49 protein-coding genes are annotated in these 54724 nt (G+C 60.3%); 13 read left to right on the top strand and 36 right to left on the bottom strand.

The features are described from left to right. The 3 genes from OKC42_RS16640 to trhA all read right to left on the bottom strand — a co-directional run. Positions 1–1760: retention module-containing protein (locus OKC42_RS16640; protein ID WP_270820280.1), on the bottom strand; the 1760-nt coding region annotated here is incomplete at its 3' end. 231 nt (positions 1761–1991) lie between these two features. Beyond that, complete coding sequence (locus tag OKC42_RS16635) at positions 1992–3653, bottom strand: putative transporter (protein WP_270820279.1); 1662 nt, start codon at positions 3651–3653, stop codon at positions 1992–1994. A gap of 127 nt (positions 3654–3780) precedes the next feature. Then, on the bottom strand, positions 3781–4416 hold the full coding sequence (trhA, locus tag OKC42_RS16630) for a PAQR family membrane homeostasis protein TrhA (RefSeq protein WP_042080056.1): 636 nt from the start codon (positions 4414–4416) through the stop codon (positions 3781–3783). Between the two features lie 175 nt (positions 4417–4591). On the opposite strand from trhA, the gene OKC42_RS16625 reads away from it, so the two are divergent. The 3 genes from OKC42_RS16625 (at position 4592) to OKC42_RS16615 (ending at position 7090) form a co-directional block, all read left to right on the top strand. After that, the gene (locus OKC42_RS16625) at positions 4592–6115 is read left to right on the top strand and encodes a pyridoxal-dependent decarboxylase (protein WP_270820278.1); all 1524 of its coding nucleotides are present in this window, start codon (positions 4592–4594) and stop codon (positions 6113–6115) included. 90 nt (positions 6116–6205) lie between these two features. Continuing rightward, positions 6206–6769: a septation protein A gene (locus OKC42_RS16620; protein ID WP_064335576.1), complete on the top strand. Its 564-nt coding sequence runs from the start codon at positions 6206–6208 to the stop codon at positions 6767–6769. Positions 6770–6793: 24 nt separating this feature from the next. Further along, positions 6794–7090, top strand: a complete 297-nt coding sequence (locus tag OKC42_RS16615) for a YciI family protein (RefSeq protein ID WP_005354350.1) — start codon at positions 6794–6796, stop codon at positions 7088–7090. An 80-nt stretch (positions 7091–7170) separates the two neighbouring features. Here the strand turns inward: OKC42_RS16615 and cysQ are convergent, their stop codons facing one another. The 11 genes from cysQ to rpoE form a co-directional block, all read right to left on the bottom strand. Next, positions 7171–7938 (bottom strand): 3'(2'),5'-bisphosphate nucleotidase CysQ, encoded by a 768-nt coding sequence (cysQ, locus tag OKC42_RS16610; protein ID WP_429090299.1) that lies wholly within the window; start codon positions 7936–7938, stop codon positions 7171–7173. Between the two features lie 202 nt (positions 7939–8140). Further along, positions 8141–8878: a pyridoxine 5'-phosphate synthase gene (gene pdxJ, locus OKC42_RS16605; protein ID WP_270820277.1), complete on the bottom strand. Its 738-nt coding sequence runs from the start codon at positions 8876–8878 to the stop codon at positions 8141–8143. 84 nt (positions 8879–8962) lie between these two features. Next, positions 8963–9673: a DNA repair protein RecO gene (recO, locus tag OKC42_RS16600; protein ID WP_005335391.1), complete on the bottom strand. Its 711-nt coding sequence runs from the start codon at positions 9671–9673 to the stop codon at positions 8963–8965. Further along, positions 9674–10573: a GTPase Era gene (gene era, locus OKC42_RS16595; protein ID WP_005335393.1), complete on the bottom strand. Its 900-nt coding sequence runs from the start codon at positions 10571–10573 to the stop codon at positions 9674–9676. It abuts the gene before it with no gap. After that, on the bottom strand, positions 10570–11241 hold the full coding sequence (gene rnc, locus OKC42_RS16590) for a ribonuclease III (RefSeq protein ID WP_005335394.1): 672 nt from the start codon (positions 11239–11241) through the stop codon (positions 10570–10572). Before rnc ends, era begins: the two co-directional genes overlap by 4 nt. Next, complete coding sequence (gene lepB, locus OKC42_RS16585; RefSeq protein ID WP_005335395.1) at positions 11242–12165, bottom strand: signal peptidase I; 924 nt, start codon at positions 12163–12165, stop codon at positions 11242–11244. 3 nt (positions 12166–12168) lie between these two features. Next, a complete protein-coding gene (gene lepA / locus OKC42_RS16580) occupies positions 12169–13962 on the bottom strand; it encodes a translation elongation factor 4 (protein WP_005335396.1) in 1794 nt (597 codons plus the stop codon). 116 nt (positions 13963–14078) lie between these two features. Beyond that, positions 14079–14540, bottom strand: a complete 462-nt coding sequence (locus tag OKC42_RS16575; RefSeq protein WP_041202144.1) for a SoxR reducing system RseC family protein — start codon at positions 14538–14540, stop codon at positions 14079–14081. Positions 14541–14633: 93 nt separating this feature from the next. Continuing rightward, positions 14634–15614, bottom strand: a complete 981-nt coding sequence (locus OKC42_RS16570; RefSeq protein WP_005335407.1) for a MucB/RseB C-terminal domain-containing protein — start codon at positions 15612–15614, stop codon at positions 14634–14636. Positions 15615–15635: 21 nt separating this feature from the next. After that, the gene (locus tag OKC42_RS16565) at positions 15636–16238 is read right to left on the bottom strand and encodes an RseA family anti-sigma factor (RefSeq protein ID WP_005335409.1); all 603 of its coding nucleotides are present in this window, start codon (positions 16236–16238) and stop codon (positions 15636–15638) included. A gap of 22 nt (positions 16239–16260) precedes the next feature. After that, the gene (rpoE, locus tag OKC42_RS16560) at positions 16261–16842 is read right to left on the bottom strand and encodes an RNA polymerase sigma factor RpoE (RefSeq protein WP_005335411.1); all 582 of its coding nucleotides are present in this window, start codon (positions 16840–16842) and stop codon (positions 16261–16263) included. Positions 16843–17024: 182 nt separating this feature from the next. Here rpoE and nadB point away from each other — a divergent pair, with 182 nt between their 5' ends. Further along, positions 17025–18632, top strand: a complete 1608-nt coding sequence (gene nadB / locus OKC42_RS16555; protein WP_270820275.1) for an L-aspartate oxidase — start codon at positions 17025–17027, stop codon at positions 18630–18632. Between the two features lie 155 nt (positions 18633–18787). Here the strand turns inward: nadB and OKC42_RS16550 are convergent, their stop codons facing one another. Both OKC42_RS16550 and OKC42_RS16545 read right to left on the bottom strand, forming a co-directional pair. Next, positions 18788–19180, bottom strand: coding sequence for a protein YgfX (locus tag OKC42_RS16550; RefSeq protein ID WP_270820274.1), 393 nt, complete (start codon positions 19178–19180; stop codon positions 18788–18790). A gap of 19 nt (positions 19181–19199) precedes the next feature. Then, positions 19200–19469: an FAD assembly factor SdhE gene (locus OKC42_RS16545; RefSeq protein WP_005335417.1), complete on the bottom strand. Its 270-nt coding sequence runs from the start codon at positions 19467–19469 to the stop codon at positions 19200–19202. Positions 19470–19580: 111 nt separating this feature from the next. Between OKC42_RS16545 and ygfZ the strand changes: the two genes are divergently transcribed. After that, entirely contained in the window at positions 19581–20489 is a 909-nt protein-coding gene (gene ygfZ, locus OKC42_RS16540; protein ID WP_270820273.1) for a tRNA-modifying protein YgfZ, read from the top strand. A 6-nt stretch (positions 20490–20495) separates the two neighbouring features. On the opposite strand, the gene OKC42_RS16535 is transcribed toward ygfZ, so the two are convergent. Then, positions 20496–21377, bottom strand: coding sequence for a LysR family transcriptional regulator (locus tag OKC42_RS16535; protein WP_270820272.1), 882 nt, complete (start codon positions 21375–21377; stop codon positions 20496–20498). Positions 21378–21502: 125 nt separating this feature from the next. On the opposite strand from OKC42_RS16535, the gene OKC42_RS16530 reads away from it, so the two are divergent. After that, the gene (locus OKC42_RS16530) at positions 21503–21949 is read left to right on the top strand and encodes a PACE efflux transporter (RefSeq protein ID WP_047436069.1); all 447 of its coding nucleotides are present in this window, start codon (positions 21503–21505) and stop codon (positions 21947–21949) included. A 162-nt stretch (positions 21950–22111) separates the two neighbouring features. Here OKC42_RS16530 and OKC42_RS16525 read toward each other — a convergent pair whose 3' ends face one another. Next, positions 22112–22468, bottom strand: coding sequence for a hypothetical protein (locus OKC42_RS16525; protein WP_069529227.1), 357 nt, complete (start codon positions 22466–22468; stop codon positions 22112–22114). Positions 22469–22712: 244 nt separating this feature from the next. Here OKC42_RS16525 and cutA point away from each other — a divergent pair, with 244 nt between their 5' ends. From cutA to OKC42_RS16505, 4 genes are all read left to right on the top strand, one after another. Next, the gene (gene cutA, locus OKC42_RS16520; RefSeq protein WP_139406746.1) at positions 22713–23030 is read left to right on the top strand and encodes a divalent-cation tolerance protein CutA; all 318 of its coding nucleotides are present in this window, start codon (positions 22713–22715) and stop codon (positions 23028–23030) included. Beyond that, on the top strand, positions 23027–24826 hold the full coding sequence (locus OKC42_RS16515; protein WP_270820271.1) for a protein-disulfide reductase DsbD: 1800 nt from the start codon (positions 23027–23029) through the stop codon (positions 24824–24826). The genes cutA and OKC42_RS16515 overlap by 4 nt, the downstream gene beginning before the upstream one ends. Then, entirely contained in the window at positions 24816–25307 is a 492-nt protein-coding gene (locus OKC42_RS16510) for a GNAT family N-acetyltransferase (protein WP_021229474.1), read from the top strand. Before OKC42_RS16515 ends, OKC42_RS16510 begins: the two co-directional genes overlap by 11 nt. 70 nt (positions 25308–25377) lie before the next feature. Beyond that, positions 25378–25791: a hypothetical protein gene (locus tag OKC42_RS16505; RefSeq protein ID WP_270820270.1), complete on the top strand. Its 414-nt coding sequence runs from the start codon at positions 25378–25380 to the stop codon at positions 25789–25791. A 54-nt stretch (positions 25792–25845) separates the two neighbouring features. Here the strand turns inward: OKC42_RS16505 and OKC42_RS16500 are convergent, their stop codons facing one another. The 11 genes from OKC42_RS16500 to OKC42_RS16450 form a co-directional block, all read right to left on the bottom strand. Beyond that, the gene (locus OKC42_RS16500) at positions 25846–26436 is read right to left on the bottom strand and encodes a hypothetical protein (protein ID WP_270820269.1); all 591 of its coding nucleotides are present in this window, start codon (positions 26434–26436) and stop codon (positions 25846–25848) included. A gap of 241 nt (positions 26437–26677) precedes the next feature. Continuing rightward, the gene (locus OKC42_RS16495) at positions 26678–27982 is read right to left on the bottom strand and encodes an NAD(P)/FAD-dependent oxidoreductase (RefSeq protein ID WP_270820268.1); all 1305 of its coding nucleotides are present in this window, start codon (positions 27980–27982) and stop codon (positions 26678–26680) included. Positions 27983–28141: 159 nt separating this feature from the next. Continuing rightward, positions 28142–29221: a class II fructose-bisphosphate aldolase gene (fbaA, locus tag OKC42_RS16490; protein WP_005340963.1), complete on the bottom strand. Its 1080-nt coding sequence runs from the start codon at positions 29219–29221 to the stop codon at positions 28142–28144. Between the two features lie 115 nt (positions 29222–29336). Continuing rightward, on the bottom strand, positions 29337–30500 hold the full coding sequence (locus OKC42_RS16485) for a phosphoglycerate kinase (protein ID WP_005335436.1): 1164 nt from the start codon (positions 30498–30500) through the stop codon (positions 29337–29339). A 61-nt stretch (positions 30501–30561) separates the two neighbouring features. Next, positions 30562–31572 carry an erythrose-4-phosphate dehydrogenase gene (epd, locus tag OKC42_RS16480; RefSeq protein ID WP_005335438.1) on the bottom strand — a complete coding sequence of 337 codons (1011 nt, stop codon included), beginning with the start codon at positions 31570–31572 and terminating at the stop codon, positions 30562–30564. 61 nt (positions 31573–31633) lie between these two features. Further along, on the bottom strand, positions 31634–32563 hold the full coding sequence (locus OKC42_RS16475) for an ROK family protein (RefSeq protein WP_270820267.1): 930 nt from the start codon (positions 32561–32563) through the stop codon (positions 31634–31636). Positions 32564–32676: 113 nt separating this feature from the next. Further along, positions 32677–33744, bottom strand: coding sequence for a uroporphyrinogen decarboxylase (gene hemE / locus OKC42_RS16470; protein WP_005335440.1), 1068 nt, complete (start codon positions 33742–33744; stop codon positions 32677–32679). A gap of 182 nt (positions 33745–33926) precedes the next feature. Beyond that, entirely contained in the window at positions 33927–34706 is a 780-nt protein-coding gene (gene nudC, locus OKC42_RS16465) for an NAD(+) diphosphatase (RefSeq protein WP_270820266.1), read from the bottom strand. A gap of 246 nt (positions 34707–34952) precedes the next feature. After that, a complete protein-coding gene (putA, locus tag OKC42_RS16460) occupies positions 34953–38117 on the bottom strand; it encodes a bifunctional proline dehydrogenase/L-glutamate gamma-semialdehyde dehydrogenase PutA (RefSeq protein WP_270820265.1) in 3165 nt (1054 codons plus the stop codon). Between the two features lie 332 nt (positions 38118–38449). Beyond that, positions 38450–39055 (bottom strand): TIGR04211 family SH3 domain-containing protein, encoded by a 606-nt coding sequence (locus tag OKC42_RS16455; RefSeq protein WP_005335443.1) that lies wholly within the window; start codon positions 39053–39055, stop codon positions 38450–38452. A 146-nt stretch (positions 39056–39201) separates the two neighbouring features. After that, positions 39202–39954, bottom strand: a complete 753-nt coding sequence (locus tag OKC42_RS16450; protein ID WP_005354446.1) for a potassium channel family protein — start codon at positions 39952–39954, stop codon at positions 39202–39204. A gap of 101 nt (positions 39955–40055) precedes the next feature. Here OKC42_RS16450 and OKC42_RS16445 point away from each other — a divergent pair, with 101 nt between their 5' ends. From OKC42_RS16445 to OKC42_RS16435, 3 genes are all read left to right on the top strand, one after another. Further along, positions 40056–41306, top strand: a complete 1251-nt coding sequence (locus OKC42_RS16445) for a methyl-accepting chemotaxis protein (protein WP_270820263.1) — start codon at positions 40056–40058, stop codon at positions 41304–41306. Positions 41307–41482: 176 nt separating this feature from the next. After that, positions 41483–44356 carry a bifunctional [glutamate--ammonia ligase]-adenylyl-L-tyrosine phosphorylase/[glutamate--ammonia-ligase] adenylyltransferase gene (glnE, locus tag OKC42_RS16440; RefSeq protein ID WP_270820262.1) on the top strand — a complete coding sequence of 958 codons (2874 nt, stop codon included), beginning with the start codon at positions 41483–41485 and terminating at the stop codon, positions 44354–44356. Positions 44357–44621: 265 nt separating this feature from the next. Then, positions 44622–45716, top strand: coding sequence for a type I restriction endonuclease (locus OKC42_RS16435; RefSeq protein ID WP_021229484.1), 1095 nt, complete (start codon positions 44622–44624; stop codon positions 45714–45716). A 30-nt stretch (positions 45717–45746) separates the two neighbouring features. Here the strand turns inward: OKC42_RS16435 and OKC42_RS16430 are convergent, their stop codons facing one another. The 7 genes from OKC42_RS16430 to OKC42_RS16400 all read right to left on the bottom strand — a co-directional run bounded on the left by OKC42_RS16430 (position 45747) and on the right by OKC42_RS16400 (position 54486). After that, positions 45747–46310, bottom strand: coding sequence for a GNAT family N-acetyltransferase (locus OKC42_RS16430; RefSeq protein ID WP_270820261.1), 564 nt, complete (start codon positions 46308–46310; stop codon positions 45747–45749). 95 nt (positions 46311–46405) lie between these two features. Beyond that, positions 46406–48607: a glycoside hydrolase gene (locus OKC42_RS16425; RefSeq protein ID WP_270820260.1), complete on the bottom strand. Its 2202-nt coding sequence runs from the start codon at positions 48605–48607 to the stop codon at positions 46406–46408. A 108-nt stretch (positions 48608–48715) separates the two neighbouring features. Next, entirely contained in the window at positions 48716–49516 is an 801-nt protein-coding gene (locus OKC42_RS16420; RefSeq protein ID WP_270820258.1) for a DUF2861 family protein, read from the bottom strand. Next, entirely contained in the window at positions 49513–50160 is a 648-nt protein-coding gene (locus OKC42_RS16415) for a response regulator transcription factor (RefSeq protein WP_236323452.1), read from the bottom strand. The genes OKC42_RS16420 and OKC42_RS16415 overlap by 4 nt, the downstream gene beginning before the upstream one ends. Then, positions 50157–51539, bottom strand: coding sequence for an ATP-binding protein (locus OKC42_RS16410; protein WP_270820257.1), 1383 nt, complete (start codon positions 51537–51539; stop codon positions 50157–50159). Before OKC42_RS16410 ends, OKC42_RS16415 begins: the two co-directional genes overlap by 4 nt. A 145-nt stretch (positions 51540–51684) precedes the next feature. Next, positions 51685–53847 (bottom strand): AsmA family protein, encoded by a 2163-nt coding sequence (locus tag OKC42_RS16405; RefSeq protein ID WP_270820256.1) that lies wholly within the window; start codon positions 53845–53847, stop codon positions 51685–51687. Between the two features lie 132 nt (positions 53848–53979). Next, positions 53980–54486 (bottom strand): NUDIX hydrolase, encoded by a 507-nt coding sequence (locus tag OKC42_RS16400; protein ID WP_270820255.1) that lies wholly within the window; start codon positions 54484–54486, stop codon positions 53980–53982. Between the last annotated feature and the right edge of the window lie 238 nt (positions 54487–54724).

Here is a 54724-nt window from a genome sequence, read left to right as displayed (position 1 = left end):
TCGTTGGTGCCTGTGATGGTGATGGTCACGGTGTGCTCGGTGCCATCCACGGACTTGACCACGAAGGTCTCGACCTTGGTCTCACCCTCGCCCAGGTACTCCACCTTGCTGTTGTCAACGTTATAGGTCCAGACACCGCCCTCGGTGATGGTCAGGCTGCCCAGCGCGCCTTCGCTCGCCTTGATGCTGGCCGCGTCGGTCTTGAACGCCACCTCGTCAGCACCGTCCACGTCGGTCACGGTCAGCACGCCGGTATCGGTCAGTACATCTGGGCTGGCATCTTCAGTCACAGCGCCGATGTCGTCACCCGCGATGATGGCTGCATCATTAACGGGTGTAACAGTCCCAGTAACCCCACCTGTCGAGCTGTTCACGCCATCGGTAATAGTGTATTCAAAAGAGATATCACCGTTGAAATCAGGGGCCGGGGTAAAGATCAGCTGGCCATTGGCCAAGGTGAGGGAACCATTACTGATCGCTACAGTGCCGCCTTCGGCAATGGCTTGGCCGTTGATAGCAGTAATGGTGAGACGATCACCATCCGCGTCCGTGTCGTTGCCAAGCACATTGATGCTGATAGTACCGTCCTCTTCAACGGTGAACTGATCATCCACTGGCTGAGGCGCTGCATTAACAACACTGTTGTCGCTCCCCTTGGGCGAGGTGTTGCCCACAGGATCTGTCAAGGTAGCATCAACTGTGATCGGGCCATTGACAGGCAGATCCGTGGTGGGAATGGTCAAAGTAACCTGAGTACGGCCGATATCATCGGCTGTCAGAATCTTGCTGGAATCAGGCACTCCATCACCATTCCAGTCAACATCGAGACGATCACCGACCTTGGCATCACCCGGTAAACGGATAATGACACCCACTCCGGTTTCACGCTCATTAGCGGAGATGACATTATCTGCCCCATCCAGGATCTCGACCTGTGGAGCGGAGGGCGCGGTACTGTCAACGCTACCATCATCGGTTGCAGTACCGGTATTACCTGCAGGATCTGTCACTGTAGCTGTGACGGTATAAGAGCCTTCAGCCAAGGGGGTAACCACATCCACGGTGAAGGTGCCTGCGGGTATGACGATAGCGGTCAGGGTTTGTTGATTACCGTTTGCATCGATGACCAGCAGGGTCACGGTGCTGCCAACGGGAGCATCCGTGGTTCCGGTCAGGGTCGGAGTAGTATCATTGGTGTTATCTGGCGCAAAGACGGAAATGGTGGGCGGAGTCAGGTCAAATACCTCATCTTCGCCAGCAGCACCAAGCGGTAGTTCACCATTGGCGTTGTAGGTGGTATCGAAGGTGGCTTCAGCAATGGTTGCGGAACCGGTTCGGTCGATGGTGACAAAACCGCCGTTGCCACTGGCACCGGCGACGCCCCCAATACCGCCACCACCGGCGGCAGGTGCACCGCCTGCGGCAGAGGCTTCAAAGGCCTGAGTCGGGTCCGCGCCGCCCAAAATGGCCTGTTGCAGGGCACTGATATCATCAGGAGTACCTGCAGCGCCGTTTTGCGCCAGCTGGGGAGCATCTCCCTCTTCAGCAGGCTCACTCTGCTCGCTGGCTGGTTGCACAGTGAACGACTGTCCGCCGCCCATGAAACTGGCGCCATCCGGCGACATGATCACCGCCCCTTTCGGCAGCACATCACCTTCAGCCAACAGCTTCCGGCTGCCATCTGCGGCAACCAGATAAATTTGTCCTTTAAGTTGGGTTACGGTTACGCCCTGTTCCAAGGTAACGGCATTGGTGATCATGTTCTCTCCTGAATCCTGATTTGAATGCAATAAGCCACAGCCTACTTTGCAGACTGAGGGGAAAAATAACCAGCTCGAAAATTCGAAAGGATAGACCGATTTGAGGCTGAACTGTTCAGCCAGACAGAAGTGTATAAAACGAGGGTGCGAGAATGGCAAAAACCAAAATTATCAATAAATTACAGAGTAATGACAGGAGCATGACAAAGCATGCTCCCGTCAAGATTAACCCTATACACCCGCCCAGAGGATGATAGCCAGCAGCTGTGGCGAGATGATCCGCAGGAACATCACCAGCGGGTAGACAGTGGCGTATGAGAGCGCACTGGCGCCACTGGTCGGGTGCATGGCGTTGGCAAAGGCCAGCGCGGGAGGATCTGTCATGGAGCCGGCCAGCAAGCCGCACAGGGTCAGATAGTTCATCTTGCCGTAGAGGCGCGCCAGCACACCGACCACCAGCAGCGGGATCAGGGTGATCGCCATGCCGTAGAGCATCCAGGCTGGGCCATCACCGTTGATCAGGGTATCGACGAAACCGGCACCGGACTTGAAGCCGACCACAGCCAGAAACAGCACGATGCCGATCTCCCTCAGCGCCAGGTTGGCACTGGGGGGCATGAACCAGTAAAGCTTGCCGATGCTGCCGATCCGAGACAGGATCAGCGCCACCACCAGCGGCCCACCCGCCAGACCCAATTTGAGAGCGGCCGGGAAACCGGGCAGGTAGAAGGGGATGGAGCCGAGCAATACGCCAAGGCCAATCCCGATAAATACCGGCAACATCTGCACCTGTTGCAGCTTTTGCTGCACGTTGCCGACCACATTGGTGACAGCTTCGATGGCATCGAGACGGCCAACCAGGTTGAGGATGTCACCAAACTGCAGGCTGGTCTGGCTGGTCGGCACCAGTTCGATACCGGCACGGTTGAGGCGCGAGATCACCACGTCATAGCGCTGTTTAATGTCCAGATCGCGGATCTTCTTGCCAAGAACCTGCTCGTTGGTCACCACAACCCGCTCGACGCGCAGATCGGTGCCCCGGGTCGAGAGCGAGGTCTCCACCTCCTCCCCCAACACCAGCAACACCTTGTGCAGCGCGTGGCGCTCACCCACCAGATGTAACAAGTCACCCAGTTCGATACGGGATTCCGGCCGTGGCACCATCAGCTCGTCGCCCCGTTTGAGCCGTGAACAGATGACATCAGACTCGTCGAGACTCGGGATCTCGCTCAGCATCAGACCGTGCATGTTAGGGTTGCGCACCGCGATGTTGATGGTCTGCAAGCTCTCTTTGGTTTTACCGGTTTGTAGCTCGAACTGGGCGGCTTCATCGTCAATCTTGATGCGAAAGAAGACCCTGACCAGCCACATGGTGAGCAAAATGCCACAGATGCCAAACGGATAGGCAACCGCATATCCCATCCCCATCAGGCCAGTCGAACCGGGCGCGGCCCCCAGCTCGGCCAAGATCTGTTGGCCCGCACCGAGGGATGGCGTATTGGTGACGGCACCGGAGAAGACCCCCAGAATGACCGGCAACGGCACATCGAAAAATTGATGCAAGCCAGCGGCCACCACGCAGCCAAGGATGACCAGCAAGGCGGCAAAGGCGTTGAGTTTGAGACCTGAACTGCGCAATGACGAGAAGAAACCCGGCCCGACCTGGATGCCGATGGTATAGACAAACAGGATCAGGCCAAATTCTTGAATAAAGTGAAGCGTTTGTGCATCCAGCGCGAGCTCGGAGGCGCCTGCAAAGTGACCTACTATGATACCGCCGAACAGCACCCCCCCTATTCCCAAGCCAACGCCATAGACTCGCCAGTTTCCCAGCCAGAGTCCTAGCACTGCCACCAGCGACAACATGCTGATGGAAAGCGCGATTTCACTCATTTCGTGCATCCTTTGCGAATTGAACTGGCCCTAGCTTGTCAGCAAACGCTGATGCCAACTGTGTGATACCGCACGAATTTATCCTTTTACGCGCCAAAAATACCAATTAAGGGCTAGTTGCAAGACGTTAGGCGACGTAGCCGTAAATGGCCATAAAGTGACAAACGCTGCCACCCAGCACAAAGAGATGCCAGATGGCATGGTTATAGGGGATCTGCTTGGCCACATAGAAGATGACCCCGAGGCTGTAGATAAGGCCACCAAGCCCGAGCAGCAGCAGCCCCTCACCGGCCAGATGGATGTAGAGCTGGTAGATGACCACCAGCGACAGCCAACCCAGCATCAGGTAGGTAAAGAGCGACAACTTCTTGAAACGGTTGATAAACACCAGCTTGAACACCACACCAGCCAGCGCCAGGGCCCAGATCACCACCATCAAGCCCTTCGCCAGCGGCGTGTCGAGCGCAACTAGCAGGAACGGAGTGTAAGTACCGGCGATCAGCAGATAGATTGCGCAGTGATCAAACACCTTGCACCAGCGTCTGGCCCGCCCTGACCCCATGCTGTGGTAAAGGGTCGAGGCGAGATAGAGCAGCACCAGACTGCCGCCATAAAGGCTGTAGCTCACCAGCGCCTGCGTACCCTGCCCCCATCCCTTGATGAGCAACAGCACCAGCCCGACAATCCCCAGCAACAATCCCGCACCGTGACTCAGCCGGTTTGCCAGCTCCTCCCGGGGGGAGTAATCCATCACACCACTCATAACATCGACTCCACAATAACTGTGGCTCACTCTACCCAGCGCCATTTCGGAGTACAAGTGTTCGCTTAAAAAATGGAGTGGCTGTCACCTGCCAACCTTTGGTGTATGCTCTGCCGCCGATGCCCGAGACAAGCGGCATAGACGCCAACCCCGGTGACCTGGTCTGGAGAACCTGATGAAGTTGACTGAGCTGTTTGCACAAGCGGATCCCGCCTTTGGCGAGGCGATGAACACCTTGCTGGAGAGCTTCCACCACTCCGACGACAGTCAGGCTCCCTACCAGCGCGACCTGTTCACCCACCAACTCGATCAATCCCGCATGCCTGCAGTCGGCCAACCTATCGAGGAGTATCTGGCGCGGCTGGCCACTCTGGTGCCCGGCGCCTCTCACCTCACTTCGCCACGCTATATGGGCCACATGACCGCGCCACTGCCGGCCTATACCGCCGAGCTGTCGCGCCTGCTGGTGATGCTGAACCAGAATCCGATGAAGATGGAGTCCTCCCGCCTGCTCAGCTTTCTGGAGCGGGAGGTGCTGGCCAAGCTGCACCGCCTCATCTATGGCAGGGACGATGCCTTCTACGGCGAGCAGATGCATGCCAAGGATGCAGCCCTCGGCGTCATGACCAGCGGCGGAACCATAGCCAACGTCACCGCCCTCTGGCTGGCCCGCAACCGCGCCTGCGGCGACAATCTGTTCGCCCTCTACGAGCAGGGCTATCGCGGCGCCGTCATTCTAGGTTCACGGCTGATGCACTACTCCTTCGACAAGGGGATGGATTTGCTGGGGCTGGGCGCCCGCAGCGTCTGGCGCCTCGAGACCGACGAGCAGAACCGGCTCAGTCTGGCTGCGTTGGAGCGGGCGCTGCTCCAGTGCAAGGAACAGAAATTGAAAGTGCTGGCATTGGTCGGCGTGGCAGGCAGTACCGACTTTGGCTCCATCGACCCCCAGCCTGAGCTGGCCGCCATCGCCGAGCGCGAGCAGATCCACTTCCACGTGGATGCCGCCTGGGGCGGCCCGACCCTCTTCTCCCCCCGCTATCAAGGTCTGCTGGCCGGAATAGAGCAGGCCGACACCGTCACCCTGGATGGTCACAAGCAACTGCTGGTGCCGCTCGGTACTGGCATGCTGCTCTGCCGCCAGCCCGACCTGATGATGGCGGTCAAGCGAGAGGCGCCCTACGCCATTCGCGCTACCTCATTCGATCAGGGCCGCTTTACCCTGGAGGGCACCCGCCCGGCCAACGCCCTCTATCTGGATGCCGCTTTCCAACTCTTCGGCCAGCAAGGCTATGCCGAGCTTATCGAAGCCAACTACGACCGGGCCCGGCTGATGGCCGAGCTCATCGAAAGCGATCCTGCTTTCGAGCTGATGTCGGCGCCGGTGATGAACCTGCTCTCCTACCGCTGCATCCCGCCCCACCTGCAGGGCAAGGTGCTGGATGAGACGGCCAATGCGCAGATCAACGACTTCAACGTGGCACTGCAAAAAGCCCAGCGGGCCGAGGGGCACAGCTTTGTCTCCCGCACCCAGCGGGCCGTGGTGCGCTACGGTGCCCAGCCGCTTACCCTGCTGCGTGCCGTGCTGCTCAATCCCCTGATTGAAGAGCGCCATATCCGCGACCTGCTGGCCGATCAGCAGCGACTGGGGATCTCCATTGCACGTCAACTGTTTGGCGACAGCGCGGAACCGGCGTAAAAATGAGCGGTCTTATTCATTTGCCGTTGTCCGCCATGCAGGTAGACTGGGCGAAATTTGCAGGCCATCTTTGAGGACTAGGCGCCAGACATGAAGCAATTTATTGAATTTATTCCACTTATCGTTTTCTTCGCGGTCTACAAGTTTTACGACATCTACATGGCCACTGGTGCACTGGTAGTGGTCACCGGTCTGCAGCTCGCCTATAGCTGGATCCGCTATCGCAAGGTCGAGAAGATGCAGCTCTTTACCTTCCTGCTGGTTGGCTTCTTCGGCGGCCTCACCGTCTTCTTCCACGATGACACCTTCATCAAGTGGAAAGTGACTGTCATCAACGTGCTGTTCGCACTGGGTCTGCTCATCAGCCGCTACGGCTTTGGCAAGAATCTGATCAAACAGATGTTGGCCAAGGAGCTGCAAGCACCCGATAAGGTCTGGGACACAGTCAATCTCGGCTGGGTCGGCTTCTTTACCGTCTGTGGCCTGCTCAACCTCTACGTGGCGTTCAACCTGCCGCAAGAGATGTGGGTCAACTTCAAGGTGTTCGGTCTGCTGGGGATGACGCTGGTCTTTACCCTGCTGAGCGGCGTCTATCTCTATCGCCACATCCCTGCCGAGCAGTTGTCCCAGCAAAAAGACGAACCCAAAAAGTAACCCTCATCAGAAAAGGATTGTCTCATGTGGTATCTCATCTACTCCGAAGATGTCCCCGATAGCCTGCCACTGCGCAAGCAAGTTCGCCCCGCCCATCTGGCTCGCCTCCAAGCCCTGCAGGATGAGGGTCGCCTGCTGACCGCCGGCCCCAACCCCGCTATCGATGCCGAGGATCCGGCTGATGCAGGCTTTACCGGCAGCACCGTCATAGCAGAGTTTGCCTCGCAGGCGGATGCCCAAGCCTGGGCCGATGCCGATCCCTATGTGGCAGCTGGCGTCTATGCCAAAGTGACCATCAAGCCGTTCAAAAAGGTCTTCTGACCGCAAAGCGAATAGCGAAATAAAAAAGGCCGGACTGGAAGTTCACTCCAGTCCGGCCTTTTTGCATCCCGATATCTCGTTTATGCCTTGGCGACAAACCAGGGATTGAGGATATCGGGCTTGTTGTAGGCAAGGGATGAGCCATCGAGCTGGGTGACGCAGCCCCCCGCCCCCTCCAGCACCGCCTGCGCCGCGCCGGTATCCCACTCGCAGGTAGGAGCGAGGCGCGGATAGAGCTCGGCCCCCCCCTCGGCAATGATGCAGAACTTAAGGGAGCTGCCCATCGAGACCAGCTCGAGCTCGCCAAAAGGAGCCAAGAAATCGAGGGTCTCCTGCGACAGGTGGTTGCGACTGCCCACCACTCGCCACGCCTCGCCTTCACGATGAGGCCGGGTCTGGATAGGCTCGCGCTTGCCATCGGCGATGCGCCAGGCACCGAGACCCTTTCCGCCATACCAGAGCTTGTCCAGCACAGGGGCATAGACTAGCCCCCAGCGCGGTGCCCCCTCTTCAATCAGCGCGATATTGACGGTGAACTCACCGTTGCGGGAGACAAACTCCTTGGTGCCATCGAGGGGATCCACCAGCCAGTAGCGGGACCAGCAATGACGCACCGCCATCACCTCGGGCCCTGACTCCTCCGACAGCACAGGGATAGCAGGAGTCAGCCGTGCCAACGCCTGCACTATCACCTCATGAGCCCCCTTGTCGGCCGCGGTCAGCGGACTCTCGTCGCTCTTGTACTCCACAGCGAAGGGCTGGCTGTAGATGGCCATGATGGCTGCCCCCGCCGCGCGGGCGACAGGTTCAAGTTCGGTGATATCGGGGTGGTACAGGGGATGATCCATAACAATCTCGTCCAACTCACAGGGTCAACCAGTGTAACCCTTTTGACATCAACTGCTTATAGCCGATTGTGCTGGGTTATTACAGCTCGGTGGCCGCCAGCCCATTGCCCTCACTTGAACAACACCTGAAATAACAAAGGACGCCGCGGCGTCCCTTGTTATTTCTAGCGGCCGGTCTCAGGCCGCGGACCCATCCAGCGAGTCAGATCCCCTGACGGGCTTCCTGCATCAGCAGGCGCATATCGCTCACGGCCTTGGCCAGACCATCGAAGGCGGCACGGCCAATGATGGCGTGGCCGATGTTGAGCTCATAGAGCTCGGGGATAGCAGCGATAGCCTTGACGTTGTGGTAGTGCAGGCCGTGGCCGGCATTGACCTTGAGCCCCTTGCCAGCGGCATAGGAGGCACCGGCGGCAATGCGCTTGAACTCGGCGTTGCGCTCGGCATCTGTGGTGGCATCGGCGTAACGGCCAGTGTGGATCTCGATAAAGGGGGCGCCACTCTCGGCAACTGCATCGATCTGGATTGGGTCGGCATCGATAAAGAGGGATACCTGCGCCCCCACCGCGGAGAGACGGGCAACTGCGTCAGTCACCTTGTCCAGCTGATCGGCCACGTCCAGACCGCCCTCGGTGGTCACTTCGGTGCGCTTCTCCGGCACCAGACAGACGAAGTGGGGCTTGATGCGGCAGGCGATGCCGATCATCTCTTCGGTCACTGCCATTTCCAGATTCATTCTCGTCTGGATAGTCTGGCGCAGGATCTCCACGTCGCGGTCGGTGATGTGGCGGCGATCTTCACGCAGATGCACGGTAATGCCATCGGCCCCGGCCTGCTCGGCCACGAAGGCGGCCTGTACCGGATCCGGATACTGGGTGCCACGGGCGTTGCGCAGGGTGGCGATATGGTCGATGTTCACACCCAGATAGATTTCACTCATTGAGAACTCCTTGAAAGGCTTCATCTGTTGACTGCGCGGTCAGCGAATCACACCGCGCCAATATCCGTATGTCTGTAATCTGTGTCAGCCTTGCATACTGGCCTTGCGTTTTAAAAACAGCTCCCGGCTCTTTAGCTGGCGCTTGCCCAGATAGGGTTGCAGTGCCAGTCGGCTGAAACGTTTGGCCGCCTGCAGCAAGGGAGGGGTATCGAAACGTCCCTCGGCAAAGGCGAGCAGGTGGGCACCGAGAAACAGGGTACGGGGATCCGGCGCCCGCTCGCAAGCAACAAAGCCCAATTCACGCTCGAAGCCATAGAGCAGGGTCGGCTCGATGGGCGACTCGTCGTCCGCCGTGTATTCAAAATCCACCGCATAGCCGAGCGCCTGCAACAGCAGGAACTCGAAGCGGCGCAGCGGCAGCTCCGGCGTCTCGCCATCGGCCAGCGCCATGATGGCACGGGCATAGGCATCGAATACTTCGGGGAACGGGGTGTGCGCTTCCAGCAGGTAGTAGACCAGCTCGTTGAGATAGAGGCCGTAGAAGAGGCGATCGCCACCAAGACGCAGGGAGTGGTCGGGGCACTCGACCTGGGTGAGGTTCTTGAGATCCCCCTTGCCGCGCCAGGCGATGGTGAGCAGGGTAAAGGGTTGCAGCAGCCCCTTGAGAGGGGAGCGTGGCCCGCGAGAACCGCGAGCCACCAGAGTAAATCGGCCACTATCCTGGGTGAAGACCTCGACCAGCTGGCTGGTCTCCCGATAGGGCCGACTGTGGATGACGAAAGCCGGGGTCAGCAATCAGTCGTCGCCATACCCGAGGCTGCGCAGGGCGCGCTCATCATCAGCCCAGCCCGACTTGACCTTAACCCACAGCTCGAGGTGCACCTTGTTCTGGAACAGACGTTCCATATCGAGGCGTGCTTCGGTGCCGATGGTCTTGATCTTCTCGCCCTTGTTACCGATGACCATCTTCTTCTGGCCATCGCGCTCGACCAGGATCAGGCCGTGGATGTGGTAGAGGCCGTTCTCTTCCACCTTGAAGCGCTCGATCTCCACCGTCACCGAGTAGGGCAGCTCCTCGCCGGTGAAGCGCATCAGCTTCTCGCGGATGATTTCGGAGGCCATAAAGCGGGACGAGCGGTCGGTCACGTAATCTTCCGGGAAGAAATGGACGTTTTCCGGCAGCAGATCCTTGGCCCACTCGCGGATCTTCTCCACGTTGGTGCCCTTTTCGGCACTGATGGGCAGAATATGGGCGAAGTTCATCTGTTGACCCAGCCACTCGAGGTGCGGCAGCAGATCTTCTTTCTCTTTGACGTTGTCGATCTTGTTGACCGCCAGCACCACAGGGCACTTGAGATTGCGCAGCTTGCCCAGCACCATCTCGTCGTCTTTGGTCCAGTGGGTACCGTCGACCATGAACACCACCATGGCCACATCACCCAGCGAACTGGTGGCGGCACGGTTCATCAGGCGGTTGATGGCCCGTTTCTCTTCAATGTGCAGACCCGGGGTATCCACATAGATGGTCTGGTAGTTATCCTCGGTGTCGATCCCCAAAATCCGGTGACGGGTGGTCTGGGGCTTCTTCGAGGTGATGCTGACCTTCTGGCCAAGCAGCTTGTTGAGCAGGGTGGACTTGCCCACATTCGGGCGGCCCACGATGGCGACAAAGCCGCAATAGGTAGTATCTGTCATGACAGTTTTTCCAATGCTTGCTGCGCCGCGGCCTGTTCGGCCTTGCGACGGCTGGTGCCGACCCCGACGAGGGGACCATCCAGACCTTCCACGTCACACTGGACGGTGAACTCCTGGTTGTGTGCCTCGCCCTTGACGTTGGTCACAGTGTAGGTCGGCAGGGATTTGCGGCTTCCCTGCAAAATTTCTTGCAGACGGGTCTTGGGATCTTTCTGCTCGATGCCCGGCTTGATCTCTTCCAGGCGGCTGGCGTACCAGCTCAGCAGCAGTGTCCGCACCGTCTCAAGATTGGTATCTAGATAGACGGCACCGATCACCGCCTCGACCGTATCGGCCAGAATGGATTCGCGGCGAAAACCGCCGCTCTTGAGTTCGCCGGGGCCGAGGATCAGGTGATCCCCGAGGTCGAACTCCCGGCCCAGTTCGGCCAGGGTCTTCTCGCGCACCAGGGTGGCGCGCATCCGGCTGAGATCCCCTTCCGCCGCTTGCGGGAAGCGGTGGAAGAGATCGTCGGCAATCACCAGACTCAAAATGGAGTCACCCAGAAATTCCAGTCGCTCATTGTGACGGGAACCGGCGCTGCGGTGAGTCAGCGCGCGGGTCAGCAGTTCCAGATCCGCAAAGACATGCCCGAGACGGGACTGCAGTCTGTTCATCTTGATATTCATTTACTTGATTCCGCCAATGCGGTTGAAGCGCACACCTGTCGGTACCCAACTTGGCAGCAGGGAGCCTTCTTCGCGCTCGAATTCAAAACTTATCCAGATAGCGACCGCCTTGCCGACCAGATTCTGCTCGGGCACAAAGCCCCAGAATCGGCTGTCGGTGCTGTTGTCGCGGTTGTCGCCCATCACGAAATACTGGCCTTCCGGTACCACCCACTCGTCGGGGTAGGTGCCGGGCTGGCGATAGTAACGGCCAACCATGTCGGGCATCAGCGGATTGCGCAGGGTCTCGTGGGAGACATCACCCAACTGCTCGGTATAGCGGTCAAGGGGGATCCCCATCTGGGTAAATTCGCCTCTTTGTTCAAACTTGACGTCGAGCTTCTTGAAGCCCGGGCACGTTTTCCCTTCCTGCTCTTCGCACTTGGGCCGGATCATCAGCTCCTTGTTGCGATAGATGACCCGATCACCCGGCATGCCGACGACCCGCTTGATGTAGTCAACGCGCGGTTCAAGGGGATACTTGAACACCACCACGTCGCCACGCTTGGGCTCGCCAGTCTCGAGGAACTTGGTGTTGGTCACCGGGTCCCGCAGACCATAGGCAAATTTTTCCACCAGGATGAAGTCGCCCACCAGCAGGGTGGGCATCATGGAACCTGACGGGATCTGGAACGGTTCAAAAATGAACGAACGCAGGATCAGCACAAAGGTGATGACCGGGAAGACCCCGGCGGTCTGCTCAATCCAGACCGGCACAGGGGCCACCTTGGCCAGGGTCTTCTCATCCAGGTGGGCACCGCCATGGGCACGAGCCACGGCAATCTTGGCGGCGCGCTGCTTGGACCAAATCATCTTGTCCAGACACCAGATAACACCGGTGATCGCGCAGACCACCACCAGGATCAGGGAAAACGTGCTTGCCATCTATTAATCCTTTCCGACGTGGAGAATCGCGAGGAAGGCTTCCTGCGGCACGTCGACACGGCCGAGGGACTTCATCCGCTTCTTACCTTCTTTCTGCTTGTTCAGCAGTTTCTTCTTACGACTCACGTCACCACCGTAACACTTGGCGGTTACGTCTTTACGCAGAGCCTTGACGGTGCTGCGAGCGATGATCTGGTTGCCGATGGCCGCCTGAATGGCGATATCGAACATCTGGCGCGGGATCAGCTCGCGCATCTTCTCCACCACCTGACGACCGCGATACTGGGCGTTGTCTTTGTGGGTGATGATGGCCAGGGCATCGACCCGCTCACCGTTGATCATGATGTCCAGACGAACCATGTCGGACGTTTCGAAACGCTTGAAGCCGTAGTCCAGCGAGGCGTAACCGCGACTGGTGGATTTCAGACGGTCGAAGAAGTCGAGCACCACTTCTGCCATCGGGATTTCATAGGTCAGCGCCACCTGCTTGCCGTGGTAGACCATGTTGGTCTGCACGCCACGCTTCTCGATACAGAGGGTGATGACGTTGCCCATGTACTCCTGCGGCAGCAGGATATGACACTCGGCGATCGGCTCGCGCATCTCCTTGATGCTGGTGATGGCGGGCATCTGGGCCGGGCTGTCGATATGGATGGTGGAGCCGTCGGTCAGCTCGATCTCGTACACTACGGTCGGCGCCGTGGTGATCAGATCCAGATCGTATTCACGCTCCAGACGCTCCTGAATGATCTCCATGTGCAGCATGCCGAGGAAGCCACAACGGAAGCCGAAGCCCAGCGCAGTGGAGCTCTCCGGTTCGAAGAACAGGGAGGCATCGTTCAGGGAGAGCTTGTCGAGGGCGTCACGGAACGACTCGTAGTCATCGCTGGAGATGGGGAACAGACCCGCATAAACCTGCGGCTTCACCTTCTTGAAGCCAGCCAGCGCCTTGTCGGCACCGTTCTTGGCCTGAGTCAGGGTATCGCCCACCGGCGCGCCGTGGATGTCCTTGATGCCGCAGACAACCCAACCTACCTCGCCGCAACCCAGACCCTGGGTATCCACCTGCTTGGGCGTGAAGATACCGATACGATCCACACCCCACACCTGACCGGTGCTCATCACCTTGATCTTGTCGTTCTTCTTCAGGGAACCGTTCTTGATCCGCACCAAAGAGACAACACCCAGATAGGAGTCGAACCAGGAGTCGATGATCAGCGCCTGCAGCGGGGCATCCGGGTCACCTTCCGGTGCCGGGATCTTGGCAACGATCTCTTCCAGCACCAGATCAACACCCAGGCCAGTCTTGGCGGAGCAGCGCACCGCATCAACCGCGTCGATACCGACGATGTCTTCGATCTCCTCGGCAACCCGCTCGGGTTCTGCGGCCGGCAGGTCAATCTTGTTCAGCACCGGCACCACTTCCAGATCCATTTCCATGGCGGTATAGCAGTTGGCCAGAGTCTGTGCCTCAACCCCCTGGCCGGCATCCACCACCAGCAGCGCCCCTTCACAGGCCGCCAAAGAGCGGGAGACCTCGTAGGAGAAATCCACGTGGCCCGGGGTGTCGATAAAGTTCAGCTGGTAGGTGTTACCGTCTTGTGCCTGGTAGTTCAGGGTCACACTCTGTGCTTTGATGGTAATGCCGCGCTCGCGCTCCAGATCCATGGAGTCAAGCACCTGAGCCTGCATCTCGCGGTCGGACAAGCCACCGCAAGTCTGGATCAGACGGTCCGACAGGGTCGATTTACCGTGGTCGATGTGCGCAATAATCGAAAAGTTACGAATGTGTTTCATCGAGCAAGAGTCACTCAAAATTAGTTAAAGTCAGTTATGGAGGCGCGATTTTACTGGATAACCCGGCTGACGGCCATTCTTTAGTCGCCAGCGCCAGTGAAATAGCGCCTGTTCAGTCAGGGGAGGATGCGGACAGGGACTACCACGCCGAGCATCTGCGGGCCGTAGCGCCCCTGATCCAGGCGGTTGGAAAAGTAACGAACCAGTAAAAAGCCCAGCACGCCCCCCAGCAGGCAGCAGAGAATGGTAATCCCCTCTCCGCCCGAGAGCAGCGGTGCCAGCCAGAGCTGCCCCAGCAAGGCGCCAGCCAACAGACAAAACAGCGGCAGCACATAGACCAGCGCAGCCCCGCGCAGCAGACTCTCCTGCGGGATACCGAGCCTCACTTGCTGGCCAACCCGCACCTCGGCGGTCAGCCTGACCCGCAAGCGGGGAGCTTTCAGGGGAAACGCCTTCGCCACGGTGCCGGTACCGCAACTGGATTGCTGCTGACAACCACTGCAGGCAGAGCGCCGTTCGCACTCCACCCAGGCATGGTCACCCTCAATGGCAACCACGGTCGCCAGCTCTTCACTCATCTCATTCACGGCAACACCTCGGGTTCACACAATCAGGGGATCTGACCACGACTCACCACGCTCGGCAAGCGGGAAACAACCCCGCATCCCCCGTTACTGCACTGCTTCGTTGCGGGCCAGCGGCTGGACCGACTCGGCGATGCGCTTGGCGGTTTCGGCAGGCACCTCGCCGACCACGGTGATCTCGACCCCCACCTCGTTGACATAGCTCACCAGCGAGGTCGCTCCCTGGCGGATCAGCTGCTGGCGCACCGCCTGCTTGGGATCGACCCGGGAGACATAGACCGAGAGATCCACCAGCCCGTCGGAGAGCATCATGTAATCCACCGGCATACTGGTGGTCACCAGCTGGTGCCGATCTTGCGACAGCACCTTGAAGCCATCGGGCAGCCAGGTGATCTGCCAGTTCAACTGCTGTTGCGGCGCCGGATAGGCATCCTCCAGCGCCAGCGCCGGAGGCTGCTTGCTGTTGGCCAGCTTCACCAGCCAGGGGGCCGGTTTGCTCTGCAGATCCAGTTCGACACCAAGTACCTGCTCCACCAGATTGCCTTCCCGCTCGACCATGTCGATCCGCAACAGCAAGTGGCTCTGCTCGTCAATCCAGAGCACGAAACCATATTTATCGGCCTCTTTAGGCACCAGCCTCACCACCTGTGCCACCACACCGGCGACACGGCTGCGGCCGGCCAGCACAGGATCATAGCTCTCCAGCACCTGCGCCAGCGGCATCTTCACCAGGGTCGACCAGATGCCGGGGAAGCGGGCATCCTTCAGGGTGTAGGGATCGTGGCTGTTTTCAAAGAAGGTGTATTCGTTCTGGCGCTGGAGATACTCGATCGCCTTGCCGTCGAGGTAACTGAGGTGGGCAACTTCCTTGCCGTTGATGACGGCATGGCTGATCCGGATCGGTTCAAGACGCCCCTGACGGGCCTTGACCATGGACAACTCGAAATTCTGTTGCTGCACGGCACTCTGCATCTGCTGCAACAAGGCCTCGGCCGACTTATCGTCGGCCGAGGCCTTGGCACTGATCAGCAGGAGAGAGGCCAGCAAAATACGGCTGGACTGGCGCACGTTTGTATCCCTGACAATTCGTTATTGTTGGATCTGTCTGTCTTGCAACAGGCGCTGCTGCAACTGGTGGTCACGCAGGAAGGCGTTGATCCGCTCCCGCTGCTCCTGCATCTGCTGTTCGGTCAGTCCTTGCTGACGAGCACGGGCGCCATCCTGTTGCGGATAGTGAACACTCACCGGCGCCGCACTGCCACCGATTGGAATGGTATTGAGCACCGGATTGGCCGGAACGCCATCCTGCCCCTGATACTGCTGCACCCCGAAGATAACGGCAGCGGCCACGGATGCCGCAATGGCATATTGACCCAGTTGCTGACCGACACGGCGGAACAACGGAACCACATTGGAATCTGTCTTGACCGGCGCAACGGCAGGTTGCAGCACGGGAGCCGTCTCGACCGGCTTGGGTGCCAGTATGGTGGGCTCATCCTCAAGCGCAGCCATGATGCTGTCACTGAGATCCAGTTGCAGATTGACCGGCAGGTCACCCCGCATGGCATCGCCGATCAGGTGGTAACGACCCCAGGTATCTTGCAAGTCGGAGTCCATCTCCAGCTCGTTCAGTACCTCTGCGTCACTCAGGTCACCATCCATCAGGGCAGAGATTTGCTCTTTATTTGCCATAAGTTAACCCGTCTTTCCCCAGTTAATTCTCGATCAGAGGTTGCAGCTTTTTATCAATTGCTTCCCTCGCCCGGAAGATACGGGATCTGACCGTACCCACTGGGCAATCCATGATTTCGGCAATCTCTTCGTAGCTCAGCCCTTCCAGTTCGCGAAGAGTGATAGCTGTCCTCAGGTCTTCCGGCAATGCCTCTATGGCTGAAAACACGGTGCGTTTGATCTCGTCAGTCAGCGCCAGGTTTTCGGGGGTTGAGACCTCTTGCAAGGCTTCACCACCACCATAAGACTCCGCTTCGTCAGCCTCCACATCACTGCTGGGCGGCCTGCGCCCCTGGGAGGTGAGATAATTCTTCGCCGTGTTCACGGCAATTCGGTACAACCAGGTGTAAAAAGCACTTTCGCCACGGAATGTCGGCAATGCACGGTAGGCTTTTATAAAGGCCTCTTGCGCCACATCGGGCACATCACCGGGATTGTTGACATACCTGGCAACCAGGTTGACCACCTTATGCTGGTATTTTTTTACCAACAGGTTGAAAGCTGCTTTATCGCCGCGCTGGACCCGTTCAACCAGCTGTTCGTCCAGTAGATTCTGGTCGCTCATCAGAGCCGTAAAACCCCCATCAGGTTATCGTTTTTCTTTTCCGGCCCTTCCTAAGCGCACAAGTTCAGACAGGGAGAATCAGAGAAAGTTCGCTTCAATTGAAAAAAATGTGATGCAGGCTGCATCCTCGCCCTCGCTTGGGCTACCATGGTGCCAGTTCTTAATCCAGGCCAATGATACTTATGAAAGCAAGTGTTGAATACCTTTGCGATGTACTGATCATTGGCAGCGGTGCCGCTGGTTTGTCCCTCGCGTTGCGATTGGCAGACCACGCCAAAGTCCTGGTTCTGAGCAAGGGGCCCATCAGTGAAGGGGCCACTTTCTATGCGCAAGGAGGCATCGCTGCCGTTTTCGACGAAACCGACAGCATCGAATCCCACGTGAGCGACACGCTCAACGCGGGCGCCGGGTTGTGTGACCCGGCCGTGGTCGAGTTCACCGCTCGCCACGCCCGCGAGTCCATCCAGTGGCTCATTCAGCAAGGGGTCCCCTTCGATCAGGAGGAGAACGCCGACGGCGAATCCCAGTACCACCTCACCCGGGAAGGGGGACACAGCCATCGCCGCATCTTCCACGCGGCGGATGCCACCGGCAAAGCGGTGCAACTCACCCTGATCGATCAGGTGCGCGCTCACCCCAATATCCAGCTGATGGAGCGCTTCAACGCGGTCGACCTCATCACCACCCGCAAGCTCAACCTGCCGGGCAACAAGGTACTGGGCGCCTACGTCTGGAACCGCAACACCGAGCAGGTCGAGGTGATCCGCGCCCGTTTCGTGGCACTGGCCACCGGCGGCGCCTCCAAGGTCTACCAGTACACCTCCAACCCGGATGTGAGCTCTGGCGATGGCATCGCGATGGCATGGCGGGCCGGCTGCCGGGTGGCGAACCTGGAGTTCAACCAGTTCCACCCCACCAGCCTGTTCCACCCGGACGATCCCAACTTCCTGCTGACCGAAGCACTGCGTGGCGAGGGGGCCTATCTGCGCCGCCCGGACGGCAGCCGCTTTATGCCGGAGTTCGACGAGCGGGCCGAGCTGGCACCACGGGATATCGTCGCCCGCGCCATCGACCACGAGATGAAGCGGCTCGGGGCGGACTGCATGTATCTGGATATCAGCCACAAACCGGCCGATTTCATCATCAAGCACTTCCCAACTATTTATGAGCGTTGCCTCGCGGTCGGCATCGACATCACCAAGGAGCCGATGCCCATCGTGCCTGCCGCCCACTACACCTGTGGCGGCGTGATGATCGACAACAACGGCCAGACCGATATCCCCGGCCTCTATGCCATCGGTGAAGTGACCTACACCGGTCTGCACGGCGCCAACCGCATGGCCTCCAACTCCCTGCTGGAATGCGTGGTCTATGCCCATCAGGCGGGGGCCGATATTCTGGCCAAGCTGCCGATGAGCGTGGAGCCGCCGCGCCTGCCGGTGTGGGACGAGAGCAAGGTGGAAGACTCCGACGAACTGGTGGTGATCCAGCACAACTGGCACGAGCTGCGGTTGATGATGTGGGACTACGTGGGGATAGTGCGTACCAACAAACGCCTGGCCCGCGCCAAGCGCCGCATCGACCTGCTCAAACAGGAGGTGCAGGAGTACTACGCCAACTTCCGCGTCTCCAACAACCTGCTGGAGCTGCGCAACCTGCTGCAGGTGGCCGAGCTTATCGTCAACTGCGCCCTGCAGCGCAAGGAATCCCGCGGCCTGCACTACAACCTGGATCATCCGGATATGCTACCGGACTCCAAGCCGACTGTGCTGACCCCGGAGCGGGATTAATCCCCCTTCCCGCCAAGCGTTGCAGCTATCAGTGACCCCGCCCCGGCGGGGTCACTTGTTTTCAACCGCTTTTCAGCCACAAAAAGAGCGTCGCCAGCCACATTGCAGCAGCTTATCGCGATAAATCAGCGCATGGTCATCACGGAAAGCAGGTGTCAGCGCCGGGACGGCAGAAAGTGGATGGCTCGCGCCAGCAGGCGGTAATGTTCGGGGGGAAGGGCATCGGAGAAGAGCCACAGTTGCCGTGGCGACACGGCTCCACTCTCTTGCGGTTCGGGACAAAGCGCCAGCCTGAGCACACCGGGCAGAATGCGGCTTTTCTTGTCGAGCTGATAGCGACGACCTTGCCACTGTAGCCACTGGCCATCCCAGACGAGCTCGAACGGGGGCGCGGCGAGCGCACGCCAGCTCAGCCAGAGCGCCACCAGCCACACGGGCAGCAACAGCGCCCACTGCCAACCGGCAATCAGGCCAGCCACCGGCCAGAGCAGCAACAGAAAGAGGGCCACCAGCAAATATTGCTGATGGCGGGAGGGGTGAACCGTCATGATCACCCGCTCCACAGGATTACCCCTGGCGGTCGTGGCGCGCCTGATTGCGCTCCAGGATCATCGGGATCATGGCGGCAAATGCCGGATCGGCAGGGACACCATGACCCATGCACCATTTGAACAGATCCGGATCGTCGCTCGCCAGCAGGCGGATAAAGGTCTGCTGATCGGCTTCGCTCAGGGAGTCGAACTCGTGTTCGAAAAAGGGCATAAAGATCACATCCAGCTCGAGCATACCGCGACGGCAGGCCCACTTCAGGCGGGATTTTTCAACTGGGCTCAACATGGCACTCTCCTTACAAAGACCGGGGGATGGTACCAGCTGGATTTTCCGGCTGACAAACATTAGTTACGTCTTTACCATGCAGCTCACATACTTTCTCTCTGGAATACCATCGTGAGCCTGCAACCACCTGTTTTTCCTGCCGAGCCGACCCGCTTCCCCCTGACCAAGCTGGCCATCACCCGTATCAACGGCCAGGATCGCGCCAAATATCTGCAAGGTCAGGTCACCTGTGATGTCAACGCCCTGCAACCGGGGCAACAGACCCCGGGCGGCCACTGTGATCCCAAGGGCAAGCTGTGGAGCAATTTCCGCCTGCTCTGCCTCGACGACAGTCTGCTGCTGCTGACCAGCCCCTCTGTACTGGAGCGTCAGTTGCCGGAGCTGAAGAAATTTGCCGTCTTCTCCAAGGTCGAGATCGCCGCCGATGAACGCCACGCCACCGGGATCGCCGGTACAGGCAGCGATGGCTGGATCGCCGAGCAGTTTGGCCTTCTGCAGAGCGGTCTTATCGACGGCGGCATGGCGGTGAAGATCGAACAGGATCGCTGGCTGCTGGTGAGCAATCAGCAAGCCGACGCCCTGCCGCAAGGTGACGAGTCACTCTGGTGGGGGCTCGAGATCAAGGCGGGTCTGCCGCACATGGAGGCGGTGCATCAGGGGGAGTTCATCCCGCAGATGCTCAACCTGCAGGCACTGGACGGTATCAGCTTCAACAAGGGCTGCTACATGGGGCAAGAGACGGTGGCCCGCGCCAAGTATCGCGGCGCCAACAACCGCGCCCTGTTCCTGCTGGCGGGCACTGCCGGCGAGCCGGTTGCCAGCGGCGATACCCTGGAGCTGCAACTGGGTGACAACTGGCGCCGCAGCGGCATGGTGCTCAACGCCTGGCAACAGGCCGGGCAGGTGTGGCTCACCGCCGTACTGCCGAAAGATACCGAGGCTGACGCCCAATTCCGCCTCAAGCAGGACGAAGGCTCCCGCCTCACCCTGCAACCCCTGCCTTACGCCCTGACCGAGTAAGGTCGGCTAGCGAGGCACCCGCGCCAGCAGGGCCTCCTTCAACCAGCGCCCCGCCTGCCCCAGCGGGCGGGCGCGATGCCACTGCAACTCCAGCGCCAGCGCGTGGCTGGCGATAAAGTCCGGCTCCAGCACTACCACTTCGCCGCGAGCCAACGGCTGATGCAGCAGAAATTCCGGGATGGCGGACCAGCCAAGGCCCCGCTTGACCAGCTCCAGTACCCCGAGATCCCCCTCGACCCACCACACCTGAGCCGAGATGCGAAAACGCTGACGCTCGCTCCCTTCCCGTCTACCAGTCACCATCAGCTGGCGCGCCCCCTGCAGATCGACCTCCCGTAGCGGCTGCTTGCGGGCCAGCGGATGATCCGGTGACACCACCAGCGGCATGGTCACCTCCCCCAGCGAATGGGCGACAATCTCCCGCTGGGGATGCACCTTCTGATAGCTGATGCCGAGCTGGGCCCGGCCGGTCACCAGCATCTCGGTCACATCTTCCATCAGCGGGAAGAGCAGCTCCAGCTCCACTGTCGGGTAACGAGTGGCGAACGCCTCCAGCAGGGTGCCGAGCCAGGGGAGGTGGGAGTCATCATCGATGGCCAGGGTGAGGCGCGTCTCCACCCCGGCCGCCAGCTCCCCGGCAATGGATTGCAACCGTTCACTCTGCGCCAGCAGGATCCCCGCCTCCTGCACCATGCGGGCCCCCGCCTCCGTCAGCTGCGGATAGCGGCCGCTGCGGTCAAACAGGGTGAGCGCCAGATCGATCTCCAGATTGGCGATGGCGCTGCTCACTACCGACTGCGCCTTGCCCAGCTTGCGGGCGGCAGCGGAAAACGAGCCGGTTTCGGCGGCCGCCAGCAAGATCCTCAGTTGTTCCAGTGATGGCGTCATCTTGTTGCCCTCCGGCAAGCTCTCTCATCCATCTATTTTAGCGATGGATACCAACATGAATCTATCGCTAAAGATCTATAGATTAACCAGCAATCCGTGAATAAATCTGATTGAGAGAGTGACTTATGCGTACCCGTAACGATCGCCTGCGCCATGCCATTGGCTTTGAATTTATTGGCCTGCTGATTGCCGCCCCGCTGGCCAGCTGGGTTACCGGGGTCGGGCTCAACCATATGGGCCCGCTGGCACTGTTCTTCTCGGTGCTGGCCACCGTCTGGAACTACATCTACAACATCGGGGTCGACAAGCTGCTGCTCAAATATCAGGGCCATACCCACAAGACCCTGTGGCAACGGGTGCTGCATACCTTCGGCTTTGAGGGCGGTCTGCTGATCGTCGCGCTGCCGGTCATGTCCTGGTGGCTGAGCGTCAGCCTGCTGGAGGCGCTGGTGCTGGATCTGGGCTTCGTCGTCTTCTACCTGATCTATGCCTTCGTCTACAACTGGGGCTATGACAAGGTGTTCCCCATCCCCCGCGAAGTGCCGCACGGCATGCCACAAGAGGCGCGCTAAGGCACGAATCAGTTGGATTGAAACCGAGAAGTGAAGGTCAACAAGGAAAGACTGCAGAAGAAACGACACGGCCCCATCATGGCAGACATGATGGGGCCGCAACAGGGATCAGCGCTGGCAGGCCGGCTGATTCAGAGGTAAGGATTCAGGCCTGCCCGTCGTTCAAGCCTGGGCTTTGAGCTCTTCGCCGCTCTCGTCAGTTGCGACAGCCTCTTCAGGCTGCGCCTGGGCGGCCTGCAGCGCTTCCAGTTCGCTCTGATAATCGCTCAGGATCTGCTGGGCAACCGCCATATCTCCCTTGTGTTTGCGCTCGAACAGATGGTGCTGCACCACGCCGTTGAGATACTCCACCGTGATGGGCTGCTCCAGGGTGGCCATCAGCTCCTCTTTCTCCAGCTCGGCATTGATTTCATCGGCGGTCGTGCGCAGCAGCCCGGCCAATTGAACCAACATGCGGCGCTCACCTTCGCGCAGCAGGCTCAACATGCGGTTTCTCTGCTGCTCATTCTGTTGGGTCATACATTTCCTTACGTCAATTGGGAACAAGCCCGCTCATTCTGCCCTGTCCCCATGACAGCGTCTATCTCATGCCCCCCACAAATTTTTGGCGCTGGCTCACAAATGGCTACAGATGCTATTTGAAGCGCCTCTGGGGTATAGTAGCCGCTGATTTTCGGGCGCTTTTTTCACCTTCATCCGCAGACAGGGATGAGACGGCAAGGGCGCCTGCCCGGTTTACCCCAACGAGGTGAAGATCCGCTTTATGACCGACGCCATTGTGGTGCTCTGCACCTGCCCAGATCAAACCAGTGCCGACCTTCTCTGCGAACAGCTGCTGAACCAGCGGCTGGCCGCCTGCATCAATCAACTGCCGGGCGTCACCTCCGTCTATCGTTGGCAAGGCAAGGTGGAGCGCGCCCCCGAGATCCAGCTCATCATCAAATCCCGTCAATCGCGCTTTGCCGAGCTGCAGGCATGTATTCAAGCCCATCACCCCTATGAGGTGCCCGAGCTGCTGGCCCTGCCGGTAAGTGCCGGACTACCTGCCTATCTGGACTGGCTCAATGGGGAGACCGCATGACGTTCAACCGCTTGCTCTCTCCCCTGCTGCTGCTCTGCGCCCTGCTGATGACAGCGGTGGGCAGCTCCCCAGCCCACGCCAGCGGCGCCGATCTGCTCAGCTCGCTGGGTATTGAGGCCAACGCCAAGCCCAAATTTTTGCAGGTCGATGAGGCCTTTCAGATCGAGAGCGAACAGCGTGGCGATCAGCTGCTGCTGACCCTCCACATCGCCGATGACTACTACCTCTATCGCCACAGCCTGCGCTTCAAGGGGAACAACCTCACCTTCAGCGAGCCAGCGCTGCCGGAAGGCACTGAGCACGAGGATGATTTCTTCGGCAAGACCCGGGTCTACTACCAGCAGGTGAGCATCGCGGTGCCACTAAAGGAGGTGGGGGAAAATGCCACCCTGCGGGTGCGCTATCAGGGCTGTACCGACGGCCTCTGCTATCCGCCGACCGACAAGCTGATCGATGTGGCCCCGCTGGTCACGGCAACCACAGCATCCACTGCGGAAACGGCACAAAGCGTCGCACCGGTTAGCCAGCAGGATCAGCTGGCCGCTGCCCTCGGCCATCAGGGGTTCTGGCTCAGCATCGTCGCCTTCTTCGCGCTGGGGCTGGGGCTCGCCTTCACCCCCTGCGTCTTCCCCATGTATCCCATTCTGACCGGTATCATCGCCGGTGCCGGCCATCGCCTTTCCACCAGTCGCGCCTTCCTGCTCTCCCTGGTCTATGTGCAGGGGATGGCGGTCACCTACACCCTGCTCGGACTGGTGGTCGCCTCGGCAGGTCTGACATTCCAGGCTGCGCTGCAACATCCCTATGTGCTGATCGCCCTCTCGGTGATGTTCGTGCTGCTGGCCCTCTCGATGTTCGGCCTCTACACCCTGCAACTGCCGAGCGGTTTGCAAACCCGGCTCTCCGGCCTCTCCAACCGCCAGCAGGGCGGCTCTGTGGTCGGGGTCGCCATCATGGGGATGATCTCCGGGCTGGTCTGCTCTCCCTGCACCACGGCGCCGCTCTCGGGGGCGCTGATCTACGTGGCCCAGAGCGGTGATCTCTGGCTCGGCGGGGCGGCGCTCTATGCGCTGTCACTGGGGATGGGCCTGCCGCTGCTGCTGCTCGGCACCTCGGGTGGCAAGCTGCTGCCCAAAGCAGGCGCCTGGATGGATGTGATCAAGCAGCTGTTTGGCTTTGCCCTGCTGGCGGTGCCGCTCCTGCTGCTGTCACGGCTCTGGAGCGATCAGATTGCTACTCTCGCCTGGCTCGGCTGGGGGCTGCTGCTGTGCGGCTATCTCTATCACCACAACCAGCACCAGCCCCACTCGGTGGCCAAAAGCGTGCGCGGCTTCGTGCTGTTGCTGGCGATGATCAGCGCCGTGGTAGTGGGCAAGGATCTGCTGCAACCGGCCACCCCTGCTGCCGTCACGGCGGATGCCGGTCAAACGGCACCGCAGTTTATCCGCATCAAGACGCTGGATGATCTCAAGGTGCAGCTGGCCGCCGCCCGCGGCAAGCCGGTGCTGCTTGACCTCTACGCCGACTGGTGCGTCGCCTGCAAGGAGTTCGAGCACAAGACCTTCAGCGACCCGACGGTGAGGGCGCGCTTTGGCCAGATGGTGCTGCTGCAGGCGGATGTCACCGCCAACGACGATGCCGATGTGGAGCTGCTCAACAGCCTCAACGTGCTGGGATTGCCGACCCTCATCTTCTTCGACCGTGAGGGCAAGGAGCTGACAGGGCAGCGGGTCACCGGCTTTATGGGGCCTATCCCCTTTGCCAAACGTCTCGAGATGGTAAGTGATGCACACTGAGTTGCGTCGGCTGCAGACAAGCGATGCACCTGCCTTGCAGCGGCTGTTCGAGCAGGCCCCCTCCTATCAGGCGGCGGTGAGCAATGACCCTCTCTCTGCACAGGCAGGAGAAGAGGAACTTGTCGCCTGCCCATCCGGCCTGCCTCTCTCCGACAAACATCTCATCGGCCGCTGGGAGCAGGGAGAACTCACCGCTGTCATTGATCTGCTGCGCGGCTACCCCAATCCAGACACCGCCTATCTGGGTCTGTTACTGGTGGGGGAACCCTGGCAAGGGAGTGGCCGTGGTCAGTCGCTCTATCTTCACGCCTGCACGATGGCAAGCTCATGGGGGGCTACCCGGCTTCGCCTGTCAGTGATTGCCAGCAATGAGAGTGCTCTATCCTTCTGGCTGCGCAGAGGCTTCACCGAGTGCTATCGCCGCGAGCTGGCTGGTTATCGGGCCGAGGCCATCGTGCTGGAACGATCACTGGAACCGTGAGCCGAGGTTTGCCGCCGCGCATTCGCGTGGCACAATCGCCCCTCTCGTTTTGCACTTGTCCGGAGTTTTGATGAAAAAGTGGTTCATCCCCCTGCTAGCCCTCTGGCTTTATGGCTGCAGTGCAGGGCCCGGTGAAGAGGATATCCGCCAGCAGGTCACCGCCAAGCTACTGGCCGAGACAGACGCCAACCTGTTCGATATCAGCGACTTCACCATCCTCGGCAAGGAGGAGCGGATAGAGGGGGTCTATCTGGTCAAGGTGAGTTACCAGCTCCACTTCAAGCAGGGGCTCGATCAGTTGCAGGTGTTGCACGACGAGGACCTGGTCTACGACCGGGTTGGCCCCTTCCAGCAGGAGATGGGGCTGATGGAGCTCGAGCGCAAATATGGCGAGTTCGAGGCGGGCCAGGTGCTGCCACAAGAGGCCGAGGTGTGGATGATGAAGGACGAACAGGGGTGGCGACTGGCGGAACCGGCCCAATGAAGGGCTGCCCGCCCCTTACGCACTGCAACGACTGGCCTGCCGTTGCCAACTACCTCAAACCTGGGTATCGACCCGATACCCTTTTCGCTCGGCGGGTTCGCTCGGCAGCTTGCTGGCCAACCCTGACAGCACCTCCTTGAGGGTGACCCCGCTCTCTGCCGCACCACTGCTCTCCAGCAGCTTGGTCAGCTGGCTCTGCAAGGGGTTGACCGCTTCACGCTCGGCTCCTTGCTCGCTCTCTTTTTCCTGTCCGCCCTGCTGATCCAGCGTCTCCAGCAGGCGCTCCAGATCCCGCTTGAGCGGGTTCTCGCTGCTGTCGGCGATGGAGAGTTTGCGCTGTTCCTGCTCTTGCCGCTGTTGTTGCTGCAATGCCAGCTGTTGCTCCTGCTGCTGTTGCAGGGAGCCCATCATGGTGTTGATGAACGCTTCCAGCGAATCTCTGATTGAGATGCTGCTCCCGCTGCTATCCTCCCCTTTCGGCGACAACCCGAGCTCATCCAGCACGGCGCCAAGATCGCGTACCATCCGGCTGTCGCTGCCCGTTGATGGCGACGATGCGGCCCTCTCCTGTGCCTGCACAGCGGGAGAACCCTGCCGTTGTGCCAGCGGGGTGAGCCCGCCTGACGCGACCACATTCATCTCCATCTTGGCCCTCCTATCTCTCTGTCCTCGGCCCTTTTTCGGCAAGTATTCCGACAAGCGGGCACACCCTCGTCCCCTTGGCAGATAACCGCTCTCACACCTAAAAGATAGCGCCAACCGGAAGGGATTGGCGCAAATGCATCTTTTGGTCTATCAGACGGAACGATAGTGCCAACACGCTATAAACAAGGGGTTGGCAAAAAGGGCCACGTTCAGCCATCACTGCGCAGGCTGACAATGGGGGTCAGAAGATATCCTTCATCCGGTGCCACAACATTCCCAGTGCCAGCAGCGGGGAGCGCAGCGCCGGGCCGCCGGGGAAGGTGATATGGGGCACGCTGGCAAAGAGATCGAAGCCCCGGCTTTCGCCGCGGATCGCCTCGGCCACCAGCTTGCCCGCCATATGGGTAGCGTTGAGGCCGTGACCCGAATAGGCCTGGGCGTAGAGCACGTTGGGGTATTCCTTCAAGCGGCCAATCTGCGGCAAACGGTTGGCGCCGATCCCGATCATGCCCCCCCACTGAAACTCGATGGCAGTGCCAGCCAGCGCGGGGAAGACTCGCAGCATCTTGGGCAACATAAAGGCCTTGATATCCTTCGGGTCTCGCCCCGAATAGTTGCAGGCGCCGCCAAACAGCAGGCGGCCGTCGGCGGAGAGGCGGTAGTAGTCGAGGGCCACGTTCTGATCGCACACCGCCATGTTTTGCGGCAACAAGCGCTGGCGCAAGCGGCGATCGAGCACTTCGGTGGCGAGGATGTAGGAACCGGCCGGCAGCACACGCCCGCCCAGCTCCGGATTGAGGTCGTTGAGATAGGCGTTGCAGCCGATCACCAGATAATCGGCAGTGACCCGGCCGTGGGCGGTGGTCACCTCCACCTGCTTGCCGTACTCGATATGGGTCACTCTGGAGTGTTCAAACAGGGAGACCCCGAGGCTGGCGGCGGCGCGCGCCTCGCCGAGCGCCAGATTGAGGGGATGGAGATGGCCGGAGCCCATGTCGATAAGGCCGCCGATATAGCGATCCGATCCCACAACGGTATGGATATCTTCCCGCGGTACCAGCTTGAGTTCGTGCTCATAGCCGAGGCTCGCCAGATGGTCGAGATCCTCCTCGAAACCTGCCAGATGGCGCTGACGGGTCGCGAGGTCGCAGTAGCCCCAGGTGAGATCGCACTCGATGTTGAAGCGTTCGACCCGCTCGCGCACCAGCTGCACCGCCTCCAGCCCCATCAGGTCGAGTTCGCGCACCCCTTCCTCACCAATCCAGCGGGCGAACTGGCTGGTATCGTGACCGATACCGTGAATAAGCTGGCCGCCGTTGCGCCCGGAGGCGCCCCAGCCGATACGGTTGGCCTCCAGCAAGGCGACCTTGTAACCGGCATCAGCCAGATTGATGGCGGTATTGAGACCGGTAAAGCCGCCGCCGATGATGCAGACGTCAGCCTTGTGCTCCCCCTCCAGCTCGGGCCACTGTTGCGAGTCGTTGCGGGTGGCCGCGTAGTAGGAGGCGACGTGCTCCTGATATCCGTTGTGCTTTCCTGCCTGCATACTCAGCATCCTGCCTTGGTTGCAAATTGTTTAATAAAATAAGCAAAGTTGTTTCGATAATACCCAGTTCCTCCTCCACTCACCAACCGGTGCGGATCACAGAAATGCAAAAGGCGCCCCGAAGGGCGCCTTTTCATGCAATCAAGGTGCTGTAACGAATTACAGTACGTCGATGGCGTTCAGGTCGGAGAATGCTTTCTCCAGACGAGCGATCATGGAAGTCTGACCTTCACGCAGCCATACGCGCGGATCGTAGTACTTCTTGTTCGGCTTGTCGGCGCCTTCCGGGTTGCCCAGCTGGCCTTGCAGGTAAGCTTCGTTCTTCTTGTAGAAGTTCAGCAGACCTTCCCAGGTTGCCCACTGGGTGTCGGTGTCGATGTTCATCTTCACTACGCCGTAGGAGATGGACTCGCGGATCTCTTCCAGAGTGGAACCTGAACCACCGTGGAATACGAAGTCCAGAGACTTGGCTGGAACACCAAACTTCTCGGAAACGTACTTCTGGGAAGCGTCCAGGATGGACGGGGTCAGCTTGACGTTACCCGGCTTGTATACACCGTGTACGTTACCGAAGGAGGCAGCGATGGTGAAACGCGGGCTGATCTTGGACAGACGCTCGTAAGCGTAAGCAACATCTTCCGGCTGGGTGTACAGAGCGGACTGATCCATGTGGCTGTTGTCGACGCCGTCTTCTTCACCACCGGTGCAACCCAGTTCCAGCTCCAGAGTCATGTTCATCTTGGCCATGCGGGTCAGGTACTCGCAGCAGATGTCGATGTTCTCTTCCAGAGACTCTTCGGACAGATCCAGCATGTGGGAGGAGAACAGCGGCTTGCCGGTTTCAGCAAAGTGCTTCTCGCCCGCTTCCAGCAGACCGTCGATCCACGGCAGCAGCTTCTTGGCAGCGTGGTCGGTGTGCAGGATTACCGGCACGCCGTAGGCTTCGGCAACAGCGTGAACGTGCTTGGCACCAGAGATGGCACCCAGGATGGCAGCTTTCTGACCTTCCAGCTTCAGACCCTTACCGGCGGTGAACACGGCACCACCGTTGGAGAACTGAACGATAACCGGCGCTTTAACCTTGGCGGCAGCTTCCAGTACGGCGTTCACGGAGTCGGTACCAACGCAGTTTACGGCCGGCAGAGCAAAGCCGTTCTCTTTAGCGATGGCGAACACTTTCTGAACGTCATCACCAGTGATCACGCCGGGTTTTACGAAGTCGAAAATTTTCTTAGACATGTTTAATCGTCCTGTCTCGTATGCCGTTAATAAAAAATGGGGGGTTCATCATGAACCGGCACAGCGGGCACATGATAAACGAAACGGGAGGCTTTTGCCCCCCGTTCCGGGTCAATTAGGCTTTGGCGCGCTGTTCCAGAATCGCAACAGCCGGCAGTACCTTGCCTTCTACGAACTCCAGGAAGGCGCCGCCGCCAGTGGAGATGTAGGAGACTTTGTCAGCGATGCCGAACTTGTCGATAGCAGCCAGGGTGTCGCCACCGCCAGCGATGGAGAAGGCCGGAGAAGCAGCGATGGCTTCAGCGATCACCTTGGTGCCTTCAGCAAACTGGTCGAACTCGAATACACCGACCGGGCCGTTCCACAGGATGGTCTTGGCGTTCATGATGATGTCAGCCAGGGCCTTGGCAGAATCCGGGCCGATGTCGAAGATCATGTCGCCGTCAGTCACGTCAGAGACGGACTTGATGGTGGCCGGAGTGGACTCGGAGAACTCGGCACCTACAACCACGTCGGTGGTCACAGGAATGTTGGTCTCGGCAGCCAGTTTCTTGGCGGTGTCGATCAGGTCGTGCTCGCACAGGGACTTGCCGACGTTGTGACCGGCAGCAGCGATGAAGGTGTTGGCGATGCCACCACCGACAACCAGCTGGTCAGCGATTTTGGAGAGGGATTCCAGAACGGTCAGCTTGGTGGAGACCTTGGAGCCGCCAACGATGGCAACCATCGGGCGCTCGGGCTTCAGCATGGCTTTGCCCAGGGCTTCCAGTTCACCCGCCAGCAGCGGACCGGCACAAGCAACAGGTGCGAACTGAGCAACACCGTAGGTGGAACCTTCGGCGCGGTGAGCAGTACCGAACGCATCCATTACAAAGACATCACACAGGGCGGCGTATTTTTTGGCCAGCTCTTCGGTGTTCTTCTTCTCGCCTTTGTTGAAGCGGCAGTTTTCCAGCACAACCAGCTCACCGGCAGCGACTTCTACGCCATCCAGGTAATCCTTGGCCAGGCGAACCGGGCAGGACAGAGCGTCTTTCAGATAGTTGACAACCGGAGCCAGGGAGAATTCTTCGTTGTATTCACCCTCGGTCGGACGACCCAGGTGGGAGGTGATCATCAGCTTGGCGCCCTTTTCCAGAGCCAGCTTGATGGTCGGCAGAGTCGCAACGATACGTGCATCGGAGGTGACCTTGCCGTCTTTTACCGGTACGTTCAGGTCAGCACGGATCAGAACGCGTTTACCCGCCAGATCCAGGTCAGTCATCTTGATAACAGACATATTCAGTCCTCTATATTTTCCAGGTAATGTTAAAAACAGTAACCTTTCGCCCGGGGCAGGCTCAGCCTGCGGCCATCATGGCCCGGGTGGTATCCAGCATCCGGTTCGCGAAGCCCCATTCGTTATCGCACCACATCAACATCTTGACGAGGTTGGCATCGCTCACCCGGGTCTGGGTACCATCAATGATGCAGGAGTGTGCATCATGATTGAAGTCTACGGAGACCAGCGGTTCTTCCGTGTAATCCAGAATACCGTGTAATGTACCTCTGGATGCCCGTTGCAGGGCTTGATTTACGTCAGTAACTGTCACTTTTTTACGAACAGTAATACTGAGATCCATCGCTGTTACATTGATGGTCGGCACCCGCACCGCGATCGCCTCGAACTTGCCGGCGAAGTGGGGCAGGATACGCTCCAGCCCCTTTGCCAGCTTGGTGTCCACCGGAATGATGGACTGACTGGCAGCGCGGGTTCGGCGCAAGTCACTGTGGTAGGCATCGATGACTTGCTGATCATGCATGGCCGAATGAATTGTCGTAATAGTACCACAATTTATCTCGAATTCTCGATGCAATGTTTCAATCACCGGCACCACGCAGTTGGTGGTACAGGAGGCGTTGGAGACAATCCGCTCCGCTCCGGTGAGGGTATGATGGTTGACCCCGTAGACCACGGTGGCATCCACATCCGCATCCGCCGGGTGGGAGAAGAGCACCTTGCCCGCCCCCGCCGCCAGATGCAGCTCGGCATCGGCCCGCGAGCCGAATACCCCGGTGCAATCGAGCACCACGTCCACCCCCAGCGCCCGCCACGGCAGCTTTGACGGATCCCGCTCGGCAAACAGGGAGATGAGATCCTCCCCCACCAGCATGCTGTTGCCCGCCAGTTGCACCGGATGGTGGAAGCGACCGTGACTGGTATCGTAACGGGTCAGGTGCACCATGGCCTCGGGGGCCGCCAGCTCGTTGATGGCGACGATCTTGATGGTCTTGTCGCGCCCGCTTTCATAGAGGGCTCGCAACACGTTGCGACCGATCCGCCCGTAACCATTGATGGCAATCTTGATCATCGAGAATCCGTTTCCTTGAACCAGCAACAGGGCGGCGCACCGGCCACCCCTAGAGCCCCGGCTACGACAGCAGGGCCTCCTTGAATTCACCGCGGGCCAGCAGTGCGGCCCCGAATACCCCGGCACTGTCACCAAGGGCAGGAGCAATAATGGGGGCTCTGAAGCGGGGATTAAAGAGGAAGGGCAAAATTGTCTGTCGTCCGGCGCTGTAAAGGCTCTGCACATTGCCCACCCCGCCGCCGATGACGATCACATCCGGGTCGAGAATGTTGACCACGTTGGCCAGCGCCTGACCAAACAGCAGGTGCAGCCGGTCGATGGTGAGTTTGGCCACATGATCGTGAGCCGTGGCGGCCGCGATTTGGGCAAGCGAGAGGCGACGCTTGGCCTTGGCTTCATACCAGGCCTCCAGCGCCGGGCCGCTGATCAGGGTCTCGACGCAGCCGCGCTTGCCGCAGTAGCACTCGGGACCATCGGGGGAGAGCACATTGTGGCCCCACTCACCGGCGATGCCGTGGTGGCCGTTGAGGATCTGGCCGTTGATGACGATGCCGGAGCCGACCCCGGTGCCCATGATGATGCCGAACACCACTTTCGCATCGGGATGGTGCTGGCGCACTGCACCGAGATGGGTTTCTGCCAGCGCGAAGCAGTTAGCGTCGTTGGCAATCAGCACCGGCACACCCAGTTTGCGCTCCAGATCCTCCTTGAACGGCTTGCCGTTGAGCTCGGTGGTGTTGCAGTTCTTCATCAGGCCGGTCTGCGGATCCCGCGCCCCCGGCGTGCCCATGCCGATGACGGTCGGGCGCTGGCCAATCTTCTCGGCACACTCAGCTACCAGTTTGGCGATCTGGCCGATCATATGGTCATAACCGCCGGCCCGCTCGGTGGGGATGCGGTGGCGCAGCAGCACCTCGTCGCCATCCAGCACCACGCATTCACACTTGGTACCGCCAAGATCGATACCCCAATCCAGTGACTTGCTGCTCATCTTGCCTCCTGCTCGGCCGCCACGCGCTCGTCGTCGCAGCGCCATTTTTTTAATGTAAAACGGGGCCTGACGGCCCCGAATATCAAACACACTCTTCTTCGCTCGCCCCGGCCTTAGCGACCGTGGTACTGGGCGGAGAGCTCGTGTACCGCGTTGACGAACACGCCAGCGTGTTCCGGGTTCACATCCTGATGGATGCCGTGGCCGAGGTTAAAGACGTGGCCATTGCCGTGACCGAAACCGGCCAGAATGGAGGCGACCTCTTCACGGATGCGAGCCGGAGTGGCGTAGAGCATGGAGGGATCCATGTTGCCCTGCAGCGCCACCTTGTCGCCAACCCGACGCTTGGCGTCGGCAATGTCGGTGGTCCAGTCCAGACCCAGCGCATCGCAACCGGTGGCGGCGATCTGCTCCAGCCACTGACCGCCGTTCTTGGTAAACAGGGTGACCGGCACACGGCGACCGTCGTGCTCGCGGATCAAACCATCGACAATCTTGTGCATGTACTGCAGGGAGAAGTCGCGGTAATCACGCGGGGTGAGCACGCCGCCCCAGGTGTCGAACACCATGACCGCCTGTGCACCCGCCTTGATCTGGGCGTTGAGGTAGGCAATCACGCTGTCGGCCAGCTTGTCGAGCAGCAGGTGCAGGGTTTGCGGCTCTGCGTACATCATCTGCTTGATCTTGGTAAATGCCTTGGAGCTACCCCCCTCCACCATGTAGGTGGCCAGGGTCCAGGGGCTGCCGGAGAAGCCGATGAGCGGCACTTCGCCCTTGAGCTCACGGCGGATGGTGCGCACCGCATTCATCACGTAGCCCAGCTCATCTTCCGGATCCGGAATGGGCAGCGCCTGCACGTCGGCCATGGAGGTGATCGGACGCTCGAAGCGCGGGCCTTCACCCTGCTCGAAGTAGAGACCGAGCCCCATGGCATCGGGCACGGTGAGGATGTCGGAGAAGAGGATGGCGGCATCGAGCGGGTAGCGGCGCAGCGGCTGCAGGGTGACTTCACAGGCCAGCTCGGCATTGCGGCACAGAGACATGAAATCCCCCGCCTGGGCGCGAGTCGCCTTGTATTCCGGCAGATAACGGCCAGCCTGGCGCATCATCCATACCGGGGTCATGTCCACATCCTGACGCAGCAAAGCGCGCAGGTATCGATCGTTCTTCAGCTCTTTCATCCCAGTTCCCGATTTCGTATCACGCATAAAATGGTGGTCATAATACCACTTTGCCCAGTCAAGCGGACTGCCCAAAACGTGGCAAATGGGCGCGCGGTTGCAAAGATGTGAAGGGGCGCAAACCTGACCGCCCCGCTTGTAACAAGAAGTGCAAAAAGATTGGCGAAAAGATAAGCGCCTCGTTACCCCTCGCCCGCCAGCGAACGCTCGATCAGCCGCCGGGCGATGGTGCCGTGGGGCGGCAAACGCGGCAAGCGGTCGGCGGCAAAGAAATCGGCAGCGACCAGTTCGTCATCCTGCACCCGGATTTCGCCGCTCTCGTAGTCGGCGGTAAAGCCCATCATCAGGCTGTGGGGGAATGGCCAGGGCTGGCTCGCCACATAGCGCACATTGCGCACCCGGATGCCGCTCTCCTCGAACACCTCCCGTGCCACGCACTGCTCAAGGTTCTCTCCCGCCTCCACAAAGCCGGCCAGCACGGTATACATGGGATCGTCCGCCTGATAGTGACGGCGATGGGCCGCCAGCAGGATCTCCGGCCCCTTGCGCACCGCCACGATAATGCAGGGAGAGATGCGTGGATAGGCCGTGTGGCCGTGGTGGCACACCTGCGCCCACTCCCCCGCCTTCGGGGTCATGGGGGCGCCGCACTCGCCGCAGAAACGGTGGGTACGGCGGAAGGTGGCGAGCTGCCAGGCGCGGCCAGCTAGACGAAAGCCCTCTTCGTCTCCCGCCACCATCAGCTGGCGCAGAGGGCTCATGGCGCTCGTGTCGGCCTCAGCCCCCAGATCGAGCAGATAGCAGGGTAGCCCCTGCCACTCGTCGAAACGCTCGAAATGGGCGTCAGCCAACGCTGCGGGCAGGCACGCTTTACTGCCCTGTGGCACCTGACCTTGCTGATCGAGCAGTACCAGATGATCGCCCCCCAGCACGAACCAGCGGGCTTGTTCGGTTAATGACATCAGATAAACACTCTCACTTAAGTCCAATTACACAAAGTCCAGTTAAACAGAACCCTGACCACGGCTGGCCGAGCAAGGGGCAAACGCCGCGCGAATGGCTCCCATCTTACGACCAGCACAGGTCGCTGACGACCCCGCCGTGGCCGATTGTTCCATTCGTAAAAAACGGATGGCGCAAATAAAGAGGCCGCCCGAAGGCGGCCCGTTGTTATCCGGTATCCAGTATCCGGCCTCTATCGACGCGGATCAGGCATCGCCCATCGCCAGCAGGGAGGCGTTGCCGCCCACCGCCGTGGTGTTGATGGTACGGGTCTTCTCGGTAACAAACCGCCCGAGATAGTGAGGGCCACCCGCCTTGGGGCCGGTGCCGGAGAGCCCCTGCCCGCCGAACGGCTGCACCCCGACCATGGCGCCGATCTGGTTGCGGTTGATGTAGACGTTGCCGACGTTGATGCGGCTCGCCAGCTCCTCGGCGTGGGATTCGTTGCGGCTGTGGATCCCGAGCGTCAGACCGTAGCCGGTGCCGTTGATATCGCTGATCACCTTGTCCAGATCCCGGGTGGCGTAGCGCACCACGTGCAGGATGGGGCCGAACTGCTCCTTGGCCAGCTCGCGGATGGAGCCGATCTCCAGCGCGGTCGGCTGGACAAAATGCCCTTCCATGGTCGCGGCCGGCATCGGCGCCTGCGCAATCAGGCGAGCGCGCGGCACCATGTAGGCAAGGTGAGCATCGAGACCGGCCTTGGCATCGGCGTCGATCACCGGGCCGACGTCGGTGTTGTGTTCGGCCGGGTTGCCCACTTTCAGCTCCTGCATGGCGCCGGTGAGGATCTCCAGCACCCGCTCGGCGATCTCCTCCTGCAGATAGAGCACCCGCAGGGCCGAGCAGCGCTGACCGGCGCTCTGGAAGGCGGCGCTCACCACGTCGCGCACCACCTGCTCCGGCAGGGCGGTGGAGTCGACGATCATGGCGTTCTGGCCGCCGGTCTCGGCGATGAGCGGCAGGATGGCGCCATCGCGCTGGGCCAGAGTCATGTTGATGAGCTTGGCGGTCTCGGTGGAGCCGGTGAAGCAGACGCCGCCGATGCGCGAGTCCGCAGTCAGCTTGGCGCCGACGGTGGCGCCGTCACTGGGCAGCAGTTGCAGCACGTCGCCCGGAATACCGGCCTGATGGGCCAGAGTCACCGCCAGATGGGCGATAAGGCCGGTCTGCTCGGCAGGCTTGGCGATGACGGTGTTGCCAGTGGCCAGCGCCGCAGCAATTTGGCCGAGGAAAATCGCCAGCGGGAAGTTCCACGGGCTGATGCAGACAAAGACGCCGCGCCCCTGCAGGAACAACTCGTTCTGCTCGCCGGTGTAACCGGGCAGCAGGGTCGCCTGCCCCATCAGGCTGCGCGCCTGCACCGCGTAGTAGCGGCAGAAATCGACCGCTTCACGCACCTCGTCGATGCCATCTTGCAGCAGCTTGCCCGCTTCGCGTGTACAGAGGGAGACAAACTGCTCGCGGTTCGCTTCCAGCAGATCCGCCAGCTTCTCCAGCGCGGCAGCCCGCTCGCTCACCGGGGTTTCACGCCAGCGCGGGAAGGCAGCGTGGGCCGAGGCCAGCGCCTGCTCCACCGCCTGCTCGTCGGCCCAGTGGATCTTGCCGACAGTGAGGCTCACATCCTGCGGGCTCAGCACGGTGCGCGCCTCGCTGCGCTTGAGGGTCTCGCCATCGACGATGGGCCCTGCCAGCCACTGCTTGCTCTCCAGCTCTTTCAAGCGGGCGAAGAAGGGGCGCTGGATGGAGAGGATGTTCATGTTGACGCCGCTGGAGTTCTTGCGGTCGGTGAAGAGGTTCACCGGCTGCGGAATGCGGTCGTTAGCAAAGCCGGAGTAGCGCTTGAGGGTGCGCAGCGGATGCTCGGCCAGTGAATCTACCGGGGTGTTGGGGTCCACCAGCTTGTGGACGAAGGAGGTGTTGGCCCCGTTCTCCAGCAGGCGGCGCACCAGATAGGGCAGCAGATCCTTGTGGGCGCCGACCGGCGCATAGATGCGGCAGTGCAGGCCGGGATTGTCGTTCAGCACGGCGTTGTGCAGCTCCTCCCCCATGCCGTGCAGGCGCTGGAATTCAAACTGGCGATCGCCAGCCATCTCCAGAATGCTGACCACGGTATTGGCGTTGTGGGTGGCGAACTGGGGTGCAATAAAGCCGCGGGTCGGCTCGCTCAGCAGGTAACGGGCGCAGGCGAGGTAGGAGATATCGGTGCCCGCCTTGCGGGTAAAGAGCGGGTAGCCGGGCAGGCCCGCCTGCTGGGCATATTTCAGTTCGCTGTCCCAGTAGGCGCCTTTTACCAAGCGCACCGGAATGAGGTCACCCTGCTCGCGGGCCAGCGCGGTGAGCCAGCAGAGTACCGGCAGGGCGCGCTTGGAGTAGGCCTGCACTACCATGCCGAGCTTGCCCCAGCCACGGTTGGCGTTGGAGCGGTAGAGCTGCTCAAACAGATCCAGCGACAGCTCGAGGCGGTCCATCTCCTCGGCATCGATGCTGATGGCCACATCCTTGTCGCGGGCCAGACGCACCAGCCCCACCAGCCGCTCGCACATCTCGCCGAGCACCCGCTCGCGGTTGGCCACGTCATAGCGTGGATGGAGCGCCGAGAGCTTGATGGAGATGGAGGGGGCCGGGCCGCCGTCGCTGATCCGCTCGTTGCCCACCGCCTCGATGGCGTTACGATAATCGGCCAGATACTTGTCGGCATCCTGCATGGTCAGCGCAGATTCACCCAGCATGTCGTAGGTGTGGGTGTAACCCAGCTCGCGGGATTTGCGGCTCGCCTTGAGCGCCTCTTTCATGTCGCGCCCCAGCACGAACTGCTTGCCCATGATCTTCATGGCGGCGTACATGGCGGAGCGCACCACCGGCTCCCCCAGCTTGTTGACCATACGCCCCAGCAGGTTGGCCGGGTTGCCGTCGAGCTTCTTGTCGAGCTTGATAATCTTGCCGGTCAGCATCAGCCCCCAGGTGGAGGCGTTGACCAGAGTAGAATCGCTCTTGCGGAAATGGGAGGACCAGTTGGCGCCGGAGAGCTTGTCCTTGATCAGGGCATCGGCGGTCTCGGCATCGGGAATGCGCAGTAGCGCCTCGGCCAGACACATCAGGATGATCCCCTCCTGGGTATCAAGGCTGTACTCCTGCAGGAAGGCGTCGATACCGTCACCGGAGCCGCTCTCCTTGCGCACCTTGGTCACCAGAGTACGGGCACGCTGGGTCACCTGCTCCAGCGAGGCGCCATCCCCCGGCAGCATGGCCGACAGTTCGGCCAGATAGGCATTTTCATCCACCACGTAGTTCTGGGTGATGGCTTCGCGCAGGGCGGCCAGATCAGAGGGGATATAGTCAGCGGCAAGCACTTGAGTAGCTTTGAACATATGGGGTCTTCCTGTACGCCCTAGGGCTGATATCGACAAAGGCGGACGCGCCGCCGAAACGCCGATAATGTATACAATGTTGCACCCTGTATGAAATGAATTTGTTGCCACTCTTTAACAAAGATCGCTAATTCACCCTATTCATTCCCTTTTGAAGCCAGCCCGCCAATAAACATGAGGGTCATCTGACTTCATTTTGTATACGATCTGCCACCGCCCGCCCTGTCGCAAAGCAGCCACGCACCCCGCCCAATAGCGGATGTCCCCAATGCGCCCAAAAAAGAAGGGCCGCCACGGCGACCCTTCTCAGCAATTCATTCAGCCAGATGCTGTCAGTTCATCCAGCGATCGCCACGGCTGCGACGACGGGGCAGCATGGGCAGCAGGATACCGAGCAGGATACCGGCCCCCACCATGGCACCACCACGGATAAACCAGTCCATCTGCATGTCGTGCTCCTGGTTGTCGTAGCTCTGGGTCAGGGCATCATTCTGCTCTTTGAGATTGCTCATCTCCTCACCCTGACTGACCAGCTGAGCCTTGAGAGCAGCGATCTCCTTGCTCTGGGCAGCGATCTGGCCATCCTTCTCGGTGAAGCGTTTCTCGTTGTCACCGTTGAGGTTCTGCAGGCGATCTTTAAGCTCATCGCGCTCTTTTTCCACCTGGGGCAGACGCTCGCGCAGGCTGATCTGGCTCTGCAGTTCGCTGTTCTTGATCCACCCCTCGCGGCCACGACCGTCCACCACCTGGGTGAAACCGGCCTCGCTGTTCACCGCCTTTACCTCCAGCGGTTCACCAGCCTTGACGCTGCCAAGGATCCGGTACTGGGTACCCGGGCCATTGTGGATATAGGTAAAGATGTTGTCTGAAACATAACGGGTATCGGCCAGTGCCTGTTGGGCACACAAGCAGATCAAAATCCCGAGAAGGGCGCGCATGGTCGATCGGTTCTCTTTTTCAGGTTTGGACAAGAGGTTGAATGTTAAGCCGCCAGCAGGTTAAAGGACAAGCAAAGAAAAAGCACCTCCCCCCAGATAAAGAGCGCAGAGTTGCGAGTCACCTCGCAACTTGCCCGTCTGCGGTCTCACTTGTTTTTCAGCTCCTGCACCTCGCTGCGCAGGGCGCGGATCTCCCGCAGCAGCTCCTCTTGCTGGTTGTTGTAGTGATGACGCCACTTGTCGGTCTCGCCATCCCCCTTGTTGGGCTGCAAAAACAGGCTGGCCATGAAACCGCTGATGGCACCGAACAGACCGACCCCGAACAGGATCAGCAGGCTGGCGACAAACCGCCCCTCCTCGGTCTTGGGCACCAGATCCCCGTAACCCACTGTCGAGAGGGTCACCAGCGTCCACCAGAACGCGTCATAGGGTGTCTCAATCTGGCTGCCGGGCTGGCCTGACTCAATCCAGTACATGACGCCGGAGCCCACCCCCAGCAGCAGGAAGAAGAGGAACAGGATGCCGGAGAGAGTGGTCTCGTTGCGCTCGCGACGGAACATGGCCCAGAGATCCGGGTGCTCCTTGAACAGCTGATAGACCCGCCACAGCTGGATCAACCGCGCCCAGCGCAGTTGCTCCGCCATCGGCAGGCTACCCGGCAGATAGATCCAGTTGGCCTTGAAATAGGCCTTGCGATCAGAGGCCCGGATCCAGCCATAAGCAAAGTGCGCGAGGAAGAAGTAGCAGATCAGACTGTCGAGGTCATAGAAGAGCTGCAGAGTCTGTGGTGTCAGGCTCTCATGGCCCCACCAGCGGGCCGTCACCAGCACAACCGAGATAATCGACAGAAATGCCATCAGCAGATCCATCGCCCGCAGATGAGTTAAGTGATGTCGCATACATTTTCCAACTTTAAGCACAGTGCAAATTAATAAAAGAGAAGATAATGCCGATAGTCCTGAGGGCAAAGGAAAAAACGGCTTTTAAAAGGAGAATGACAATGCAGCTGAACCTGCTGGAGAAAAGAATGAGCAACATCCGGTTGGTACCCAAAGTGGTGCTGCTGATGGTGTTCAGTACCCTCCTGCTACTGACAAAACTCTGGTTTGACGCCAACAATCTGGAAGCGACCCTGCTCAGCGAAGGGCTCGATCCCGCCAAGGCGGATGCGATCTCCAATCGCCTGCTCTGGACCGGTCTGATGGAGACCGCCGTCATGGGGCTGCTGTTCGTGATCCTGCTGCTCACCGGCTCCCGCCTGATGGTCAAGCAGGTGCACTATCTGGTGGGCCTGCTGGAGCGCTTCGCCAAGCGGGACCTCAGCCACAAGGTACTGCTCAAGTCTCGTGACGAATTCGGTGACATCGCCAAGGCGGTCTCACACTCGCAGGAGAACCTCAAAGAGGTGTTTGGCAACCAGCGCGCCGCCTGCAAGGAGCTCAACGACATCGCCTCCCAGGTGACCCTTTGCATGGAAGAGGCCAACGAAGCGATCAACGAAGAGTTCACCCAGATCGAACAGCTGGCCAGCGCCATGAGCCAGATGGTCGGCGCCATTCGCGAAGTGGCCGCCCATGCGGATCAGGCCTCTCACGCCACCGCCGAAACCAGCCAGCTGGCGGAAGAGGGGAGCCGCTGCGTCGCCGATACCGTCAGCACCATAGACACCCTCTCCGGCAACATCCAGCGCTCCGCCACCGTGGTCAACGAGGTGGAGCAGGGGGTCGAGCGCATTGGCTCTGTGGTCGACACCATTCGCGGCATCTCGGAGCAGACCAACCTGCTGGCACTTAACGCGGCCATCGAAGCGGCTCGCGCCGGTGAAGCGGGTCGTGGCTTTGCCGTGGTGGCCTCCGAAGTGCGCGAGCTGGCCAACCGGGCTCAGGCCGCCACCGTCGAGATCCAGAAGATGATCGAACAGCTGCAGGGCAATGCCCATCAGGCTGGCGAGCTGATGGCCCAAAGCGTACAGCAGGCCGACAAGGGGGTGGAACAGGTGACCCAGGCCGGTACCCAGCTCGCCACCATAGTGCAGCGGGTACAGGGTGTCGCCGATATGAACCGCCACATCGCCGCCGCCTCCGAGCAACAAAGCTCGGTCGCCGAAGAGATGCGCGGCAATCTGGAACAGGTCAAGCAGATCGCCGAAGGCTCCGTTGTGGTGCTGCGCGAACTGCAAGAGGCCTCCGAGCTGGTCGAGCAGCACAGCAAGGAGCTCGACAGCCAGATCCAGTCCTTCAAGCTGGTGTGACCACAGCGCATAGACAGAAAGGCCCTGAGGGGCCTTTCTTCATATCCCCACCAGCAACCCATTTTCCTTGCCGGATCATGCTTCTCGCCCCTGCGCTGTGACGCGGGGGCCTGACAGTGCTAGATTGGCAACCAGCTTTTTATCCGGCAGTTTCGTTAATCACAAGGACGGCAACCGTGGCCCAGCACTCTCCCTCTTTCTCCGCCCTCTCCCCCCTGCTGCAAGAACAGGCCGAGCGCCAATGGCAAAGGCTGATCGAACTGGCCCCCGACTATGGCTCGCTGCCCGAGCCCGTTCGCCAGACCCTGCTGACCCTGCTTGGCCTCTCCGATTTTGTCGCCGACTCCCTCTTCAAACAGCCCGAGTTGCTGACCGAGCTGCTCGCCTCCGGAGACCTGGAGCGCTCCGAGCGGTGGCCCGCCTACCAGAGTGACCTCACCTCCCTGCTCGCCGAAGTAAGCGATGAAGAGGCCCTCAAGCGTATCCTGCGCCAGTTCCGCCGCAGCCGCATGCTGGTGATCGCCTGGCGCGAGCTGCTGGGCCATGCGGCGGTGGAAGAGAGCTTTATCCATCTCACCAAGCTCGCGGATGCCCTCATCAGCTCCGCCCGCGACTGGCTCTACGCCAAACAGTGTGGCGAGCTGGGTACCCCGATGGACGGCAACGGCAACCCGCAACCGCTGCTTATCCTCGGCATGGGCAAGCTCGGCGGCGGCGAGCTCAACTTCTCCTCGGATATCGACCTTATCTTTACCTTCCCCGAGAACGGCTACACGGTCGGCGGGCGGCGCGAGCTCGCCAACCAGCAGTTCTTTATCAAGCTCGGCCAGCGCATCATCAACGCCCTTCACCAGCCCACTCAGGATGGTCAGGTGTTCCGGGTCGATATGCGACTGCGCCCCTTTGGCGATGCGGGGCCGCTCGCCATCTCCTTCGCCGCCATGGAGGATTACTACCAGCATCACGGCCGCAACTGGGAGCGCTACGCCATGGTCAAGGCGCGGGTACTGGGGCCCCAGTGCGAGCACGCTGTGGAGCTGGCCGAGATGCTGCGCCCCTTCGTGTTTCGCCGCTATATCGACTTTGGCGTTATCGACGGCCTGCGCCAGATGAAGGCGATGATCGCTGCCGAGGTGCGCCGCAAGGGGCTGGAGGGCAATATCAAGCTGGGGGCCGGCGGCATTCGCGAAGTGGAGTTTATCGCCCAGGCGCTGCAGCTTATTCGCGGCGGTCGTGAACCGGCACTGCGGGTGCGCCACCTACCCGAAGCGCTGGCCGCCATCGCCCGGTGCGGCGCCCTCGAATCCGCCCATTGCGACCGCTTGCTGACGGCCTATCGCTTCCTGCGCCGGGTCGAAAACATTCTGCAGGAGATCGGCGATCAGCAGACCCAGACCCTGCCCACCGAAGAGCGGGATCGCCAGCGGCTGATCGCGGCTCTGGGTTTTGCTGACTGGGGCGCCTTTATGGCTCATCTGGATGAGGAGATGGCAGCCGTCCATCAGGAGTTCGCCGCCGTGGTGGGGGAAGAGAAAGAGGCTCCCGCCCATCTCGAGCAGCTCTGGCTCGATCTCTGGCGTACCGAGCTCGATGCTGCCGAGCTGGAAAAACTGCTGACTGCTCAAGGGGTCGTCGAGCCCGCTCCGCTCTGCGCTGCCCTGCTGCGCTTCAAGGAGGAGTACAAGCGCCGTCAGGTGGGGCCGCAGGGACGCATCGCACTGGACTGGCTGATGCCGGAGCTGCTGCGGCTGGTGGTCGCCAGTGAGCAACCCGCCCGCCTGTTCGAGCGGGTATGCGAGCTGCTGACCCGCATCTTCACCCGCAGCGCCTATCTGCAGCTGCTGGCGGAGAACCCGGGCGCCCTGCGCCAGCTGGTGCGGCTGTGCGACGCCAGCCATCTGGTGAGCGAACAGCTGGCCCGCTACCCCATTTTGCTGGACGAGCTGCTCGATCCCCAGCACCTCTACCACCCCACCCCACTCGATCAGTACAAGCCCCAGCTGCGCCAGTTCCTGCTGCGCATCCCCGAAGAGGACGTGGAGCAGCAGATGGAGGCGCTGCGCCAGTTCAAGCAGGTGCAACTGCTGCGCATCGTGGCGGCCGACATCGCCGGCGCCCTGCCGCTGATGAAGGTGAGCGACCACCTCACCTGGCTGGCGGAGGCGATCACCGAGGAGGTGGTCAATCAGGCGTGGGCCCAGATGAGCGAGCGCTACGGGGTGCCGCCCGAAGTGGCGTTAAGCGGCCAGCGCGGCTTTGCGGTGGTGGCCTATGGCAAGCTGGGCGGCATCGAGCTCGGCTACGGCTCGGATCTCGATCTGGTGTTCCTGCACGGTGGCGATCCCAACAGCTATACCGATGGCCGCAAGCCCATCGACAGCCGCCAGTTCTACCTGCGTCTGGCGCAGCGGATCCTGCACCTGTTCAGCACCCGCACCCCCTCCGGGATCCTCTACGAGATCGACATGCGGCTGCGCCCCTCCGGCGACGCTGGCCTGCTGGTCTCGTCGCTGTCGGCCTATGAGCAATATCAGCAAAACGAAGCCTGGACCTGGGAGCATCAGGCGCTGGTGCGGGCCCGCCCCATCTATGGCGATGACACCATCGTTGCCGAGTTTGCCCGTATCCGCCGCGATGTGCTGGCCAAGGAGCGGGAGCTGCCGACCCTGGCCCGCGAGGTGCGCGAAATGCGCCACAAGATGCGGGATCACCTGCTCAAGGCGGGGGCCGGCGAGTTCGACCTCAAGCAGTCCCCCGGCGGCATGGTGGATATCGAGTTTATCGCCCAGTATCTGGTGCTGGCCCACGCCTGCGGCGAGCCCGATGCCCTCACCCGCTGGTCCGATAACGTGCGCATCTTCGATGAATGCGTGATGGCGGGGGTGCTAACCCTGGAGCAGGCGGAGGGGCTGAAGCAGGCCTATCTGGAGATCCGCAACCTCGGCCATCGCCTCAACCTCTCGGAGATCTCCCGCAAGGTGAGCGACGATCAGCTGCAGAGTGAGCGCAGCCATGTGCTCGCCGTCTGGCGCAAGCTGCTGGGGGAGTGAGATAAACCACAGCAGGTTCAACGAGAAAGGGGCGCTTGGGCGCCCCTTTCTAATATAAATATCAGCTACAAGCTCATATTTTCTTCATATAACACTCAATAGCGGTGAGCTGGATCCTGTTTCAGGCATACCAGCCTTGGAATCGTATGGCACTTTGCTGAATATACGTAGAGATAAACCGTCTCTATGACCTCACCTGATTTTGGCCAGATATGACGGGTGAATATCAACTCAACAATTCCAGTCCCAGCGCAGAGAGGAAACAATGGATTTTTCAGAGCAGCTACAGAGTCTAGCCAAAAAGATTGCTCAACAGTCATCGATGATCACCACAGAAGAAGCAACCAAAAACGCATTTGTCATGCCATTTCTCAATCGTGTACTTGGTTATGATGTGTTTGACCCTACGGAGGTGATTCCGGAATTCACCGCAGATACAGGCATCAAAAAAGGGGAAAAGGTTGACTACGCCATTCTCAAAGATGGCCAAGTGCAAATTCTGGTTGAGTGTAAAAAATACAGTGAAAAACTCTCGGCCAAGCACTCTGGTCAACTCTTTCGCTATTTTTCAGTTACCAATGCTCGAATCGGCATTCTTACCAATGGGGCACAATATGAGTTCTACACAGACCTTGATGCCCCAAACAAAATGGACGAAAAACCATTTTTGACGCTCGATCTGGAAGACATAGATGAACACATAGTGCCTGAGGTATTAAAACTAACCAAAACCTCTTTCGATGTTGATTCAGTTGTCGATGCAGCTGGCGAACTGAAGTACCTTAGCCAGATCAAAAAATTGCTAGCCGAACAATTTGGCTCACCGGAAGAAGACTTTGTTAAGTTTTTTGCATCCAGAATCTATGACGGTGTACTGACGGCAAAGGTCAAACAGTCCTTTACCGACATTACCAAGAAGGCACTTAGCCAATTTCTGAATGACAGCATCAATGCAAGATTGAAATCTGCGATTGGTGGTAGTGTCAACTCCTCAACTATCCAACCGGCATTTGATAGTAATCCATCAAGTGATAACAATAATGCCGAAGGCTGTAGTGAGGAAAAATCAAAGGTCGATACAACGATTGAAGAGATGGAAGGCTTTAATGTTGTCAAAGCAATTCTGAGACAGCGATTTGATGTAACAAGAATCGCGGCAAGAGATACCCAAAGTTATTTTGGCATTCTCCTCGACGATAATAATCGCAAGCCGTTATGCCGGTTGCATTTCAATGCAAGGCAGAAATATATCGGTTTATTTGACGCTGACAAAAAAGAGACTAGGCATCCTATTTCCTCGATCGATGAAATTTTTACCTTTGCAGATCAGTTGCTGACCGCGACATCAGTCTATGAATAGTAGAAATTAGGAGGGGGGATAATCCCCCCTTCATCTCGCAATGAACATCCCCGTTTTACAACTCAAGCCGTGCTCCATCACCGTCTCCACCAGCATCTGGTTGAAACGCTGATAGGCCTCTTCCTCAAGAAGCCCCGGATAGCTCAACACCCGCAGCGCATGTCCTTGATAATCAGAATGATAGGGCGGGTGGACATGAGCATAGTCGTTGAGACAAAAGCCCAGCCCCTGATAGAAGCGCAGACGGCGAATGGCAATCTCATCCTCTGGCGGATCGATCTCGAGAATGACGGTTTTGCCTGCCCGCTCGCAAAATTCAGCCAGCAGGCGGCTGCCGTAGTTGCGGCCGCGCAGCGCAGGATTGATGGCCAGATGTTCGATATAGATCTGCTCGCCGCACGCCCACCAGAAGATGAAACCGAGCAGCAGGCCGTCCTGATAAAAGATTTGGCAGTGATAGCGAGGATCCCGCATCTTCTGTGGCTGATGCTGTGGCTGGCGCTGTTCGTAGCGGGGAAAACTCTCGCCATAGATCTGCCAGACCAGCGGCCACGCCGGATGGTTTACCTCTCTAATTACTTCACTCTCAATCATCAGAACTACCTCTAATCCATTTTGCAGAACGTTCATCTATAAATAAAAAGTTCCGCCACATCATCCTCTAATGAAATAAAAGCCAGAACGCCAGATTAGCGGGCGCCATCCGGTTGCGAGACAAACTGCTGCTGACTGCCATCGGGCAACAACGCCAACACGCTTTGAGCGGCCAGTTTTATCCCCGCCTGCTCGGTGGCCGGGCCGAAGTTGGCTATCAGTCGAGTGCCATCGGCAAACTCGCTCTGCTGCACCACTCCTCGTTTGTCGAGCCAGCGAAAACCGGTGAGCGGCTGGTTGTAGAGCCGCTCATGCAGTGGGCGGAAGAAGGCATCGAGTCCCTTGAGGTAGGGAATGCGCACGCTGGCGCTATCCAGACTGAGGTTGAGCAGCGGCGGCACGTTGTAGAGCTGCTGCAACAGTTCGGTGACCTGACGACTCTCCCTGAACTTGAGGCTATCCAGCGTCCAGTGGTGGGTGGTCACTATGCTGTCGTGAAAGACGCTCTGAAACAGCGGCAGCCGCAGCGCCGGATCGAAGTAGAGCCCCTGATACTCGGGCTTGAGGTGGCTCTGGCGAAAGAAGAACGCAGGCTGATAGTCGGGATACCAGGCCCCCAGATAGTAGGGAGAGCGCTTGTTGCGGCGCATATCGGGATCCTGCCAGCCAAAGCCGCTGGTCTGGGGGCCGTGGGCAAAGGCCGCGGTGCGGTTGGCAACCGCACCGCCCTCCTCGGAGCCCACCAGCACCCCCTGACTCTTGGCAATCCACGTCATCCCGGCCATCCGGTTTTGCGCATCCTGCGCCTGAGTGGTCGGCTTGGCCGGATCAAAGTCGTCAAACACCATGCCGGTCGCCGCCACATCGAGGAACCAGCTGTTGTAGTGGCTTGCCTGCTGCAATTTGGGCACTCGCTGCTCCATCACCGGACGCACGCAGGCCTGATTGGTGTAAACGCCGCTATTTTGAAAGCCGCTCTTGCGTCGACCGTTCTCCTGCATGATGCCGCAGCGCAGGTAGATATCCTGCCCCATCTGGGCGGTGAGCCAGCTCTGCTGACGATTCCCCTCCGGCAACGCGGTATCGTAGGAGTCGTAAGGAGCGATGAGATAACCCGCCTCTTTGGCAAGCGCTATCCCCTCTGGCGCGGCAAAACCGGCGGTCCACTGGGGCAGACCCAGCCAGAGTTTGGGTAGTCCAGCCTGCTTGAGAGCGGCGATCATCTTGGCCGAGCTGCCATCGCCCCAGCTCTGTGGCTCGTTGAGCGCAGCGCCCAGTTGCGTGGCAGCCAGCGTGCGCCGGGCGGCGAAATCGGCCGGTTGCTGACCGGGATGGCGCTGCGCCAGCGCCTGCTCCACTCCGGCCAGCACCAGATTTTGCAGATAGCGGTTGCGCTCAAGATCGGGCGCTTGCAGCGCACGCTTGCTCTCCCCCTTGAGCCAGTCAACAGGGATCAGGCGGCGCAGCGCGGGCCAGCTCTTCACATCCTGTGGCACCAGCAGTCGCTCACCCCAGAGATAGAGGTGAGAGGCGCCGATCAGCCGCTTGCCATCCTTTACTGCCGCCAGCTTGCTCTCGAGCGAGACCAGTTCACCCCGTGCCTGCAACCAGCTGCGATAGGCCTTGGCCGCCGCTAGCCAGTCGTTGCCCGGTTGCAACGACACTGCCACCTCATAGGGGTCAGCCAGATTGAGGCGATTGACGCTATGGGTCGCGGTGAGGGCAATGCCATCTTGCTTGGGCGCAAAGGTGAGCCGCTTGTTGAAGGGGTTGGCAAAGAGGATCGCCAGCTGCTGATCGCCGTGATCCAGCCCAACCACCGGCAGGGTCAGATTATCCGTGGTGTTGATCCCCTGATACTCCTGCGCCAGCGCCTTGCGCCACGCAGTGTGCGTAGCCGGAATGCGAAATCCCTCGTGGATCGGCAGCATCAGCGCCTGCGCCCCTGCCGGTACCCGCGGCCATACCAGCTCGCCAGTGGTCGCGCGGCTCAGGGTGAGGATCAGGCGGTTGCCCTCAAGGCGGGCCAAGGCCCGTACCTCGCCATCGGCACGGGTCAGCCAGCTGGCGCGCTCCCCCTCCTGCTGCAAGGCGGTGACCGGCTGGCGAGGGCCGGGAGAAGAGATGAGAAGGTGCTTGCCCGATGGCAGCACAGCCTCGGCCGCCAGGGTGGCGGGATCCAGCTCGATGCGCCACTGATCGTTGGCAAGGGTCAGCGCCTCGGCAGGCAGGGAGAACAGCGGCGCCAACAGCAGCAGCGGGCGGATCCGGCTCGTTAGCACGGGAAGAAGAGTCATGGTCTGTGATTCCTGATAACACACGGGAATCGCCATTTCAGCAGATTGGCCGCCTGCGATTGTCAGGCCAATGTCAGGATTGCGGTGACCTGACCATCACGACGACCATTACTCAACCGGCCCCGCCTGACTGTGGCTTAGCTGCAACACCAGCTGGCCACGCTGGCTGGTCTGCACCAGCGAGAGGGTGCGCCAGCTATCGGGCGTAGCGGTTGGCCAGTTCACCGGCTCATCGGGCGCAATCCGGTGCCACCAGAGCAGGGAGTATTGCGGGCGGGCCAGCACCGTCTGCTCAAGCCAGAGCGGCGTACAGGAAGCGGGATTGGCGGGGGGATTGGCCACCGCCAGCGGCGAGCGGGAGAGCCAGTCCAGATCCTGCACCGCAGGCAGCGGCAGCGCTACCTGCCACGCTTTGCCCGCCACTGCCAGCCGCAGCTGATAGAGGCCAGCTGGCAAAGGCGTCGGTAGATCAGCCCCGACGACCCTGACTCCGGAGTTCTCTTCCGCCTCCCACTGGGCGCCTGCCAGCCGGTCGCGGCCAGCGGGATCGATAAGTTCAGCGGCGGTGATGGGCCCCTCGCCGGTCAGCTGCACCCGATAGTCCCGCAGCAACGGCGCATCGCGCTGGATCAGCTCAAGCGTCAATTCGCTCACCCCATCGGGCAGAGTGAGCGGGAAATCCTTGCCGCAGTGTTGGGCACTCAGCGCGGCCAGCATCCCCTGCCAGCTACGGCGCTCGGCTTCGCTGTTGAGCGCAGGCCATGCCTGCTGCAAAGATTGCCAGGCGTGCCGGTTATCCCCCTGCAACAGCGCCAACGTAGCCGGTTGCAGCGGGTCGGCGCGATCAGTTGCCATAACGCAGCCAGCGCTTAGAGCCAACAGCAGAGCAGCCAGCGTTGCGCGCTTCACGCTGTCACCTCCAGCCGGTAGCCGATGCCGCGCACCGTCTCGATGGCCAGCCCGGGCAGCTTCTGGCGCAGCTGCAGAATATGGGTATCAACGGTGCGGGTGGAGGGAAACGCCTGATAGCCCCACACCCGGTTGAGGATCTCCTCCCGGCTCAGCACCCGTCCCGCCATTCGTACCAGCAGGGTGAGCAGGGCAAACTCGGTGGGGGTAAAACTCACCTCCGCATCCTGCCAGCTCGCCTGCATCCGGGCGGGATGAAGCTGCAAGCCGCCCACCGCCTGAGTGCCATCTCCCAGCTGGCGCAGCTGGGCCCGGATCCGCGCCAGCAGCTCGTCGTGGGAGAAGGGCTTGGTCAGGTAGTCGCGCGCCCCCGCATCGAGCCCGGCCACCCGATCGCTCACCTCCACCCTGGCGGTGAGCACGATCACAGGCAGTGCCTTGCGCGCCAGCCACAGGGGCAACCAGTCGAGGGCATCCCCCTCCGGCATGGTGCGATCGAGCAGCACCAGATCCGCCGCCAGCCACTGCTGCTCCGCCGCAGCCAGAGTGTCGCACCAGAGGCAGCGATACCCCTCGCGGGTCAGATAGCGTTGCAGATTCTCCGCCAGCAATGCCTCGTCTTCGACAAGCAGGATGGTCTTCATGATTCGGGGTCGCTCCAGAGTTGGCAGGGCAGCGTCAGGGTAAAAGTAGTGGGCGGGCCGGATAGGGCGAGGCGCCCGCCAAGACGGCGCAGCAGATGGCGCACGATGGCAAGCCCCAGCCCCAGACCATCGGCACGGGCACCGCGGCGCACCAGGGTGGCGAGCCGATAACCCGGCAGCTCGCCGCCATCGCTGACCGCGAGGATCAAACGCCCCGCCTGCCAGCTGGCACAGACGCGAACCGGCGCGCGGCCATGCTGGCTGGCATTGCGCAGCAGGTTGTCGAGGGCGAGATCGAGCCAGTAGAAGGGGAGCGCCAGAGTCATCTCCCGCTCAAGGCAGAAGGTGGCGTCATGTCGCTCGCAAGCCAGGGTGAGCCACTCAGTGAGACTGACCGCCACCCGCTCATCTTCGAGAGTTTCTGCCGCCAGATAGTGGCGACTGGCCTGCGCCAGCTGATGCAGGCGGGCGACACTGCCCAGCAGTTGCCCCACGCTCTGCTGAGCGGAAGGGGGCAGCCGGTCGAAATCGTGGCGCAGCTCCTCGCTGATGCCGGAGAGCGCCATGATGGGGGTACGCAGCTCGTGGGTCAGCATCTGCAATGCGACACGCCGCTCCCGCAGCAGGCGCCAGCGCTGCCAGCTGGCCCACCCCAGCAGCAGGATAAAGCCAAACGAGCTGGCCAGCGCCAGCCACTGCCAGCCAAGCGTGGGGAGAGCATTGAAGCAAATCGCTCCGACTCGCTCTTCACAGGGGCCATCGACTCGGCTATCCAGCATCACGCCGAGCCGCTCGGCCAGCGGTTGCCACTGCCCGGCGCCATAGCGGCGCCACTGCCCATCACCAAGCAGCCAGAGTTGGCCGGATTGCAGCAGCCAACGCTCACCCCGCAGCAAGGCATCGAGGTTGTCATCATCGAGCTCGCCAAGCAGCCCCAGCTGATCACGCCGCTCCCGCACATGGAGCAGAGCATCGAGCCCGGCCGCCGGATGACCTGCCAGCCAGCGGGTAGCGCTGCTTCCCCCCAGCGGATAGATGGGGTGAGCGGCAAACCAGCGGGTCGAGGGTACAGCCCCTTGGCCGCAAAGCGCCCGCAGCAGTGGCAGCCACTCGGCGGGCAACTCATTCTCTGTCCCGCACTCCTGCTGATAGCGATAGATGGCCTGCAGCTGACGCAGCGGATAGCGCTGCCAGGCGGGATGAAGGGAGTCGGGAGCGATCAGGCGACGATCGAGCCGCTGCACCTCGTCAAGCGGCAGCGCCTGTTCGGGAACCTGCCTGGCCAGCTCGCCTGCCAGGCGATCCGCCAATGGCCCGGCCAGCACGGGAGAAGCCATGCCGTAGCAGATCAGGGAACAGAGCAGCAGGATCAGGCGCATGGGTTCAACTCGAGATGACTCCGGATCAAGGCGCAGCAGATCACTGCGCCATAAAAAATGTCAGCGCCATTTTTCAATGGCGCTGACATCCGGTCAACCGCTAACGGCATTGGCGCGGCTCGCGCCAGCCCATGTGAAGTGTCACCTATTTGAACAGTCCCTTGAGCAGCTGGTCAGCCACCCCTTTGACGGCCTCGTTGTCGGCCTTGTCCCCCAGCAGCTTCTTGAGGCCCCGTTCGGCCTCCTTGCGGGCTTTATCCTCCAGCAGCTTGTTGTTGCTGAGCAGCGCCTTCACATCGAGCTGGTAGCTGGGGGCCTGCCAGTGGCCGCCGATCCGCACCGGAATGGTGATCTCCTTGAGCTCGTCCACATCCTTGCCCCCCTGCCCCTTGCTGCTCTCGACGATGGAGGTGAGGAACAGGAAGTCGAGGTTCTCCGGCACCAGCGCCGTCTGCCCCTCGCCCTTGACCCGCAAGGCGGGGGCAAAGAGCTGGATATCCTTGCTGCGGGCGATGCCATCGGCAATCTGGAAGCTGGCGGTCAGGGCGCTGAAGTCGGTCTTGCGCGCCTCCTTCACCTGCTCGGCCCCCTTGCCGGTGAGGGTAGCCCGCGCCTCGCGGATCATCTCCGGCAGGTTGATGCCATGCAGGGCACCGTCGCTCAGTTTCAAGGTAACCTTGCCCTGCATCCCGTTGCGCAGTGCCAACTCAGAGAGACCGCGCCCCTGCACCTGCACATCGAGATCGCCCTTGCCCTCCAGCAGATCACTCTGAGCCAGAGTCTGCAACAAGGGACGAATGTTCACCCCGGCCACCTGCTTGTGCACCTTGTAGGTGGCGGGCTGCTGGCGCGCGTCGAGAACCCCTTTCGCGCTTACCTGACCGCCAGCCACGGTCGCGCTGAACTGCTTGAGCGTCATCAGCCCTTTTGCCAGAGCCACCTGCAGATCGACTGCGCCAAGATCCAGCCCTTTCAGACGCAGGCTGCCGAGTTGCAGCCGACCATCCAGATCCATCCCCTTGAGCGCGCCCAGATCCGGTTCGACCGCGGAGAGGGTTTCGCTCTTGCCGGTTACCGCTTTATTGCCACTTGCAGCGGTGTTGGCAACACCGGCCGCCGGTTTGTCCTCTTTCGGCTGTGCGGTCGTGGTCGGTGCCGATTTGGCGAGCCATTTGTCGAGATCCAGCTTCTCCCCCTTGAGATCGAAGCTGATTGCGGGAACAGCGCCAAGCTGCACGGTTCCATCACCACTCAGCAGCGCCTCATCAGCACTCATCACCAGCTTGCTCAGGGTAATCAACTGCTTGTCGAGCTCGGCACGGGCAAACCCGGCCAGTTTCAGCTTCATCTGCGGACGTGGCAGCGCATCACCTTCCAACGCTGCCGTCAGCAGCACATCGGAGAGCTCGGCCAGCTTCATCTCTTTATCGAGCCGTCCCTTGAGCGTTCCTTCCAGCGAACCAGCCAGTAACGCTTGCTGCCCCTCACCCTTGGCTCCTTTCAGCGCCAACGTGAGATTGCTCCACTCACCCAGGGCCAGTCGGTCTCCCTTGATGGAGAAACTATCGAGTCGCAGGGCCGGGTCACTCAGGCTGCCAGTGAGGCTCAAGTCTTTCAGTTCACTGGCCATCACCTCCTGCGCCAGCTTGATCTGGGTCTGCCCTTTAACATCGAAAGCGAGCTTGTCGGCACTCCCCTTGGCGGCCAGCGTCACGGGTACCCACTGACCGGTGGCCAGCTGCCCCATATCGAGATCGAGGCGATCCAGTCGCAGCGACGTGCCGCTGCGATCATCCTGTACCAGCGCACTGGCCTGGGAGAGCGCGACACCCTGCAAGCTGATCTGCCAGGGCTTGCTGTCAGCGGTTGGCGCAGGGGTTGCGGGGACGACCGGTTCGCTTGCATCAGCAGTGGCATCTTTGATCAGTCCGCTCAGATTGGAGCTGCCATCAGCCTTGGTCTGGATAAAGAGATGGGCGCCACTCAGGGTCACCTTGCCAATCTCCAGACGATGTGAGAGCAGCGGCAACAGGGCCACCGAGGCCTCGCCCTGTTCGAAACGAACCAGATCCGGCTCGGCAAAACCGGCCGGATTGCGCAGAGCCACCTTCTCCAGCGAGAGGCCGAGACTCGGCCAGAAACGCCAGTCCATCTCCCCCGCCATCACCAGTTCCCGGCCCGTGCTCTTGCGCACCTGTTCAGCCAGTTGGGGCTTGAATTGATTGGGGTCGATAAGGCTTATCAACGTCACTATGGCCAGCAAGGCCGCCACGGCGATGCCGAGCAAGATGAGAACTATCTTCTTCACGATATGCTCCTTGAATCCGGATTCACTGCTGACTATACCACTCACCGTCTGACGAATGGCGTCTGCGGGACAAAAGCGGACAAGGATGAGACAGGGATGGTCGCTGCCAATCCCCATCGTCATCAGCAGGGATCAGGCTTGCAAAGGGGATTGCTGTAACCGCGCCATCGCGGTGCGCGTCGACTCGAAAGCAAAGCGGGGCAAGGGGATATCGCTGATCTTCAGCCACTGACAGGCGGCGACATCGTCAGCCGGCTGGATGACCGGTTTTTCGCTCAGCTTGATGGCAAAGAAGGTGTCACAGGTGTGATAGGTGATGCCATCGTAGGGGTAAATATTGGAGAATGAACCGAGATAGGTAAAAGGTTGGGCGCTGACATCGAGCCCCAGCTCCTCCTGTAACTCGCGCACCAGCGCCCCCTCCAGCGACTCGCCGGGATCGACAAATCCGCCCGGCAGATCCAGCAACCCCTTGCACGGATTGCGGGCACGCTCCGCAACCAGCACCTCGTCCTGCCAGCAAAGCGCCACCATCACAGCCGTCGCCACATTCTGGAAAAAATGAAAACCGCAGCCACAGCGAAACTCTTTGGGGCTGATGCTCTGCAGGGTTTGACCACCACATTTTGGACAAAACATGGGCTATCTCCGACCAGATAAAGAGCTATTTTACGCCGTTGGGGTCAATTTCTATGAGTAAAACAGACAGGGAGGATAAGGTGTTCAGGTTAAAGAGGGGGTAAAGAAGGTCAATTATCAGACGATTTGCTGAATTGCAGGCAATAAAAAACCCCGCTCGATGAGCGGGGTTTCTTGTATTGGGTGCCTGGCAGTGTCCTACTCTCGCATGGCGAATGCCACACTACCATCGGCGCTA

This window comes from Aeromonas sp. Y311-2 (assembly GCF_027706025.1).
GTDB classification, from domain to species: domain Bacteria; phylum Pseudomonadota; class Gammaproteobacteria; order Enterobacterales; family Aeromonadaceae; genus Aeromonas; species Aeromonas veronii.
This window is presented reverse-complemented; position numbering and strand designations above follow the sequence as displayed.

Bases quoted from the DNA above. Each gene is read 5' to 3' on its own strand.
- OKC42_RS16635 (WP_270820279.1), bottom strand. From the start codon at position 3,653: ATGAGTGAAATCGCGCTTTCCATCAGCATGTTGTCGCTGGTGGCAGTG.
- trhA (WP_042080056.1), bottom strand. From the start codon at position 4,416: ATGAGTGGTGTGATGGATTACTCCCCCCGGGAGGAGCTGGCAAACCGG.
- OKC42_RS16625 (WP_270820278.1), top strand. From the start codon at position 4,592: ATGAAGTTGACTGAGCTGTTTGCACAAGCGGATCCCGCCTTTGGCGAG.
- OKC42_RS16620 (WP_064335576.1), top strand. From the start codon at position 6,206: ATGAAGCAATTTATTGAATTTATTCCACTTATCGTTTTCTTCGCGGTC.
- OKC42_RS16615 (WP_005354350.1), top strand. From the start codon at position 6,794: ATGTGGTATCTCATCTACTCCGAAGATGTCCCCGATAGCCTGCCACTG.
- cysQ (WP_429090299.1), bottom strand. From the start codon at position 7,938: ATGGATCATCCCCTGTACCACCCCGATATCACCGAACTTGAACCTGTC.
- pdxJ (WP_270820277.1), bottom strand. From the start codon at position 8,878: ATGAGTGAAATCTATCTGGGTGTGAACATCGACCATATCGCCACCCTG.
- era (WP_005335393.1), bottom strand. From the start codon at position 10,573: ATGACAGATACTACCTATTGCGGCTTTGTCGCCATCGTGGGCCGCCCG.
- rnc (WP_005335394.1), bottom strand. From the start codon at position 11,241: ATGAATATCAAGATGAACAGACTGCAGTCCCGTCTCGGGCATGTCTTT.
- lepB (WP_005335395.1), bottom strand. From the start codon at position 12,165: ATGGCAAGCACGTTTTCCCTGATCCTGGTGGTGGTCTGCGCGATCACC.
- lepA (WP_005335396.1), bottom strand. From the start codon at position 13,962: ATGAAACACATTCGTAACTTTTCGATTATTGCGCACATCGACCACGGT.
- OKC42_RS16575 (WP_041202144.1), bottom strand. From the start codon at position 14,540: ATGAGTGAAGAGCTGGCGACCGTGGTTGCCATTGAGGGTGACCATGCC.
- OKC42_RS16565 (WP_005335409.1), bottom strand. From the start codon at position 16,238: ATGGCAAATAAAGAGCAAATCTCTGCCCTGATGGATGGTGACCTGAGT.
- rpoE (WP_005335411.1), bottom strand. From the start codon at position 16,842: ATGAGCGACCAGAATCTACTGGACGAACAGCTGGTTGAACGGGTCCAG.
- nadB (WP_270820275.1), top strand. From the start codon at position 17,025: ATGAAAGCAAGTGTTGAATACCTTTGCGATGTACTGATCATTGGCAGC.
- OKC42_RS16550 (WP_270820274.1), bottom strand. From the start codon at position 19,180: ATGACGGTTCACCCCTCCCGCCATCAGCAATATTTGCTGGTGGCCCTC.
- OKC42_RS16545 (WP_005335417.1), bottom strand. From the start codon at position 19,469: ATGTTGAGCCCAGTTGAAAAATCCCGCCTGAAGTGGGCCTGCCGTCGC.
- OKC42_RS16535 (WP_270820272.1), bottom strand. From the start codon at position 21,377: ATGACGCCATCACTGGAACAACTGAGGATCTTGCTGGCGGCCGCCGAA.
- OKC42_RS16530 (WP_047436069.1), top strand. From the start codon at position 21,503: ATGCGTACCCGTAACGATCGCCTGCGCCATGCCATTGGCTTTGAATTT.
- OKC42_RS16525 (WP_069529227.1), bottom strand. From the start codon at position 22,468: ATGACCCAACAGAATGAGCAGCAGAGAAACCGCATGTTGAGCCTGCTG.
- cutA (WP_139406746.1), top strand. From the start codon at position 22,713: ATGACCGACGCCATTGTGGTGCTCTGCACCTGCCCAGATCAAACCAGT.
- OKC42_RS16515 (WP_270820271.1), top strand. From the start codon at position 23,027: ATGACGTTCAACCGCTTGCTCTCTCCCCTGCTGCTGCTCTGCGCCCTG.
- OKC42_RS16510 (WP_021229474.1), top strand. From the start codon at position 24,816: ATGCACACTGAGTTGCGTCGGCTGCAGACAAGCGATGCACCTGCCTTG.
- OKC42_RS16505 (WP_270820270.1), top strand. From the start codon at position 25,378: ATGAAAAAGTGGTTCATCCCCCTGCTAGCCCTCTGGCTTTATGGCTGC.
- OKC42_RS16500 (WP_270820269.1), bottom strand. From the start codon at position 26,436: ATGGAGATGAATGTGGTCGCGTCAGGCGGGCTCACCCCGCTGGCACAA.
- OKC42_RS16495 (WP_270820268.1), bottom strand. From the start codon at position 27,982: ATGCAGGCAGGAAAGCACAACGGATATCAGGAGCACGTCGCCTCCTAC.
- fbaA (WP_005340963.1), bottom strand. From the start codon at position 29,221: ATGTCTAAGAAAATTTTCGACTTCGTAAAACCCGGCGTGATCACTGGT.
- OKC42_RS16485 (WP_005335436.1), bottom strand. From the start codon at position 30,500: ATGTCTGTTATCAAGATGACTGACCTGGATCTGGCGGGTAAACGCGTT.
- epd (WP_005335438.1), bottom strand. From the start codon at position 31,572: ATGATCAAGATTGCCATCAATGGTTACGGGCGGATCGGTCGCAACGTG.
- OKC42_RS16475 (WP_270820267.1), bottom strand. From the start codon at position 32,563: ATGAGCAGCAAGTCACTGGATTGGGGTATCGATCTTGGCGGTACCAAG.
- hemE (WP_005335440.1), bottom strand. From the start codon at position 33,744: ATGAAAGAGCTGAAGAACGATCGATACCTGCGCGCTTTGCTGCGTCAG.
- nudC (WP_270820266.1), bottom strand. From the start codon at position 34,706: ATGTCATTAACCGAACAAGCCCGCTGGTTCGTGCTGGGGGGCGATCAT.
- putA (WP_270820265.1), bottom strand. From the start codon at position 38,117: ATGTTCAAAGCTACTCAAGTGCTTGCCGCTGACTATATCCCCTCTGAT.
- OKC42_RS16455 (WP_005335443.1), bottom strand. From the start codon at position 39,055: ATGCGCGCCCTTCTCGGGATTTTGATCTGCTTGTGTGCCCAACAGGCA.
- OKC42_RS16450 (WP_005354446.1), bottom strand. From the start codon at position 39,954: ATGCGACATCACTTAACTCATCTGCGGGCGATGGATCTGCTGATGGCA.
- OKC42_RS16445 (WP_270820263.1), top strand. From the start codon at position 40,056: ATGCAGCTGAACCTGCTGGAGAAAAGAATGAGCAACATCCGGTTGGTA.
- OKC42_RS16435 (WP_021229484.1), top strand. From the start codon at position 44,622: ATGGATTTTTCAGAGCAGCTACAGAGTCTAGCCAAAAAGATTGCTCAA.
- OKC42_RS16430 (WP_270820261.1), bottom strand. From the start codon at position 46,310: ATGATTGAGAGTGAAGTAATTAGAGAGGTAAACCATCCGGCGTGGCCG.
- OKC42_RS16425 (WP_270820260.1), bottom strand. From the start codon at position 48,607: ATGACTCTTCTTCCCGTGCTAACGAGCCGGATCCGCCCGCTGCTGCTG.
- OKC42_RS16415 (WP_236323452.1), bottom strand. From the start codon at position 50,160: ATGAAGACCATCCTGCTTGTCGAAGACGAGGCATTGCTGGCGGAGAAT.
- OKC42_RS16410 (WP_270820257.1), bottom strand. From the start codon at position 51,539: ATGCGCCTGATCCTGCTGCTCTGTTCCCTGATCTGCTACGGCATGGCT.
- OKC42_RS16400 (WP_270820255.1), bottom strand. From the start codon at position 54,486: ATGTTTTGTCCAAAATGTGGTGGTCAAACCCTGCAGAGCATCAGCCCC.